We start from the raw sequence: 55,639 nt of genomic DNA, 5'->3' as shown, positions 1-55,639 counted from the left end.
CGCCGGGGCGGCGAGCCAAGAAGGCGGTGTTGATCGGCGGATCGTCCGGTTCGAGCAGCGCCGTGATCGCGCCCGAGGCGAGTTCACGTGCGCACAGATAACGTGGCAGGACACTGACACCCGCGCCCGCGACCACCGCGGCGAGCACCGCGCGCAGGTCGCCGACGATCAGCGCCGGTTCGGCCACGAGGCGGGTGTCGAAGACGTGACGCCAGTAGCGGCGCAAGATCGGCAGGTCGGCGGCGTAGCTGAGCAGCGGAAATTCCACCAGCGCCGCCGGGTCTCCGGCGCGCAGCCGAGCCGTATCGATGTGCTGGGCGACGCCCGGCGCGGCGACCAGGACGAATTCCTCGTCGGCGAGGGGTTCGGCGAGAACCGTGCGGCCGCGCGGGCGGGTGGTGGCCACGACGAGGTCGTAGGTTCCGGCGCGCAGGCCGGCGAGCAGGTCGTCGGTGAGTCCTGCGGTGAGCGTCAGCCGGACACCGTCGGCCACGAGCGGCGCCAGCGTGGGCACCACCATGGTCGCCAGCAGTTCGGCGGGACCGGCCAGCAGCACCGGCGGATCGGGCACCGCGGTCTCCGGTTCGGCGCCGCCCGCGATCGCCTCCAACGCGTCCATCGGCCCCGCCAGCCTGGCGGCCAGCTCGTGCGCCGCGGCCGTCGCCGCCACGCCGCGCGGCAACCGATCGAACAGCGGCCGCCCGAGCCGCCGCTCCAGCGCCTGCAGTTGCGTGGTCACCGTCGGCTGCGACAGCCCGACCTGCGCGGCGCCCGCGGTGATCGATCCCGCGCGGTACACGGCGAGAAAGGTCCGCAGGTGCGTCAGATCCGCCACCCCATTGGACTGCCGATTCCCCATGACCCGGAGTCTATTGACCCGCGGTTAAGCTTCTGCTCCTATGGCCCTCAGCGCGACCCTGCACACCTTCACCGTTCATCTGGCCGACGTCGATCGTGGCGTCTATCAGGAGCTGGAGTTGCGCGTGGCGCGGCACCCGTCCGAAACGGCCGAGTTCATGCTGACCCGGCTGCTGGCCTACTGCCTGGAGTACGAGGAGGGCATCGCCTTCAGCGACGGCGGCGTGTCGTCGACCGACGAGCCCGCGGTGCTGGTGCGCGACCTCACCGGCCGCCTCACCGCCTGGATCGAGGTCGGCGCACCCGACGCCGAGCGCGTGCACCGAGCAAGCAAACTAGCCGAACGCGTTGCCATCTACACCCATCGCGAACCCGCCAAGGTGCTCGCGCAACTCACCGGGAAGCGCATCCACCGCGCCGACGCGATCCCCCTCTACAGCTTCGACCGCGCCTTCATCGATGCCGCCGTCGCGGCCGTCGAACGCCGCAACACCGTCACGCTCTCCGTCACCGAGCGCCTGCTGTACCTGGATCTCAATGGAACGGGCCTGAGCGCCGCGGTCGAGGAGCACCGCCTCGCGTAGTACCGGCGGCGGGCTGCACTGACTCGATCGACACGAATGCCCATGTCGATCCGGCACTGCCGACCGCGCGATCGCCCCGTCAGGTATTCGGCCACCGTTTTCCTGCGGGCTGCCTCTGACGACCAGGCTCAGCGAATGTAGTGTCCGGCGTCGCGTAGGGATTCGATCCGCGGGCAAGGCCAGCGGCGGCCGCAGTTCTCGCAGTCGCTGCCGTACCCGCCGACGGGCACGTGCCGAGCGAAGGTCCGCTGATCGTCCTTGGCGAAAACCACTCGGTTCGAGGAGTTCTCGCTCAGTGGCGAGTAAGCGACCATCAACTCTTGGACTTGCAGGCGGACCGCACTGGTGCGGCTGTCGAAGCGTCGTTCCGACGAACTGCCCATCATGGAGCCGACGGTAGCCCCGGCGTCGCGGCCGGTGTGGGGATTTCGAATTCTCCATCGGCGGACCGGTCCGTGTCGGGTGTGGTCATTTGGCGCGTTCTCGGGCGTGCGGCCACAGGGGCATATCGTTCGCGTAGCGTGCGGCAGTGTGAATCAATCCGTTCCCGCAGGTCGGATTCCGCCGCATCGGTGATACACCGTGTACGCGCAGGACCGCGGCGTGGACCCGGTGGTACTGGACCAGGGCATCGACACCTCACCGCGGTCGGTCGCATGTGTAGATCGGCTGAGCGAGAGCGGTAATTGCTTTCGCTGCCACGGGAATTCAGCCCGGCAGTGGCGCCGGTGCGGCCGGACCGCTCGTGGGCACCGTGATCAGTAGTAGTAGTAATTACCGTAGGAGTCGTAGTTCTCGGTCGATGTGCCCGGGGTGAGGTCGGTCTGACCGCCCGGGGTGAGGTCGGTCTGGCCGCCGGGAGTCAGATCGACCTGCCCTCCGCACACCAGGTTGGGCCACGTGCAGGTCGGTAGGCTGGGGTCCTGTTCGGCCTGGGCGACGCCTGCCGTCATCAGGCCCGCACCGAGCAGGGCGGGTGCTGCGGCGATCGCCATGGTGCGGGCGAACCGGTGGGTGCGGCGGGTCGAGCGTTGGTCGATGGCCATAGAGGGTGCTCCTTCGTCTGGTGTGGCGGGAAGGTCCCGCTGTCGTGATGACGCTGTCCAGCCTCATCGACACCGGCCCCCGCCGAAAGGACACCCAGGGTGCACGGACGATCACCCTCAACGTGGTTCGACCTCACCAAGGTGAGCTTCGGTTCCGGCCACCCGGCGTTGGGCAACCCGCGAAGACGACGACGGCCCTCCGTGCGTGCAGCAGCGGAGGGCCGTGTTCGGCGAGATCGGAAGACTATCGGCAGACGCCGTCGAAAGCGGTGCCCTCACGGGTGACGATCCCGTCCAGGATCGAGCACGCGGTGCCGTTCGCGACGGGCACCTGCACCACGGCCAGCGTCCGCGAGTCCAGGCACGGCGCGGTCGCGGAGCGGAAGCCGGCGGCCGCCACATTGGTGTTCAGCTGGAAGCCCGCGGACTCGCAGGCCTCCTTCGCCGCATGCAAGTAGGCGTCGGTGGCCGGGTCCGCGAACGCGTACCCGGCTCCTGCCACGGGGAGCGCGGCGGCGATGACGGCTCCGGCGAGGAAGGTGATCCGGCGGTGTGCGAGTTTTCTCATGGGCGAGATCTTATGGGCTAACCCCGTTCGGCCCTCACCCGAACCGGTACGGCGTCAGGTACTCCGGCACGATCACCTCCGTCTGCGGGCTCGCCGCGCGCACCCCGGCGATCAGCGCGTCGCGGCGCCGCCCGCTGATCTCGTCGGTGCGCGGCGGGTTCGCCTGCGGGGATTCGAAATCGTCCCAGTGCACCGGGACCACGGTGCGCGGGTGATCCAGCGCCCGCATCAGCCGCGCGGCGTAATCGTGGGTGGCGTCGCTGGCGTTGACCGCGATCATGGCGACGTCCGGTGCGGCGCCGGTCAGGTTGCGTTCGACGAAATCGCTTGCGCCCATGAAGAACACCGAGGGCCCGCCGTCTATGCGGAGCAGGAACGCCAGGGTGTCGCCCTCGGGCAGGTCGGCGATGGTGGCGGGGCGCTCGGGCCTGCTGGTCCGCACGCCGGAGAACGTGACCGAGTACTGGCCGGTGCGGCTGTGCAGCGAGCCGACGACCTCCACGGTGTAGCCGCCGAAATCGAGCACCTCGCCGCCCTTCACCACGCTCAGCTGCGCGGGCGGCACGTCGTAGGACTGCGCCACCTGGCAGGTCGTGAGAGTGCCGAAAACCCGTGCGCCGCTGCGCGCGGCGATGTGCGGCACGTCGTTGAAGTGGTCCCAGTGGGTGTGCGTGACGAACACGTATTTCGGGGCGCCGACGTGCGGGTCGATCGCGCCGGGATCGACCCGCAGCGGGCTGCTCGCATCGAAGGCGCCCGCGGCGAGGCCGACCGGAAACCGGGTCAGGTACGGATCGATGAGCAGCGTGTCCCCGCCGATGTCGATGCGCCAGCCGGAGACGCCGAGCCAGCGGAATTCCGCATTCCCGGCGCCGGGCAGGCGAATCGGCTCGGATTCCCGTCCGGCGAGCAGGACGCCCGCGCCCGCCGCGCCGACGGCCGCGACTCCCGCACCCGCGGCGGCGGTGCGAAACAGGGTGCGGCGGTTGATCCGTGGAGATGTCATGGCGACGAGACAAGCAGGCGAACCGCGGCGGCGTCCAAGATCGAAAACCCGCTCAGCCGATAGGCGATCGAATATCAGTCCAGGTTGGAGCTGCCGCGGAGGGTGTCGACCGCCAGGCGCGCCGACCGCGCCATGGCCAGGTCGACGTCGATGCGCCGGGTGCCGAGCTCGTCGCTGTGCGCGAACACCGCCACCGCGTAGCGCCCGCCGTCCGGGTACTCCACCACCCCCGCCTCCATGTGCAGGCCGGGCAGCGTGCCGGTCTTCGAGGCGACCAGCACCTCGTCCGGGAATCCGGCCGCCAGCCGGGTCCAGAACATCTGACGCCGCAACAGGTCTCGGGTCGCGGCACAGGCCGCGGGGCTGCCAGCCTCATCGCGCCAGATCATGCCGAGCAGCCGGGTGATCTCCCGTGCGGTGCTGGAAGTGGTGTGCTCGGGCCGGAACACCCGCATGCCCGCCACCTGTTCGCGCGACAGGCTCGGGAAGACTTCTGCGAATTCCGCAGCGGTGCGGGCGCCCACGTCGGCGAACATCGTCTCCAGCAGCTGGCGCGGACCGCCGATCACGCGGGTGCTCGCGAGCCCGAGTTCGGCCGCGAGCAGCGCGGGCGTGTCCGGCCCGATCCGGCGCAGCAGCAGGTCGGCGGCCGTGTTGTCGCTGACCGACATCATGAAGTAGGCCAAGTCGCGCAGCGACATCTCGACATCGTCCGCGCAGCCCGCGGTCCCCCAGCCGCCCAGCCGGTCGGCGGCGCGCACCAGCACCCGCTCGGTCGGATCGAGCTGGCCCGCGTCGACCTGCCTGCTGAACTCCAGGATCAGCAGGATCTTGAAGATCGAGGCGATCACCACCTGGTCGTCGGCGCCGACGCCGAGCTCGCGGCCGTCGGCCAGGTCGACGGCGTGCAACCGGCCGCGCACCGGCAGCTCGGCAAAGATCTCGCGGATGCGCTCCTCGGGTGACACAACGGCTCACGGTAGTCGGCCCGCGCCCAGGCGCTCGATATCCGATCGCATATCGTCGAGCGATGGATCTCGCACGGCACCTGCGCCATTTCCTGGTGGTCGCCGAGGAGATGCATTTCGGCAGGGCGGCCGAGGCGCTCGGCATCGCCCAGCCGCCGTTGAGCCAGTCCATTCAGCGGCTCGAACGCGAGCTCGGCGTCGCGCTGTTCGACCGCTCGCGGCGGGCCGTGCAGCTCACGACGGCGGGGCAGCTGCTCATCGCGGAGGCGCGGGCCGTGCTGGCGGCGGAGCAGCGTTTGCGCACGGTGGCCCGCAAGGCGGGTGACGGCAGTCTCGGGACACTGCGCGCGGGAGTTCCGCCGGATACGCCCGCCGCCGTGCTGCATCGCCTGTTGCGCGAATTGGCCGCGCACTCCGCCGGACTCACCGTGGACCTGCACGAACTCACGACCACCGAACAGCTGCGCCTGCTCGCCACTGCGGAACTCGACGTCGGATTGGTGGAGCATCCCGTCGACGCACCCGATCTGCAGTACGGGCCGAGCGCGGAACTGCCTCTCGGCGTGGCGCTGCCACGCACCTCCCCGCTGGCGCGACTGCACGAGGTGAGCCTCGCCGATCTCGCCGGACACGAGCTGATCCTCTCCCCACGCGTGGCAGCGCCCGGCTGGCACGACGAATTGCTCGAGGTATGCCGCGCGCACGGATTCGTTCCGGGACGTGTCCGGCCTGCCCGCAATCCCGAATTCCTGCTCGGACTGGTCCTTTCGGGAAGTGGCGTCGCCCTCACCCGGGAGGTGCTGGCCCGGCGCGAACCCAGGGTGGCCTGGCGTCCCCTCGCCGGGCGACCGCTGAGCCTGCGCGTCGGAGCCGTCTGGCCGGACGCCTCGCCGCACCCGGCCGCACCGCGCTTCGCCCAGGTGGCCGCCGCCGTTCTGGCCGAAGGAACTGCCCCGCTCCCGGTGCCCGTTCCCGAAAAACCCACCGGGCCATGGTCGGTCGTCTACACCGTTCACCCGGCGCAGCGCACCGACGGCGACGCCACCCTCGATGCCCGAGGGTGATCTCCGGCGGCACGGACTTGCTCGCGCGGCCGTCGAACCAACGCGATACCCGGAAAAGCGTTTCCAGAGTGGAGATTTCGCAAAACCGCCCGTTTCGCACGTTGGGACGCGAGAATGAAGACGGCCGAGAACCGGCCTCTTGGGGACGCATCGGCTGTCTTGCCCGAACGAAACACGTAGGGAAACACGATGAGAGTCAATCAATTCGCCGCTTCCGCCCTGCTCGCGATCGGGGCCATCGGCATATCCGCGGGCGCTGTCGGCGCCCAGCCCACCGACCCCGCCGCCGAGGTGTCGGTACGCGGCGTCGACCAGGGCATCGGTTACACCACCGGCCCGACGCCCGACGGCAGCGGCATCGTCACCACCGTCGACGGCGGTGCGTTCGGCCTCGCCGGTGACGCACGGGCGGTCACCCTCACCGACGCCACGGGCCGCATCGTCGCGACCCTGCCGATGGGCTTCACCGCCCACGGCCAGACCTTCGGCCTGACACCGCAAATCACCGACGCGGGCCGGACCCTCACCCTCACGCCGACGGGCGCGCCTGCGGCCACCGCACAGCACCTGCGCCAGCTCGTCGACTACGACGAGACCGTCGCACGCAAGCAGCACAACGCCGTGGTGGGCGCGCTGATCGGCGCGGGTGTCGGCGCGGTGATCGGCTTCTTCCTCGGCGGCGTCGGCGCCCTGGTCACCGTCCCGATCGGCGCGGGCATCGGCGCCCTGATCGGTTTCTCCACTCCCTGATCGAGATTCGCCGCCGCCGTCACCGATCACCCGGGTGGCGGCGCACGGCGGTCCAGCACGCCCGCGGTGCGACGGGCGTGTCCGGCTGGTCGCAGGACATTTCGAGACCGGCGTCGGCGCGTCGTCTGCGCTAGGCTCGCCACGGGGCACCCTCCCGCGCCCGCCCCGCTCGGATGGTTCGCCCCAGGAGGCATGTCGGATGGCCGACGCCCGTTTCGCCCGCACCAAGCGAATCATGCTGTGGACCGATCTGGGTTTCCTCGCCTACTGGGTCGCGACGGCGCTCGGCGCGCTCAGCGTCGGAACGGATCCTTTTCTGCAGCAGTGGAATTGGTCGTTCCTCGGGCTCGATCTCGCGGCCATCGGCATCGGCCTCGCGAGTCTGGCGATGGCGGGCAGGTATCCGCCGGTGGCCGAGCGGATGATGCTCGTCTCGCTGACCGCGACCGCCGCCGCGGGATTGATGGCGTTGAACTTCTACTTGGTGCGCTGCGATTTCGATCCGGCATGGTGGATCCCGAACACCTGGCTGCTGCTCTTCCCCGTCGTCGCCATGATCACGATGATGGCCAGCTCGGCCGCGCGAGACTGACCGTCGCGATGCTGGATGATCGCTACCGATTGTTCTCGACGGGCGCACCGCCCCGACCGTGCTGATCACCGCTGATCACGGCCGGTTCCCCGGACGCCGGACCAGTGCTATGTTGGGTCCGAATTCTCTTCGGGCACAACATTCCTCGACTCTTACCCGCTGGTGGCGCCGCCGAATGCGGACAGCGGCAGTGCTGTGACACGCCACAGCGGGCTCGCGCAATCGCTGTGAAGATCATCAAGTTCGGTGTGTCGTGCTCCTCAGCGCGATCTTGGTTGCGATATGTTCGCGGCGGATGGTGCCGCCGCCTGCGGCCCGGGCAGCCACGGAGGCGAAGGAGGTGCGCCACCCTGCCACGACCATTCGCCACGAGGGGCGATGATGGCGTGTGCGCGTCTCCAGCGATCTCTTTCGATCGACCACTGCCCACGCAGTGACCGCAGTCCGTTCCACTGTTCCATTCCCCACCTTGCCAACTCGCCTACCGATGGCCGCCGCGGCCCCTCATCCCACGGTCGTCCATCGGCGATGCCTGATGTGTGAAAGAAGACCGTGTCCACAGTCACGACTCGAATACTCGTCCTCGCCTTGAGCATCTTGTCTCTAGGCGTCGTGGGTGCTCCGGCGCAAGCCGACCCTCTCTACCCCGAACCGGATCCGGACCCGTTCTACAGTGCGCCCGCCGAGCTCGCCGCGCTGAAGCCCGGTGACGTCGTACGGACCCGAAAGATCGACACCGGCCTCTACGTGGGCACCGAAGGCTGGCAGGTGGCTTTCCGCTCCACCAATTCCGGCGGCAACCCGATCATGGCCGTCACCACCGTGCTCGTCCCCCCTGGGGTGCAGAACCCACCCCTGGTCTCCTATCAGGCGCTGATCAATTCGCTGGGCTCCCGGTGCAACCCGTCGCGCTCACTGTTCAACGGCGAACTGCAGGACGCGGTCGGCGCCATGCTGCCGATCGGCCGCGGCTGGGCCGTCTCGCTGCCCGACTACCTGGGCCCGACGGTCGCCTACGGCGCGGCCAAGCTCAGCGGGATGATCACCCTCGACAGCGTGAAGGCGGTGCAGAAGGTCGCCGAACTCGGGCTCGGCAGTTCGCCGGTCGCGATCGCGGGCTACTCGGGCGGCGGCATGGCCACCGCGTGGGCGGCCGCGCTCCAGCCGACCTACGCGCCCGAGCTGAAGCTGACCGCCGCCGTGGCGGGCGGCGTCCCCGCCGATCTCGAGCAGATGGCACTCGGCCTCGGCTTCGAGCCGCACCCCGGCTTCGGTCTCGCCTTCGCCGCGGCGATGGGTCTGGAACGGGAATACCCGAACCGGCTGCCGGTCTCGGATCAGCTCAACGAGAACGGCCTGTGGTTCCGTGAGTTCACCCACGACGCCTGCCGCCGCTTCCTGCTCTTCCACGGCGCCTTCCGCAGCGCCGAGCAGATGGCCGCATCCAAGAGCCTGATGGACAGCCCGCAGGCGCGAGAGGTGTTGCACGAGAACAGCCTGCGCGACTTCCCCGGCGTGCCGACCGTGCCGACCTACCTGTGGCAGGGCCGCTACGACACGCTGACGCCGTTCGACTCGCTGGCCGAGGTCGCCGACCGGTACTGCAAGGCGGGCGCCCCGGTGAAACTGGTGCCCTACGACATCGCCGAACACATGACCGCGGCCGTCGCCGGGTTCCCCGACGCGTGGAACTATGTCGAGTCCCGCTTCCGCGGCGACCCGGCGCCGACCAGCTGCTGATCCGGCATCACCACTGAAAGGGACGCCCGCCTTCCGGCCGGGCGTCCCTTTCGTCGTTTTCGAGGGCGCTCCCCGCTCGTGGCAGCCCGGGGGGAACGAGTAGCCGACTACGCATGTCGACACCGCCGCCACGCCGTAGCGTCGTCGACGCGGTGCCCACCCGATATCGAAGGACGATTCGACATGACCGCCACCTACGCACTCACCGGCGCCGGGCTCGCGCTGACCTACGCCGCCGGACCCGTCTCCCTGACATTGACCCTCGACGAGACACACAACCCCTTCGATGGCGAACACCGCCTCGAGGGGCACCAACTGAACGTGCACTCCCCCGGCGCGGGGACGCAGGTCTCGGGCACGCTGCGCTACGAAACCGTCGGCCGCGGCGGGCCGATCGAACGGGAGCGGACCTTCACGCTGTATCTGCCCGACGCGCCCGGCGCACACACCGATCCCGCGGAACTGAGCGCGACCGGCGCCGTGGTGTTCGCCGATCCGGAGTCGCGTGCCGACGTGACACCGGAGTACCGCGCCGATTCGCTGACCGGCACCGTGTCAGTCGCCGCGCAAGCGCCTGTCTGACCGGGGACGCCGGCCATGCGGGCGACGCCCGACACCGAACGGACCGCCGCGCGAGCAGGTCAGCGGGCCGCGCGCGACCGCCGTCGACCCCTCATCGAGACGGTCGAACTCGCCTTCCGGAGAACCGTGCTGCGCGGCGATTTCCCTTGTCTCGGTGCCCGATCCGTCGTGCGCCGCGGGCAATACCGCCTCGGTGTGCACGGCGATCTCGGCGCGTGGGCGACCGCGCGGGCGGCCTGCGCCGACCTCTACGCCTTCGCCACCACCGTGGACGACTTCGGCTTCGCGAGCTACGTGCTGGTGTGCACCGGCCCGCCGGTAACCTCCGAAGCCCGGTTCGAGCGTCTGCTCTGGACCCAGCTCCAGCGCATGCACGAGTTCGACGCTCGCCGCTACCCGTGGGACCCCGGGGTCGGCGACGATCCGCGCGACCCGCGCTTCGCCTTCAGTATCGGCGCCCGCGCCTATCACGTCATCGGCCTGCATCCGCTGGCGTCCCGCGCGGCGCGCCGGTTCCCCTGGCCCGCTGTGGTTTTCAATCCGCACGCGCAGTTCGCCCGGCTCGCCGACTCCGGTGCGCTCGCCTCGTTTCAACGGATGATCCGCGCCCGTGACATCGCGCTGCAGGGCTCGGTGAACCCGATGCTGCTCGGCGTGGTCGCCGGATCGGAGGCCTGTCAGTACTCGGGCCGGGTGGTCACGGCGCAGTGGCACTGCCCGTTCCACCCGGCCCAGATGCGGCGCTGACCGTCAGAGCGACCCGCCGCCGCCGATCATCCACGGGTTGAACGTGCACGTCAGCTCGGTGGACGCCTGCGGGTCCAAGGCGCGCAGCGCGATGGAGGCGACGCGCGGGGAGTACATGAGCGTCAAGTGATCGGACATGTCCTGCTCGCAGCCGTCCTGCAGGGTGATGTTCTGCACGGGGGCATCCGGGCCCGGCTGCAGGAAGGTCCATTCGTACGGGTTCGAGATCTGGTCGTGCCTGGTGCCGACCGCGGTGTATTCGACGCCGGGCACGGTGTCGCCGTCCCGATTCAGGTGGGCGTAGAACTCCGAACCGACGACCTGCTGGATGTTGGCCTGGCCGATCAGCGGCCGGTAGAAGCCCAGGATGTTGAGGCCGAGGTTGGTCATGAGCCGTCCCAGCGTCGCCATGCCCATCAGCGAAGTGCCGTGGTTGGTGCCGCCGAAGGAGACGAGCTTGCCCACTTTGCCCGCGCCGCCTTCGAATTTCAGGTACTGGCTGGAGACCGGACCGCCCTGCGAGTGCGCGACCAGGTCGACCTGCTCGGCGCCCGTGGCAGCCAGCACGGTGTCGACGTAGTCGCGCAGCTGACGGGCCGAATCCTCCATCGGGCCGACGCCGTTGCGGCCGGGCAGGAGCGGTCCGAGGCCGCCGCCCTCGAACACGCCTGCGCGGCCGAAGTTGAAGGTGAACACGCAATACCCGGCGCGGGCGAGCCGCGGCGACAGGTACGCGAAGGTGTCGTAGGCGTTGAGCCAGGTACCGTGCACCAGCACCACCGGCCGCGGATGCTCCGCGCTCGGACGGCAATCCGGCCGATTCGCGCCGGGAGGCGCCGCATCGGGATGGGACAGCCCGTTCACGAACGCCGCGAGAAAGGCCGACACCTCGGGCCCCTCGCCGACGACCTGGGAGGCGTGGCTACGCGCGCCCGACGACCCCGACCCGCTGCCGGTGTCCACGATGGGCTGCACCTGCCTGCCGTCCGGCGCGGGCCGCAGCCCCGCACCGACCAGATCGGCGAGCTGTTGTTCGATGGACTCGGACGAGGCGGGCTCTGGCGCGGCCGCCGCGGGACCGATGGCATGGGTCGTGCCGAGCGCCGTCACGCCGGCAACAACGGTCGCAGCGAGCACGCCGCGTAGTCGTTCGATGGGTCTGTGCCTGGCTCGCGCCAAAGAGACAACCCGCATGGAAAATCACGCTCCAAAACTAGCGGTGAAAGTTTCCGATTCACCGTAAGGTCGATAAACTAGCAATGCAAGTTTTTGTCTCCTGCGACAATGCTGCGACAGGACAAGGAGGCAAACCCGTGGCACGACCCCGCCACCCGCTGCTCACACGAGCGCGCATCGTGGCCGCCGCATTGACACTGCTCGACGCCGAAGGCATGGCGGCGGTGTCGACCAGGCGAATCGCCGCCGAGCTCGGCGTGCAGGGACCCTCGCTGTACAACCACGTCGGCACCAAGGACGAACTCATCGATGCCATTGCCGACACGGTGCTCGGCGAGGTCGACACCGGCATGTTCGCCGCACTCGGCGCGGAGAATGCGGATTGGCGCACGGCGCTGTGGGACTGGGCCCACTCGTACCGGGCCGCCATGGCCGCCCATCCGAACATCGTCCCGGCGCTGGCGGGCGGGCCCGGCCACCGTCCCAATGCCCTGCGGATCGCCGACGCGGTGTTCGGCGGCCTCGTCGCGGCGGGCTGGCCGCGCCGCGAGGCGACCACCGTCGGCGCGCTGATGCGCTACTTCGTCACCGGCTCCGCGCTCGCGTCGTTCGCCGCGGGATTCCCCGCCGACGCCACGGTGTACGGGGGCGACTACCCGCACCTCAGCGAGGCCCACCTGCTCGCCGATCGGCAACACCGCATCGATGAGGACGCCTTCGAGGTCGGACTCCGGGCGCTACTGGACGGACTCGGCGAGCGCTATCGCGCGGTGCGCGCGGCGCAGCTCGATCACCACTGATTCGCGGCCGCTCACGATGCGTGGCGAGCGGCCGCGAAAGTAGTCCGAATTGTCCGGATAGGGTGGAGTCGTGAACGTAGAGGTGACACCCTTGCCGGGTATTGGTGTACGCAAAGACTTTCCATTGAAGAACAGCCGGAGGGTCGGCGTGATCGACCATCGCGACGGCACTTTGGACCTGATCGTCAGCAAGCCCGACAACCCCGACGTCACCGACCAGATCTCGCTCACCCAGCGCGAAGCGGCGCTGCTCGCCACCTTGCTCGGCGCACCACAGGTGGTGGCCCGATTACAGGAGGAGCACCGCGAATTCGACGGGGTCACCACCCGTCAGCTCACCGTCCGCGGCGGCTCGCCGTACGACGGCAGGCCGCTCGGGGACACCCGGATGCGCACGCGCACCAAGACATCCATCGTCGCGGTGGTGCGCGCCGGGCACGCAATCGCCTCGCCCGGACCGGATTTCGTGTTCAACGCCTTCGACGTGCTGGTAGTCGTCGGCACCTCGGAGGGCCTAGCGGCCGCCGCCGGCATCCTCACGGACGGCTGAGGCATGGTGGCACACGAAACCGCGCTCGCGTTGATTCAGCTGGGCGCGGTATTTTTCGGTCTCGGTCTGCTCGGGCGCCTCGCCGCCCGCATCGGCATGTCGCCGATCCCTTTGTATCTGGTCGGCGGCTTGATGTTCGGCACAGGCGGACTCGTCGAACTCGGCCGCGTCGATTCGTTCATCCATCTGGCCAGCGAGATCGGCGTCGTCCTGCTCCTGCTGCTGCTCGGCCTGGAGTACAGCGCCGCCGAGCTCGTCACCGGCATGCGCCGCTCCTGGCCCGCCGGCGTGGTGGACATCCTGCTCAACGCGACCCCGGGCGTCCTGGTCGCCCTCTTCCTCGGATGGGGCCTGGCCGGCGCCATCGCGATGGCGGGCGTCACCTACATCTCCTCGTCGGGCATCGTCGCCAAGGTGCTCAACGATCTCGGCAGGCTGGGCAACCGGGAGACGCCGACGATCCTGTCCATCCTGGTATTCGAGGATCTGGTCATGGCAGGCTACCTGCCGGTGCTGACGGCGGTGCTCGCGAGCGCCGGATTCCTGGCCGGTCTCACCACGGTGGGGATCGCGCTGCTCGCCGTCACCGTGGTGCTCGTCGTCGCGCTGCGCTACGGGCGATACGTCTCGATGATCGTGGACAGCGAGGATCGCGAGATCTTCCTGCTCAAGTTGCTCGGTTCCGCGCTGCTGGTCGCCGGACTCGCGTCCGCGCTGCAGGTCTCGGCGGCGGTGGGCGCGTTCCTGCTCGGCATCGCGATCTCGGATTCGACGGCGCACAACGCCACCAAGATCCTGGAGCCGCTGCGCGACTTGTTCGCCGCGCTGTTCTTCGTGCTGTTCGGGCTCAGTACCGATCCGTCGACCATCCCCCCGGTGCTCGGTTGGGCCTGCCTGCTCGCCGCGGTCACCACGGCCACCAAGGTCGCCACCGGCTGGTGGGCCGCCAAACGCGCGGGCAGCTCACGCTACGGGCGGGCGCGCGCGGGCACCGCGCTGGTCGCACACGGCGAGTTCTCCATCGTCATCGCGGGATTGGCGGTCACCGCGGGTGCGGTGCCGACCGAGTTCGCCGCGCTGGCCACCACGTACGTGCTGCTCATGGCCGTGCTCGGCCCGATAGCGGCGCGCGTGGTGGAACCGGTCCTGGTGTGGCGCGACCGCCGCGCGGCCGATCCGGTCTGACGCCCCCGCCCGGGCGGCACCCCGCACGACCCCTCAACGAAGCGGGGCCGTTGTGGTGTTCGATCGGCCGACGTACTCGTCGTTGAGCAGGTGATAGGCCTGCCCGAGATCGGTCAGCGCACGCTGCCAGCGGGATTCGGCCTCGCCGCCCGCGGGGTTGCGGCTCAGCTCGAGCAGCGCGGCGGTGGCGTCGGACGACCGGGCCGCGGCCGCGAGCAGTGCCGGCGCGGGCTCGGCGGTGGCGTCCGCCGCCATCGCGCCGATGCGGTCGTGCAACTCGGTGGCATCGGCGCACATCCGCTCGGCCGGATCCTCGTGGGCGGTCATCGCTTGGCGCGATGCGCCGCCGACCACGTGTTGCAGCAGGCCGACCAGCAGCGCGCGCTCGGCGGTGGCATCCCGCGGACTGCCGAAGGGCGGGTCGAGTGTGTCCGGGTCGATGTGCAGAATCGCCAGGACGGCCCGCAACTGCGCGATGGTCACCACGTTCTCGGTCCCTCACTGCCCTGCGCCGGGCACACGATCTGTTGGCCTGCCTCGAATTTCCCCGTCACCGCACACCCCCTCCTAGTGGCCGCGCGGCGCGCGCGAATCTCCGTCGCCACCGGGCCAGGGATAGTGTTTGCCAGATCTTCACTGAACGAGGGTCAAACTATCCAAAACATCGCCGGATGTCTCGGGAATCGACATCTCCGAGGAGTCGCTACGGGGGTGGCGGCTCGCGTCGGCGGCGCGTCGCGGTTTTGCCCTCGCACTACCCGGTCGCGAATAGGATTGCCGGAGAAGCGCGCTCACGATCCGTGCGGCCGCGGGGAACGTGGGAGACGACGATGACCGGACCGCGACGGCGGCCTGCCGCTGTGCACCGGTGCGCCGCACTCGCGGTAGTGGCCTTGACAATCGGCGGCTGCGCCACCCTGCTCGGCGAGCCCGCGCCGCCGCCTTCCGCGGACGAGATCGCGGCCACGACAGCCGAATTGACCGATTTGCCGTCTTCCGAGGCGGCCGAGCGACAGATCGCCTCGGTCGTCGACCAGATCGCGGCCGCCGCCTCGGCGATCGATCCCGCGCTGCGCTGGAGCCGGAGCGAGGACCGCGCGCTCGGGCCCTGCTACGGGCCGTACGCGCACACCGGCGGCAGGCGGGTTGTCCTGCCGCGCTATCACGCCGACGGTTCGCTGCCGGAGGGAGCGTGGCCCGGTTTCCAGGAGACGGCTCGCGCACTGGCCGCGTCAGCAGGCGCGACGGACATGCTGCCAGGCGGTAACTCGTCGCCGGACCGGCACGTCACCTTCGAAGGCGCAGACGGCGCCGAGTGGGACAGCAACACCGAGCTATCGGTCTTCGCCGATGCCCGCTCGATGACGATCACCGCGACCGTGGGCTGCCGGTTGCCCGGCAACCCGGGCAGGTGACCCGAATCAGGCTGCCCGGTACTCGGTCTCCGCACCCAGCGCCCGGTCGCGCAGCGTCTTCAGCGTCTTGGCGAGAATGCGCGAGATCTGCATCTGCGACACCGCGAGACGCTCGGCGATCTGGGTCTGAGTCTTGTTCTCGAAGAACCGCATGACCAGCACTTGGCGCTCCCGCTCCGGCAGTTCGGCGATGAGCGGGCGCACCGCCATCGCGTCCTCCAGCAGCCGGTAGCAGGGTTCCTCCGCGCCGAGGGTGTGCACGGCGGCCCGTGCGGAGCTGTCCTCGTCGCCGTCACGGGACACCGCGTCCAGCGAGCCCGCCTGGTAGCCGTTGCTCGCGACCAGCGCCTGGGTGATCTCGGAGAGCTCCACCTCCAGCTCGGCCGCGAGTTCGCGCGCGGTGGGCATGCGGCCGAGCCGCTGCGCCAGCGTCTCGGTGGCGGGACCGATCGATTGCTGAATCTCCTTGAGCCGCCGCGGAACCCGCACCGACCAGGTGCGGTCGCGGAAGTGCCGCCGCACCTCCCCCATCACGGTCGGTACCGCGAACGACAGGAACGAGCTGCCGCGGGAGACGTCGAAGCGATCCACGGCCTGCACCAACCCGAGGCGGGCGATTTGGTGCAGGTCGTCGAACGCCTCACCGCGGCCTGCGAAGCGACGTGCAATGTGTTCGGCCAGCGGCAGGCACATCCGCACGATGTCCTCCCGCACCCGCAGCCGGTTCGGGTCGTTCTCCTCCAGGCTCGCCAGCTTCTCGAACCACGGCTCGACATTGTCATAGGTGTCCGCCCGGCCGACGTCGTCCGCGGCGCCCACCGTCGATTTCTGTTTCATCCGATCTACCTCGTTTCCAACGGAATTCGACTCTGGTGGGGTACCCGCATCCCCGTTACCGAAACGTGATCACCGAGATTCGCCGCTCACCCGCACCGAACCATCGCCCGCCACAGCGCTCGACTCCCCCTCATGAATTCCTGCGCTTCGGCTTTCCCGCCCTGGGCGATGAAGTGCCCGGCATCGAGTTCGCCTGCGGCGCTGTCGATCCGGAAGCGGCGCCTTCCTACGCGCCGGGCGCGACGGTGGTTTCGGTGGCTGGTGTCGCACAGGGGATAGTTCTTCGAACGGCGGCACAGGCAGATCGCGACGATCGCGGTTCTCACGAGGCGGAGCGCAGCCGCTCGCCGGTGACTTCGGCGATGGCCGCGGCGGCCCGCGCGCCCGCCCCGCGCGTCTGCCACGCACGCCAGCGGCCGGTGTCCAGATCGCGTGCCCGCGCGAGCAGGGCGGGCCAGTCGCCGAGATCGGGCCAGCGGTCCACCGTGAGCGCCATTCCGGCCGAGGCGAGTGTGTGCGCGGTGGCTTCCTGTTCGCCGTAGGGACGCGGCGCGGGCACCACGATGGCGGGTTTCGCGGCGGCGGCGACATCGGCGACCGCGCCCTGTCCCGCGTGCGTCACGATCACGTCGGCCCGGCACAGCTCCGGCCACGGGTCGTCCGCCCAGTCGCCCAATCCGATGCTGCGCCAGTGGTATTCAGGGTGACGAAGGGCGCAGACGCGCACCTGCGCCGCGGTGCTCGAGCCGCCGCACGCGCCGCCGACGACCAGCACGGTCGGACGTTCGTCGCGCGGCGGGAACACCGGGGGACGGCCGTCGAATCGGGTGATGCCGCCGACGTAGCGGGTCTTGTCCGCGTACGGCCGCAGCCACAGCGGATCGTAGAGATCGCGCGGCCACGCGGCGATCAGCCGCTCGGCGATGCGGTGCACCAGCTGATGGGCGGGATCGGTGCGTGCACCCGGCAGCGCCATGCAGACGACGGGCACGCCGTGCAGGCGGGCCAGCAGCGCGACCTCGACGGACACGTCCACCACCATCGCATCCGGCCGGGTGGCCGCGATCCACGCCGCGATCGCCGCCATCCGGTCGGCGAGACCGCGGTCGTGGCGCGGCGCCCAGTGCAGGGCGCCCGCGGCGGTGGGGTCGCCGACGGTGGAGGCGGGGTTCTCTGCGGGCAGGTGGACGACATCGTCCAAGACCTCGTCGTCGGACAGGGTCAGCGAGGACAGCGCGGTCACCGGTTGCCCGAGGCAGGCGCGAATGCGGCGAGCGCGGAGGAGATGACCCGAGCCGTGGTGGTGGATGTAGTAGCCGATCACAGGACCCTCCGGTGCTCGATGGGTCCGGGGTCGAGCAGACGCCGAGTACAGCACGGAACCGTCTCGGGCACCGTCGTCCGATCGTGCCGTATGGCAGTGGAGCCGCGCGGGATGAGGAGGACGTCGATTGGGCGGTGGTTCCCGCGGAGTCGCCTCGAGATCACCGGGCCCATAGAGTTTGCCCACCGATCGCGGGGCAGTCGGCATTCGGGGAGGGTCACGGCCGAGTCTGTCTGTGTTGTGACCATCGGGCCTCCCGAACGATCCACGGTGACATGCGACGATGCGGATCTACCCGGGTGCGGGCAGGACAAACCTAGATCACTTTGCACCCGCCGGTGGCCTTGCGCTCAGTTTGCTGAGGGTTAGTGGGGGTAGCCGACCGGGTGATCGCCCGGCGACACCCAGCCAAGGAGGTAGCGATGCAGATCGGGTACAAGCTGGCGGCAGAGGGTTTCGGTCCCGCCGAGCTGATCCGCCAAGCCGTGCAGGCCGAGCGAGCGGGTTTCGATTTCGTCGAGATCGGCGACCACTTCCACCCCTGGCTCGACAACCAGGGCCACTCCCCGTTCGCGTGGACGGTGCTCGGTGCGATCGCGGCGCGTACCGACCGCATCGGCATGGCCACCGGCGTGACCTGCCCGATCTTGCGTTACCACCCGGCGATCGTGGCTCAGGCCGCCGCCACCATGGCGCTGGTGTCCGACGGACGCTTCACCCTCGGTGTCGGATCGGGCGAACGGCTCAACGAGCACATCGTCGGCCTGGAGTTCCCGGACTCGGTGCGGGTGCGTCACGACATGTTGCGCGAGGCGATCGACATCATCCGATTGCTCTGGAGCGGCGGCTACCGGTCCTACGCGGGCCAATACCTGCATCTCTCGGACGCCAGGATCTTCGACCTGCCCGACGAGCCACCGGTGATCGCGGTCGCGGCGGGCGGACCGCGGTCTGCCGAGCTCGCGGCCGAACTCGGCGACGGCCTTTTCGCGACCGACGCCGACCCCGAGATCGTCCGGCACTACCGCCAGCACGGCGGCACGGGACCGCGCTACGCCGAAGTGCCGCTGGCCTGGGCCCCCGACGAGCACACCGGTGCGCAGGCCGCGCTGGAGACGACCCGCTGGGCGCTCGCCGGCTGGAAGGTCATGAGCGAGCTACCCAACCCGGTGAACTTCGCCGCCGCCAGCGCCACGGTGCGCGAGGAGGACATCCGCGATCACTTCACCTGCGGCTCCGATCCGCAACGCTACGTCGAGGCCGTCCGCGCCTACACCGACGCGGGCTTCGACCACCTCTCCCTCCAGAACGCCGGACCGGATCCGGACGGCTTCCTCGAGTTCTATCGCGACGAACTCGACCAGCGGCTGCGCCGGTCGCTCACCCCGGCCGCTAGTCCGGGCTGAGCGCCGAGCGCTGCCTGCCGGTGCGCGCCCGCCTGCGCGCCTCCTGCATCTCGGCGAGCTCCTGTTCCAGCGCCTCCGCGATGCGGAACTGGCCGGTGTCGTAGATGCCCGACGAGCGAACGACCTCGTGGTAGGCGCCGTCCGGATCCGGCGGCGCCGCCTTGCGCGAGTCCTTCGCGTTGCGGGAGTCCTTCGTGCTCATCTTGATCGACGAGCTCTCCTTGGCCGGGCGCGCCGCGGCTGGCGGGTCGATCTCGATCGGCTTGGCCGGCGGCGGGGGCGTCTGCCGGACAACCACCTTGGCGGCCACCGGCTCCGGCGTCTGCACCGGGGGAGGCTCGGCCACCGGCTTGTCCACCTTGGCTGCTGCCACGACGGGCTTGGCTGCCACGGGCGACTTGGCTGCCACGACGGGCTTGGCTGCCACAGGCGGCTTGGCTGCCACGGCAGGCTTTTCGGCCTCCTTCGGGGTGCGGGCCGGAGCGGACACCTCGTTGGCGACCCGGGTCGCTTCCGGCTCGCGGGGCGCCTTGCCGTTGCTGCCGTTCGTAGCCCGCGGAGCTTCCGGCGCGCGGCGCTTCTCGACGCCGTCGTCGAACTGCTCGAAGTCGAACTCGTCGACCTCCGGAAGCTCGATCCGCTCCGCGACGACCTCGGGCTCGGGCTCGTACACGGGCACCGCGCGACGCTCGGCAGCGGCGGCCGCGGCACCTGCACGCAGACCGACGAGCGCAGGCAAGCTGGCCCGAATCTGCTCGGCGGGATCGGGCAGCTCGCGCACCTGTTCGGTGGCCCGATGGATGGCGAGACCGTACCGTGCGCTCGCGGCGTCGTGAATCAACAGGGCCACGCCGATCATCACGGGGGCGATCGCGTGCACCGCCACCTCGTACCACTGACCACCGCGCAGGTACGGGTAGGTGTTGAGGCCGACGGTCAGTGCCAGCAGCGCCATTTCGGCGGCCGCGACCTGACGGCGGTTGTCGACGACACCCCACTCGGCCACCTTGTTGGTGCCGATCATGATGATGATCAGACAGACGCTGATCATCCCTTCCAGCAGGTAGCTGAACCAGTAGAGCGGGTCGCCAGGTCCGCCGGGCGCGATGTTGTGCTGCACATTGACCGCGGACCACAGCATGCCGGCGCCGACAACGCCGGCCAGCGCGCGCAGCGACCACGCGCGGTGCCGGTACAGCGACGCAAGCTTGGCGTGCGGACTGGATTCGCGCCGCTGCGCGGCGATCGCCTTGCGGGCGAGCAACAAATCTCGCATGTCGGCCTTTGCGATTTCTTCCGCCGTGTGCCGGGCGCGGTCTGAGGCGACCGCAGCGGCCTGCACCTCTTTCCATCGCTGACCACGGTCCTGTTCGCGAATTCGCTCGGCGAGATCGCGTTCGGCGTGTAGTTCGTCTTCGGACAACGCCTCGGTCAGAGCCGGGTCGAACTGATAGGCAAGCCGTCCGCGGGCCTTTTCGACCCGTCGCGCCAGCTGCGTGACCTCGTCCTCGATGGGGTGCTCTATGGTCAAATCGACCTCCGACCGTGGAGATCCGATGGCAGGCAAGTGATCACGAGTGTGAACAGCACCCCACATTCATAGTCGATGCGTCGTTGCGAGCAAAACTATAGATTTGCCGCCTCGCGAATCCAGTCGGCGCGCCGAGGGCGACACACCGTTCGCGTGTCTCGGATGGATCGTCCCGCGAAAGTCGGATTCTTCGGCCGGACCGCTCCGTCCCGTCGGCACGCCGCCGGTCCGGCCCTGCCGAGATCAGTTCTCCAGCAGCGTCGCCCCCACCACTTCGACACCGTCGAGGATCTGCTCGATGCGGCGCAGGGTGTCGGCGTGCAGGCCGATGTTCGCCGCGAACAGGTTGTCCTCGATGTGCGCGGGTGTGCGGCTGCCCGGAATCGGGACCACGTGCGGATCCTGGTGCAGCAGCCAGGCGAGCGCCAACTGGCTTCGGCTGATATCGAGTTCGGTCGCGATCCCCTGCAGCGCGGCGTACGAGTCGTTGTTCGCCGCGAGATTGGCCGCGTCGAACCGGGGCAGGTTGGCGCGGAAATCGTCGTCACCGACGCGATCGACCGTTCCGGTGAGGAAGCCGGCGCCCAACGGGCTCCATGCGACCACGCCGACACCCAATTCCCGCGCGGTCGCCAGCAATTCCGGGTCGACCGGACGCCACATCGACCATTCCGCCTGCACCGCTTGGACGGGATGCGCGGCGTGCGCGCGGCGCAGCTGCTCGGCGGTGACATTGGACAGACCGAGGTAGCGGACGAGGCCGTCGGCGACCAGCTCGCCCACCGCGCCCGCGGTCTCCTCGATCGGCACGTCGGGATCGGGGAAATGCGGGTAGTACAGGTCGATCACGTCGGTGCCCAGGTTGCGCAAGCTCTGCTCGGCGTAGCCGCGCACGTAACGCGGCTCGGCGTTCACGGCCAGTTCGCCGAACGCGAAGCCGACCGGGAACTTGTGTGCCGCAGCGCCTTCCGGGATGCGGAAGCCGAACTTGGTGGCGATGATGATCTCGTCGCGGCGGCCACGGACCGCGCGACCGATCAGTTGTTCGTTGTGGCCGTCGACGCCGTAGCCGTCGCTGGAGTCGACGAGCGTGGCGCCCTGGTCGAAGGCGTGCCGGAGCGCGGCGAGGCCGCGGTCGTCGTCGACGGCTCCGTACATACCGGGTGAGAGCACCATCGCGCCGAAACCGACTGCCGATACCGGGATTTCGCCGAGGTGGCGCACGGGGATCTTGGTCATGGCACCACTCTCGCCGAGGACACCCGGCGGAGTCCAAGTCCTGTTGGTATAACCAAGCGTTATGGACGTCGATCTGCGGGACCTGCGCTACCTCGTCGCGGTGGCGGAGGAGGCCAACTTCACCAGGGCCGCGGCGCGCGTCTTCGTTTCGCAACCGGCCCTGTCCAAGCAGATCCGGGCGCTGGAGCGCCGCCTCGGCTTCGACCTCTTCGACCGCACGCCCCGCGGCGTCACGCTCACCGCACAGGGCGCCGAGCTGCTACCGACCGCGCGCGAGATCCTCGAACGCTGGGATCGCGCCTACCCCCGCGCCCAGGCGCTCGGCCGCCCGCAGACGCTCGTGGTCGGCATGCAGACCGCGGTGGGACGCGATCTGCAGCGGCGCGCGATCACCCGGTTTCGTGCCACCGCGCCGGACTGGACCGTCTCGCTGCGCCTGGTCGGCTGGTCGGATCCGACGGCGGGGCTCGGCGACGCCTCCAGCGATGTCGGCATCGTCTGGCTGCCCATCCCGCCGGACGGGATCAGCACCCGGATTCTGCGTCGCGAATCCCGCGGCGTGATGCTTCCCGAGGGGCACGTTCTTGCCGATCGCGCCACGATCGCGTTCACCGACCTGCTCGACGAGCCGTTCGTCGCGCTGCCGAGCGCCGCGGGACCGCTGCGCGATCACTGGCTGGCGATCGACGCCCGCAATGGGCATCCCGTCCGCATCGGCGCCGAAGCCTCCGGGGCGGACGAGACTTTCGAGGCCATCGCCTCGGGGCTGGGCGTCACCCTGGTCGCGGAGGGCAACGCCGATCTCTATTGCCGGCCCGGCCTGGTGTACCGCCCTGTCGACGGCCTCGATCCCGCCGAGCTGGCCGTCGCGTGGCGCAGCGAGGACACGCGACCCGCCACCGCCCTGTTCGTGGACTGCCTGACCGCCCCCTGACACGCGCAGCGAGCGGCACGCCGCGCAGCGAATAGCCGAAGGGTAACCGAGCCAGTACGGTGTGCCTGGAAGTGTGCGACGGACCCGAACGAGTCACGGAGGTACACCATGGGGCGGCGAGTGCTCGGCAGGCCCGCGATCGTGCTGGCGGCGACCGCCGCGGCGATGGTCACCACGCTCGTCCCGGGAACGGCGCGAGCCGAGAACACCGATCCGATCACGGCGAACCGCGCGTTGCTGGCGCGCCCCGTGGCGCCAGACGGTTCGCGCATAGTGGATTTCACCATCCAGGACGACCGGCACCTGACGCTGAGCGTCTACTCGGCGGCCATGGACAGGCCGATCACCGTCACCGTGCAACGTCCGGCCGACGCCTCGGTGCCGCGGCCCACGCTGTATCTGCTCTCCGGCGCCGATGGCGGCGAGGGCACCGCGAACTGGGACCACCGGACCCCGCAGGCGCTGGAATTCCTTGCCGCGCACAACGTCAACGTGATCCAGCCCATCGGCGGCCGGTTCAGCTACTACACCGATTGGCAGGCGCCTGATCCGGTGCTCGGCCTACACAAATGGCGGACCTTCTTCACCGAGGAACTGCCGCCCCTGATCGACGGCGCGCTCGGCACCACCGGACTCAATGCCATTGCGGGACTGTCGACTTCGGGCACCTCCGTGCTTCAGCTGCCGATCGCGGCGCCCGGCCTCTTCCGCGCGGCGGCGGCTTACAGCGGATGCGCGCAGATCAGCGACCTGACCGGATATTCGTTCGTCAACGTGGCCGTCGGGGGGTGGGGCGGCGGCAACACCGACAACATGTACGGCCCGTTCGGCGATCCGATGTGGGCGGCCAACGACCCGTACGTGAACGCCGAGAAGTTGCGCGGGGTGGAGCTGTTCATCTCCAGCGGCAACGGGCTGCCCGGCCCCTACGAGACTCTCAACGGTCCGTTCACGCTGCCCGGCATCGACGGACTGGCGAACCAGGTGATCATCGGCGGCGTGATCGAGGCGGCCGTCAATTACTGCAGTCACAATATGCAGGCCAAGCTGAACTCGCTCGGCATCCCGGCGACCTACGACTTCCCGCCGACCGGGACCCATTCCTGGGGCTACTGGCTGGACGCGCTCAAGGCGTCGTGGCCGGTGCTGGCACGGGGGATGGAACTGCCTGCCTGATCGACCGCTTCACGGATTCCGTTCGCGGCACCGGCTTTCGATCGTCAGCTCGCCTCGGCGCCGGGCAGCCGCCGGGCGCCGATGCCCACCTCGCCGATCAGATCGTCGTAGGCCCAGCCCAATTCGTACAGCCGCTGCTGCACGTCGGTGAGCTGCTGCTCGGCGCCGCGGGCGAGCGCGAGAAAGGCCAGCACGGCCAGTTCGGCGAGCCGATCGACGACGGCGCCGATGCTCTCGGTGTGCATGGGCGCCTCCGGGCTCGGCGGCGGGGTGAGCAGACCGACCCATCGATCGATCTCGCACACCAGACGCGCACGCTGCCAATCGATCTCGCCGGTGTCGTCGGTGTCGACCACTTCGCGCTGCTCGTGCAGCCGGGACAACTGGTGCGCGGCGCACAGCAGGGGGTCGGAGTCGTCGACCACGCCGCAGACGGCGCGCAGTACCAACTCTCGCGGCGGTAGCGCGGATCCGCCGCGCGCGCTCGTCAACACCCGCACCACCGTCCTGCCGACCGACCGCGAAGTCCCGACTCCACCTGTTCTCCACACATCCGCGTCCACCGGGCGCACGTCCCGCGCCGCCGGGACGATCGTTCGCCGACGAATTCCTCCCTCGACATTCGTGCCAGCCACCGCGACGGATCGGTCTACTCTGGTTGCCTAACGGTTGCCAAGGCAGTGCTGGACATCCACTCACCGATCTTCGATCAGGTAGGAGGAAGGGATATGCCTACACGGGACACCGCGTGGCCGCAGGGAACGCCGTGCTGGGTCGATTGCCAAGTCGACGACACGGGCCGAGCCAGGGAGTTCTATTCCGCGCTGTTCGGCTGGGAGGTCGACGAGACTCCGTCGGAGTCGGGCGGCTATCTGATGGCGATGCGCAACGGATCCGCGGCGGCGGGCATCGGACCCAAGCCGGAGAACATGGCGATGCCGTCGGTGTGGACGACCTATTTCGCCGCAGATCGCGCCGACGAGGTGGCGGAGAAGGTGACGTCCGTGGGCGGCACCGTCCTGATGCCGCCGTTCGACGTGCACCAGTTCGGCCGCATGTTCGTCGCCACCGATCCGACCGGAGCGGCCTTCGGTGTGTGGGAATCGAAGGAGCACATCGGCGCGCAGATCTACAACGAGCACGGCGCCTACTGCTGGAACGAGCTGCACACACCCGGCTACCGGCAGGCGCAGCAGTTCTACGCCTCGGTGTTCGGCTACGGTTACCAGGAGATCGGCGACGGCGAGAACTTCGACTACGCGACCTTCAGCCTGCCGTCGGGCGGCGATCCCGTCGGCGGCATCAACGACGACACCAAAGGACGGCAGACCGAGGCGCCGCCGCACTGGCTGGCCTGGTTCCAGGTGGACGACACCGACGCCGCGCTCACCCGGGCGGCCGAGCTCGGCGCCACCGTGCTGGCGGGGCCCGACGACAGTCCCTTCGGCAGGATGGGCGTCCTGCGGGGACAGCAGGGCGAGGTGTTCGCGGTCATCGACCCGTCTCGTGCCGTCGGCCAGCCGCCGACGCCGAGCTGAGCGTCACGGCCGACATCGCGGCGTGCCACTGCCCGCGCACCGACCGTGCGCGGGCAGTCGGCCGAGGCCGTCCGTGCGATCAGTTCGTGCGGCGCAGGCCGACGAAGAAGCGGACCCACCCGGGATAGTTCCCGGTGTCGACCTCGTACATCTGGAAGTCGATCGCGATCGGGCGGCCGGTCACGCGCTCCCGCATGCGCAGGACCGATGAGACGTCGGCGAAATCGACCACCCCGTCGCCCCACAGGCGGCGGAATTCCGGATACCTGCCGAGTTCGTCGAGCAGCTCGGCCGACCACTCGCCGGGCGGTATGCGGCCCATCCGCGCCCGCAGCGTGGCGACCGACAGCCGTGCGAATTGCTCCCAGTCGACGAGGACGTGTCCGGCCACCGGGTTGCCGAAGATCCAGTGCAGCAGGTTGGCGCCCTCGGGCAGGTCGTGCAGCATGGCGGCGGCGACGGCGTTGCAGGCCAACAGGTTGCAGCGGGAGTCGACGTAACCGGCCGGGTTGGGGTCGTGCAGCTCCAGCCCGCGCCGCAGCTCCGGTGTGATGTCCTCGCGCAACTGGGCCACCGTCGGCACCGCGGTGTCGAACAGTCCCGCCAGATCGAGCAGATGCCTGCGCTCGACTCGGCTCAGTGTGTGCACGCCGTCCAGCGAGCGGGCCAGCGCCTCGACGACCGACCGCGTCGGATGATCGCGCTCGCCCTTTTCCAGGTGGGTGATGTAGCTGGCGCTCATGCCGGTGACGGCGGCGAGCTTCTCCCTGGAGATGCGGCGATCGTCGCGCAGCTGCCGAAGCAATCCGCCGAATGTCGGCGGGCGCACCGCATGTCGGTCGCCGTCTGGGCTCGGCTGTTCGACCACAGCATTCCTCCCGGGCACGTCGGTCACCGTGGTACACCGGCGTCGAACCGGTGGGCAACCGATTGCCTCGCAGGATAACGGTAGCAATGGCAATGATCCAGCTAATCAGAAGCCGCCCGCCACCCGCGGCGTGTCGGCCCGGCTCGCCGGCCGGATGCTGCGTACGATCCCGAGCGCCACAGCCACTACCAGCGGAAACACGTCACCGGAGGTGCCAGAGTTGGTTCGCCGCATCGAGGTCAGCGACCGGGCTCGCGTCTCCGCCGGCGAGGCGTCGCGCTTCGCCGCGCGGTTGAACCGGCTGTTCGACAGCACCCGCCCGCCGGGATATCGACGGCGCTACAGCAACGTCGAGGTGGCGCGGGCGCTCACCGCGGCGGGCCATCCCATGTCGTCCCGGTATGTCGCGCGCTTGCGCAACGGCGCGCGCACGCCACCGACCGTCCGCACCGTGCGCGCGCTCGCCGATTTCTTCGACACCTGCCCGGTCGGCTTGCTGGAGAATCCGTCCGACGCCGACCACTCCGGCGACCGCGGGATCGTCGAGCAGCTGCTCGACGAGAAACTCCGCAGGCTGGCCCGCGCCGCCTGCGAGCTGTCCGCGGAATCCCAGGATCTGCTGATCGCCATGGCGATCGGCTTCCGTCGCGCCGAGCGGCTACCGGACAACCCGCCGGATTGCCCGTATTGAGCGCACCCGTTTCAAGCCGCCACTCGCCCCTTGCGGACGCCCTCGGCCAGCACACGTACGACAACGGCCTCGGGCCGTTCCCGCGATCGGATGAACGCGACCGGCTGCCCCTCCACGAGGGTGCGATAGCCGACCATCTCGATACTCGAATAGTCCACGTACACCAATGCGCGTGGATCCGACGCGGGTTCGATGAAACCGAACCCTTTCGGCGCGTCGAACCACGCCACCTTCCCGCGCGACCAGCTCGCCGTTCCCGACCGTGCAGGCGTCATGGGCATCACCTCCGGGTCCGAGCCGCCCCCAACGAGCAGCCGGTGCCCGCGGATTTCCCGATTCGCCGCGATCGAAACAGCGTGCAGGGAACAGCGCCCGGGATCGATGTCCGCGAGGCCGGTTCAACGCGTGCGCCGGCTCAGTCGAGGACAGCCGTGGCCTCGACCTCGACCATCAGATCCGGCTCGCCCAGCGCGGCGACACCGAGCAGCGTGATCGGCTTGACCGGGTCGACGCCCAGCTTCGCCGCCGCCCGCGCCACGCCCTCGCCGAGCAGCGGGTACTTGTCCTCGCTCCAGTCGACCACGTAGATCGTCAGCTTGGCGACGTCGTCGAAGGAGCCGCCGATCTCAGCGAGCGCGGTGGCCACATTGAGGTAGGCCTGCTCGACCTGTGCCGCGAAATCCCCCTCCCCCACCTTGTTGCCCGCGGCGTCGCGGGCCACCTGCCCGGCCAGGAACACCAGCCTGCTGCCCTGGGCGATCGAAAGCTGGCGGTACACATCGGGTTTGGGCAAACCCTCGGGGTTGACCAGCGTGACGGCCATGGTCACTCCTCCACGTCGTTCGGTTCCGCGTGCGCGGCTGCCGACCAAACCATAGCAATGCTATGTATTGTTTCGCCATGGCCCGCACCAAGAATCCGCACGTGCGATCAATGCTGCTCGAGCGCGCCGCGCAGATGCTGCGCAGGCGGGAGCCGGTGACTCTGCGCGCGTTGGTGGCGGGCACGAGCGTGTCGACCATGGCGGTCTACACGTATTTCGACGGCATGGACGGCCTGTGGCGCGCCTTGCGACAGGAGGGCTTCACCCGGCTGTCGGCCACGCTCGCCGAGGTGGCGGCGTCGGCCGATCCGATACGCGACCTCGCGGCGCTCGGCGCCGCCTACGTCGTGAACGCGCTGGAGAATCCCGACCTCTACCGCGTCATGTTCGACGCGGGCTTCGAACTGGAGGATTCGGCCGCCGCCGACGAGACGCTGCATCGGCTGGTGGTCACCGTGGAGCGCGCGAAGGACGCGGGCCGCCTCCGCTCCGACGTGGACCCGCTGGAGCTGGCCACCCAGAACTGGACGGTCGGCCACGGCCTCGCCTCCCTCGTCGCCACCGGTCCCCTGCCCCGCGAGACGCTGGCGAACGGCATTCCCCTGCTGACCGCCCTGTTCGTCGCGGCGGGCGACGAAAAGACCCGCTGCCGCCGATCGGTGCGGGCAGGCTGGCGGCTCTGACTCAGGACGCCTCGCGTCTCACCTGATCGAAGAACGCGCGCATGCCGGGCCCGATGTCCGCCAGCTCGATGAACGGCACCCCCTCGGAGGCGCCGTCGATATAGGCGAAACGCATGTCCCCGCCCATATCTCCGCGCTGCAGCACCGGAAGGCCGTCGCGCTCGGCCGTGGCCACGGCGGCGTCGAAATCGGCCGGTTCGAAGCACACGTGGTGCAGACCGGGCCCACTGCGGGCGAGGAACTCGGCGTAGATGCTCTCCCCGCGCACCGGCTGGATCAATTCGAGCTGCATGCCGTCGAGATACGACAGCGCGATATGCGCGGAGAAGTCGGCGGGACGGTCACGGTAGCTGCACGTGCCGGGGCCGAATTCGACGTCGGGGATGCGCGTCCATTTCCGCACGCCGAAATGGGTGACGAAGAAGCGTTCCGCCTTCTCGATATCGTCGGTCACCCACGCGATCTGGGTGATCGGCCCATCACCGTAGCCCATGCCGGGCCCTGTGTTCGTTCGTCGGGTCGGCCCTCGAATACCTGTCGCTCATGAACCGACGTTAAGCGACTCTGTTTAATCCCTCAATTCGAACCGCTTAGTCGCCGCCCGGCCGCACCGGGTGACGCGCACCGAAACACACCCGTGCCACGGATTCGGCGCGAGCGGCTCACGGCCCGAGCGCTTCGTCCAGACTGGCGTAGTAGCAGAACAGCGCGCGCACTCCGACCAGGTCGAGCACCCGGTCGATCTCGGCGTGACCCGACACCAAGCGCAGGTCGACGCCCTGTTCGGCGAGCTGTCGCTTGAATTCCCCCAGCGCGATGGCGGCCCGTATCCCGACGAAGCGGGTGGCACGGAAATCGACGACGACCGCCCGGCAGCCTCGCTCGGGGATCGAGTCGAGCGCGGCACACAGTTCGGGCAGTCCGGCCAGATCCAGTTCGCCGTCCACCACCAGCACCACGCAACTGCCGCGCATGGCCACCGACCGCCCCCCGGGCCGCCGCTTGTCGCGCATGTAGTGGTGAGTTCGCCCGACACCGGACCGCACAACGATTTTCGTCGACATCGCAGAACCTCCCAACGGGATGGTGTCCCACCTGTCGGCCGAACGGCACCGTCGAACGACGCCACCTGGTCGGTGCGATTCGCCCGAGAACCGCGTGGGACTGTGCTCGTCTGAAGATCTCAGCCTGCGGCCGGTCTTGTCCTTCGGTCCTCGGCGTCGCGCGATCGTAGCCACGATCCGCGGCCCCGGCCGCCCTCCTTAGTTGTGCACCAAGCATAGGCCGGTAGTCGATCGACTTTCACCCCTTGCGGAGAAGGACCTGTTCTACCTGCGCATGCTCGCCGGGGCCACGTGCTCGAAACCCCCTCGAATCCCCCTGCGGTTCGTCTGTCAAACCCTTCATCGATTCGCGTCACATCATCATCGGCATGCCCGGGAACATGCTGCTCAACAAGTCGCGCACCATCTCGAACATCTCCATGAACATATCCATCACCGCAAACACCTCCTCTCCGTTATCATCGAGCCGCTATTCGGCTACCCGGATCGGTATCGACCATGCCTTCGGACGACATCGGAGTGCGAGGGTTTCAGCCGTAGCGGCGCACGAGTTCGCGCTTGAGAATCTTGTGGCTCGGACCGAGGGGCAGTTGGTCGACGAACTCCACGCGACGCGGGTATTTGTACTTGGCCAGGCGTTCGCGGCCGAAGGCGACGACCTGCTCGGCGGTCAGCGGACCGTCGGCGACGACGACCGCGCAGATCTCCTCGCCGTAGGTCTCGTCGGGCAGGCCGATCACCGCGACCGCCTCGATGGCGGGGTGGTACAGCAGCGCCTCTTCCACCTCGCTGGGATAGACGTTGAAGCCGCCGCGGATGATCATGTCCTTGATCCGGTCGGCGATGGTCACGTACCCGCCCGCGTCCTTGACGCCGAGATCGCCCGTCCGGAACCAGCCCTGCACCACGGCGGCTGCGGTGGCGGCGGGATTGCCGATGTATCCGTTGAACACGTTGTGCCCCCGGATCACGATCTCGCCGAGTTCACCTGCGGGCAGCAGGACGATCTCGTCCCGCACGCCGGGATCCGCGATCTCCACCTCCACGCCCCACACCGCGTGCCCGACGGTGCCCGCTCGCGGCCCGAAGTCCGGCTGGTTCACCGCGGCGGTCGGCGAGGTCTCCGAGAGCCCGTAGCCCTCCAGAATCGGGGTGCCGAAGAGATCGTGGAAGGTCTCCAGCACCGGCTGCGGCAGCGACGCTCCGCCCGAGATGCACAAACGCAGTTGCGGCGCGCCGAGTTTCGTGGCGGAGGTGATCAACCGGACGTACATGGTCGGCACGCCGTGGAACGTGTTGACCCCCTCGGCGTGCATCAGCCGGATCGCCTCGTCGGGATCGAAACGAGGCTGCAGCACGAGCGTCGCGCCCGCGCGCCAGGTGGAGTTCATGGACACGGTCTGGCCGAAGATGTGGAACAGCGGGAGCGCGCCGAGTGCGACGTCATCGCTGCGCACGTCGTTGGCGTCGAAGGCGTTCACCGTCGCGTTCATGACCATGTTCAGATGGCTGAGCTCGGCGCCCTTCGGCTTGCCTGTGGTGCCGCTGGTGTAGAACACCACGGCGGGATCGCCCGGCGCGCGCGAGACGAACGAGCCGATCGGCTCCGCCACAAGAGTGTTCGGATCGTGACAGCCGATGCGCACCGCGGCCGCCGCGGCGTGCCCGACAGCGGCGACCTGCTCGTGGCACACCAGCAGCGTCGCCCTGCTGTCGCGCAGGACGTGCGCGACTTCCTCCGCCGTCAGCAGCAGGTGCACCGGGATCACCACGGCGCCCGCGGCGAGGATCGCGTAGTAGGCGCGCGGGAACTCGGCGGTGTTCGGGCACATCAGCGCGACGCGGTCACCGGGACGCACGCCGAGGTCGATCAGGGCGGCGGCCTGTTCGCGGGCCTGCGCCCACAACTCGGCGAATGTGATGCGCTGCCTGCCCTCGATCAACGCGATCCGGTCCGGGCGGCGGCGCGCCTGCTCGGCCAGGATGCTCGCCAACGACAGCGTGGCGTTCATGCCACCTCCAAAACTAACGACGCAAGTTTATGCCACCGTAGAGGAGGCAAACTAGCGGTGCAAGTTTTGTTTCCGCCCCTACTTGGCGGCGTGCAGCTCGATGGCCACGAGCAACTCGACGAGATCGTTGACGCTGCGGACGTTGCGGCCGGTGAGTTCCTGGATCCGCCGCAGGCGGTACTTGGCGGTGTTGTGGTGGATGCGCAGCGCGTCCGCGGCCTCGCGCAGGTTCATGTCGGCGGCGGCGAAGGCACGGATGGTGTCGGCGAGCATCCCGCCCCGCATCCGGTCCTCGGCCAATGCGGCGGCGATCCGCGGATCCACCAGCTGACGGACGGTGTCGTCGGCGCGCAGCATGAGATACCGGAACGGCGAAAGATGCGGCAGCGCGAGGACGCCGCCGTCCTCGGGCAACAGATCCAGCGCGGACCTGGCCTGCTGGTAGGCCCGCGAGAACTGGGCGATCTCGGTGAACGCGGTGCTGACGCCGATGGCGAGCGTGATGCCCTCGGCGTGCAGTTTGTCGCGGGTCCGCCGCAGCCGCGCGCACAGTTCGTCGGTGGCGCCGTCGCGACCGAGCGCGGGGAACGCGAGGATCTCCGGCCCGCGCACCACCGACAGCGTGCGCAGCCCGCTGACCCCGGTGCGCGCGAGCGCCGCCGAGGCGATGTGCCGGGCCGCCGCGTCGGAATCACCCGGCTCGCCGCGATCCGCCGTCCGCAACACGACCGCCGTCACCGCCACCATGGGCGTGGCCCGGTCTGTGCCGATGCCGTGTGCGTGCGCCATGGCCAGCTGCGGTCCCCGGTCGGGTAGCGCGCCGTCCAGCAGGCACTCCACCAGCTCCCGGCTGTCGCGCCCGGCCTCGGCGGAGAGGTACTGCTGGAATTCCAGGTAGGCATTGGCCGCCTGGGTGCTGATCAGGTCGCAGTAGCGGGTGAGCGGAACGACCATCGAGAGTGCCGCATCGCGCCCTGCCTCCGAATCGCCCGCGTGGGCGACCAGCGATTTCCAGATCGCCTGCTGGCCGATCCGGAACGCGGAGATGTAGTCGACGAGGGTCAGCCCGGACTGCGCGCGGCGCGCCGCGGCCCGCCGCGCGTAGGCGATGTCGGCGGCCGTCACGCGGCGCTTGTCCAGCAGCGCGCCGAGCCCGGTCCGGCACAGGCGGGTCAGCTGGTCGTGCACGTCGGCGTGGAAGGCGGTGTCCCGCGCCGCGTACCCGGGGACCTGCGACAGGATCGCGGACATGCCCGCGTCGGCGATGTCGTGCGCGTGCTCGAAGACGCTGCCGACGATCCGCGTGCGCTCGGCGTGGACCGGCGCGGAAACCCCGATCAAATGTGATCCAGCTGACATAACCGGCATACTCCACGGCCCTCGTCACGGGTGTCAACCGGGCCGAACGAGGCAGCCACCCCTGTCCACGCCGGACAAATCGCGCCGCCGAGATTGGGCCTCCGCGTCCGATGTGCGCCCTGACCAGCGTCTTTACGCTGACCACGATCCACAGGCCAGTCCGCGGAGACTGCGCCGACCCGCACCGAATTTTCACCCACGTCTCGGACGCGGGCCGGAGGACGAATGCTCGAGATATCCCACCTGACCGTTCGCTTCGGCGGCATCACCGCCCTGCACGACGTCGGCTTCGCCGTGGCGCCGGGCGAGATGGTCGGCTTGATCGGTCCGAACGGCGCGGGCAAGACCACCCTGTTCAACTGCCTGACCAGGCGGTACCAACCCACCGAGGGCACCATGCGTTACCAGGGCGAAGACCTGCTGACGGTCCGCCCGGACGCACTGGCCGGGCTCGGCATCGCCCGCACCTTCCAGAACCTCGGCTTGTTCCCCCGCATGTCGGTCCGGGACAACGTGCTCGTCGGCGCCCATCACCGGGCGTCCGCCGGTTTCGTCTCCGCGAGCCTGCGCCTGCCGCGGGTGCGACGGGAAGAGCGGCGGCTGCGCGCCGAGGTCGACGCTCTGCTGGAGCGCTTGGACCTGGCCGACGTCGCGGACCATCCGGCCGCGGGTCTGCCGTTCGGCACGCTCAAGCGGATCGAGCTGGCGCGCGCGCTGGCCGTCGGGCCGCGACTGCTGCTGCTGGACGAGCCGGTCAACGGACTCAGCCACGGTGAGGTCGACGTGTTCGCCGAGCGCCTGCGCGCCGTGCGCGCCGAGTTCGACCTCACGGTGATCGTCGTCGAACACCACATGGGATTCGTGATGGGCACCTGCGACCGGGTGGTGTGCCTGGAGTTCGGCAGGGTCATCGCCGAGGGCGAACCCGAAGCGGTGCAACGCGATCCGGCGGTCATCCGGGCCTACCTGGGGACGGCGGCATGACCGGCGAACCCTTCCTCACCGTCACCGACCTGCGCGCAGGCTACGGCGCCGCCAAGGTGCTGCACGGCCTGAGCTTCTCGGTGGCCCGCGGCGAGGTCTGCGCGATCCTCGGCCCCAACGGTGCGGGCAAGACGACCTTGTTGCGCGCCCTGTGCGGGATGATCCGGGTGCGCGGGACGGTCCGCCTCGACGACGGCGAGATCACCGGCCGCACACCCGAGGCGATCGCGCGGCTCGGCGTCGCGCACGTACCCGAGGGCCGGGGCACCTTCCTGCCGTTGACCGTCGAGGACAACCTGCGCCTCGGCGCCTATCAGCACCGCGACCGGGTGCGCACCGAGGCCGATCTGCGCCGGGTCTTCGACTTCTTCCCCATCCTGCGCGACAAGCTGCGCGACTCCGCGGGCGGACTGTCCGGCGGTCAGCAGCAGATGCTGGCGATCGGCAGGGCGCTCATGTCGCGGCCCCGGCTGCTGTTGCTGGACGAGCCATCGCTCGGCCTCTCGCCCCTGGTCACCCAGGAGCTTTTTCAAATCGTGCACACCATCAACGAAGAGGAGCGCACCACTGTGATCGTCGTCGAGCAGAACGCGCATCTGGCGCTCGGGACCGCGCACCGGGCGCACGTCCTGGAAACGGGCCGAATCGTCTTGTCCGGCACCGCGGCCCAGATCAAGGCCGACGAGCAGGTCGCCGAATCCTATCTCGGATACCGGATGTGACCATGACCGGATTTCTGCAACAACTCATCGAAGGCCTCACGGCCGGAGCGATCTACGCCGGGCTCGCGCTGGCGCTCGTGCTCATCTACCGGTTCACCGGCATCGTCAACTTCGCTCAGGGCGAGCTGGCCATGTTCTCGGCCTTCCTGGCCTGGCAGCTGGTCCAGAGCGGTCTGCCGTTCTGGGTGGCACTGCCCGCGACGCTGGTGGTGTCCTTCGCCGGCGGCATGCTGATCGAACGCGTGATCATCCGGCCCGTCGAGGGCGCACCGGAATTGACGCTGGTGATCGTCACCGTCGGCCTGTTCTTCTTCGTCAACGCCGCGGCGGGCTGGATCTGGTCCTACCAGGTCAAGTCGTTCCCGAATCCGTTCCCGGAGGGCGCTTTCCGGGCCGGTGGCGTTACCGCGGGATACGGCAGCCTCGGCGTGCTCGCCGTTGTCGCCGGGGTGATGGGCTTGCTGTACTTGCTGTTTCGCTACACCAAGATCGGCCTGGCGATGCGGGCCGTCGCCTGCAACCCGCAGTCGGCGCGGTTGGTCGGCATCCGGGTCGGCACCGTTCTCGCGCTCGGCTGGGGCCTCGCCGCGCTCGTCGGAGCGGTCTCCGGCGTGCTCTCGGCGCCGCTGCTGTTCCTCGAGCCGAACATGATGGGCGGCGTCCTGATCTACGCCTTCGCCGCGGCGACGCTCGGCGGCTTCGACAGCCCGGGCGGCGCGGTGGCGGGCGGTCTCATCGTCGGTGTCGCCGAAACCCTCACCGGCGCCTACCTGGACGTCATCGGCACCGAACTCAAGATCGGCGTGCCGCTGGTGATCATTCTCGGCGTCCTGCTGCTGCGGCCGCAGGGGCTGTTCGGAACCGCGGTGGTGGAACGGGTATGAGCGACATGGGAACTCAGAACACCGCCGTCGCGGCGGAAACGTCCTCGGTGCCGACCGAAACCGTCGCCCCGCGCACCGAGACGCGACGGCTGCGAATGCCGGACTGGTCCTGGCTCGCGATCGGCGCGCTGCTGCTGATCGCCTGTCTCGCACCGTTCCAGCTGGTGCCGTTCCGCACCTTCCAGCTGGCGCTGGCGATGATCTACGCGGTCGCACTGCTCGGCCTGAACGTGCTGGTCGGCCACACCGGCCAGATCTCGCTGGGGCACGGCGCGTTCTTCGCCGTCGGCGCGTACACCAGCGCGGTGCTGATGGATCGGTGGGACACACCGTATTTCGCGACCCTTCCGATCGCGGCGGCGGTGGCCTTCGCGCTCGGGTTCGCACTCGGCATCCCCGCGTTGCGGCTGCGCGGGCTGTACCTGGCGCTGGTCACCCTGGCTATCGCCATCTTCCTGGTGCCGCTGCTCAAGCGCTTCGAATCGGTCACCGGTGGTTCCATGGGGCTGACGCTGACCAAGCCCGCGGCGCCGGTGTGGACCGGGTTGGCCGAGGACCAGTGGCTGTACTTCCTCGCGCTGCTCGTCACCGTCATCGGTTTCGTCCTGGTCGCCGGGCTGCTGCGCTCGCGAGTCGGGCGGGCGCTGCACGCGATCCGCGACAACGAGATCGCGGCCGAGGTGATGGGCGTGCGCCTGGCCTTCTACAAGACCCTCGCCTTCGCCTGCGGCGCCATGCTCGCCGGTGCGGCGGGCTGCGTCTACACCTGGGTGATCGGCTTCGTCTCGCCGGACTCCTTCGCCGTCGGACTGTCGATCACGCTGCTGGCCGGGCTGGTCGTCGGCGGGCTCGGTGGTCAGTGGGGACCGCTGCTCGGCGGGCTGTTCGTGATGTACGTCCCGAGCTTCGCCCAGGACCTCAACCAGGCGGCACCTGGAGTGATCTTCGGACTGCTGATCATCGCGGTCATGTACCTCGCGCCGAACGGATTGGCCGGACTCCTCGGCCGCACGGCGCGCTGGCTCGAACATCTCGTTCGGAAAGGGAAGAACAATGCGCACTAAGGCAATCCGCGCCGCCGGCGTCGCGGCCGCCGTCCTGCTCGCGGTCTCCGCCTGCGGCGGCCGGGGCGACACGGGCAGCACCGTCGGGCAGGGCGAATGCCGTGGTCAGCAGACCACCGGCATCACCGACAGCAGCATCAAGCTGGGCGGGGTCTACCCGCTGTCGGGTCCCGCCTCCGCCTACGGCGAACTGCCCAAGGGCGTTCGCGCCTACTTCGACTACCTCAATGCCGAACACGGCGGGATCGGCGGCCGCGCTGTCGAATACCTGGTCCGCGACGACGGCTACCAGCCGCCGAAGACGGTCGAGGAGACCCGCCGTCTGGTGGAGCAGGATCAGGTGTTCGCCGTCTTCCAGACGCTGGGCACCCCGACTTCCTCCGCGGTGTGGGACTACCTCAACCAGCGCAAGGTGCCGCAGGTGTTCGTCGCGGGCGGTGCGACGAAATGGGGTGCGGACGAAGGACATCCGTGGACCATCGGCTGGCAGCCGAGCTACCGCGCCGAAGGCCGCGCCTTCGCGCAGTACGTCGGTCAGCAGAAGGCCGACGCGACCGTGGCCGTGCTCTACCAGAACGACGATTTCGGTAAGGACCTGCTGTCCAGCTTCACCGAGGCCGTCGCGGGCAGCGGCGTCCGGGTGGTGGCCGAGCAGAGCTACGAGGTCACCGATCCGACCGTGGAACCGCAGGTGCGCAACCTGGCCAACTCGAAAGCCGATGTGCTGCTGAACTTCTCCACGCCGAAGTTCGCCTCCCAGGCGCTGGCCGCCGAGCGGCGCAACACCGACTGGAACCCGCTGCACATCCTGACCCAGGTGGCCAACACCATCAGCACGCTCAAGCCGGTCGGCCTGGAGAACGCCCAGGGCGTGGTGTCGGCGGCATTCACCAAGGACCCATCCGACCCGCAGTGGTCGGCCGACGCCGCCATGCGCCACTACCAGGAGAAGCTGGCCAAGTACGCGCCCGGCGCCGACCCGACCAACCAGTACACGGTGGTCGGCTGGGCGGCCGCGGAGAGCTTCCACAAGACCATGGAAGCCGCGAAATGCCCCACCCGCGAAGGACTTCGCGACGCCATGCGCTCGCTCGACAATGTCGGCATCGACCTGCTGCTGCCCGGCATCACGCTGCAGACCGGCGAAGGCGACGCGTTCCCGATGGAGTCCCTGCGCATCCAGAGGTTCGAGGGTGACCACTGGGTGCTGACCGGCGACGTCATCAACACCGGCAAGTAACCACTCCCCCACCACGTGCCGCGGCGCATTCCGGCGTCGTCGGCAAGCACGAAGAAAAACCGATCGATGAGGATCAACAATGAAACTGCGAAACAGCGTCGTGACCGCAGCTCTGGCGGCCGTTGCCGTCGGTGTCTGCGGCGCGGGCGTCACCCACGCCCAGCCCGCCGAGGAACAGGGTGCGGTGCGCTACGAGGTCACCCGCCAGGGTGATTCCGCCGTAGTATCCATCGGCGACGGCAAGTTGCGCGTCGTCGCGGACCAGCTGGTGGTCACCGACGTGCACGACACCCCGGTCGCGACCGTGCCGCTCACCTACCGCATGGACGCCATGGCGTACCCGATCGCGGCGCGGGTCGAGGGTGACCGCGCGATCCTGACGCCGTCCCGCGAAGGCGGAACGCCCGTGGCCGCCGTGTCGGCGAACGAGGTCATCAGCCAGGAGCAGGCGGCCAAGCAGGTGGCCGAATCCTTCACCCCGCGTGACCAATCCGCGCTCGGCGTGTTCGCCCAGCGGATGACCATCAGCGCCGCGGTGAGCGCCGTCGTCGGCGCGGTCCTCGGCGGCGGCGTCGGCTGCCTGCTGGGCGGCGCGGCGGGTGCGACGGTCGCCAGCCCGGTGATCGCGCTGCTGCTCCCCTGGGTCGGCGCGACCATCGCCGGGTGCGTGCTCGGTGCGGCGACGCTGGGCGCGGTGGGCGCCATGGTCGGACTGATCACGGTGGGCGGTCCGATCGCGCTGTTCTCGGCGTTCCAGTACTTCTCCACCATCATCACCCCCTGCCCGGCGGAACTGCCTTACTGCAAGGACCCCTCGGTTCCGGCTCCCCCGAAGTAACACCGCAACAACAGATCACGCAGGCCTGTCCGGCGCACCGCCGGGCAGGCCTGCGCGGCGGTGCCGTGCGCCGCCCCGACGAGGAAGGAAATCATCGTGCGCAGAACAATTTTCGAGGCCGACCACGAGGCGTTCCGGGAGACCGTCCGGTCGTTCATCGAATCCGAGGTCGTCCCGGAGTACGACAAGTGGTATGCCGACGGCATCGTGCCCCGCGACTTCTACCGCAAGCTCGGCGAACTCGGCGTGTTCGGCATCGAGGTCCCCACCGAGTACGGCGGCGCCGGTATCGAATCGTTCTCCTTCCAAGCTGTGCTCACCGAGGAGATCGCGCGCGCCGCGGTGTCCTTCGGCGGCTCCAGTGTGCATGTGTCGCTGTGCCTTCCGTACCTGAAGGCGCTGGCCACCGAGGAGCAGAAGCAGCGCTGGCTGCCCGGGTTCGTCAGCGGCGAGACGATGTTCGCCATCGCCATGACCGAACCGGGCACCGGCTCGGATCTCGCGGGCATCCGCACCACCGCGACCCTGTCCGAGGACGGCACGCACTACGTGCTGAACGGCGCCAAGACCTTCATCACCGGCGGCGTGCACGCGGACCGGGTCATCGTGTGCGCGCGCACCGCGCCGACGACGGCGGAGGACCGCCGCTACGGCCTGTCCCTGCTCGTGGTGGACACCAGCTCGCCCGGCTACTCCGTCGGCCGCAAACTCGACAAGCTGGGGCTCAAGGTCTCCGACACCGCCGAACTCACCTTCACCGACGTCCGGGTGCCCGCCGAAGATCTGCTCGGCGAGGAGCATCGCGGCTTCTCCTACCTCGGCCAGAACCTGCCCCAGGAGCGGCTCAGCATCGCCGTCGGCGCCTACGCCCAGGCCAAGGCGGCCATCCGCTTCGCGCACCAATACACCAGGGACCGGCTGGTTTTCGCCAAGCCGGTGGCCAGTTTCCAGAACACCAAGTTCGAGCTGGCGGCCTGCCGCGCCGAGGTGGACGCGGCCGAAGCGGTCGTCGATCGGGCCTTGGCCGCGCACGACCGCGGCGAGCTGACCGCCGCCGACGCCGCCTCGGCGAAGCTGTTCTGCACCGAGACCGCCTCCCGCGTGATCGACCGCTGCCTGCAGTTGCACGGCGGCTACGGCTACATCACCGAATATCCGATCGCCCGGCTCTACGCCGACAACCGGGTCAACCGGATCTACGGCGGCACCAGCGAGGTGATGCGCATGATCATCGCCAAAGATATGGGCCTGTAACGGATTTCAGCGCGTGCCCGCCGTGGGCTCGGGCGGGGTCGGCAGCACCTGTTCGGCCACCTCGAGCACGGCGGCCAGCGCGCGCGAGGTGTTGTCCGCCCGCCAGGCCAGCGCGGACGCGAGCGCGGGAACGTCGCCGCGCAACTCCTTGTAGACCATGCCGGACCGATGGATGTGCTGCACCGAGGAGAGCGTCAGCGTCACGCCGACCCCGGCGGCGACCAGGTCGAGGATGGTGTACGAGTCCGGCGCCTCCTGCACGATGCGCGGCGTGAACCCGGCGTCGAGCGCCGTGCGCACCAGATGGTCGCGCACGCTGGACCCCTGCGTGCCGGGGAAAGTGACGAAGGCGTCGTCGGCGAGGTCGGCGACATCGAGGTCGGGGGCGTCGGCGAGCGGATGCTCCGCGGGCAGCGCCGCGACCAGCCGCTCGTACTGGATCACCCGCACGGCGACGCCCTCGCGCCGCACCGGCAGCCGGACGAAGCCGAGATCCAGCTCGCGCGCCGCGACCAGGTTCAGCGCGGCGCCCGCGTAGGTCTGTCCGCGCAGGCGCACCTCGATGCCGGGGTGCGCCGCGCGCACCGCCCTGGTCAGCGTCGGCAGCGCCTCGTGGCTGCTGGCGCCCGCGAAGCCGATCGAGACCCGGCCGACCTCGCCGCGCCCCGAGGCGACCGCCGCCCGCCTGGCCAGCTCGAGGTCGTCGAGCACCTTGCGCGCGTGCGGCAACAGCACCTCGCCCGCGGCGGTGAGCCGCACCGAACGGGTGTTCCGCTCGAACAGCGCGACCCCGAGTTCCTTTTCCAGCGCCCGGATCTGCTGGCTGAGCGGCGGCTGGGCCATGTGCAGGCGTTCGGCCGCACGACCGAAGTGCAACTCCTCGGCGACCGCGACGAACCCGGCCAGATGACGGAACTCCACGACATCCTCATTCGGTAGAAATCAGTATTACTGCATTGCGAATTAAGTATTGGACTATATCGGTCGAACCAGGCACCGTGGGGACCGTCCCGAACGAAGGAGCGCGATGCCCCGGCCCAAGCAGCTGACGATGCGCGAGGCCATCGCCGCGTTCGTCGACGACGGCGCCACCGTGGCACTGGAGGGATTCACCCATTCCATCCCAGTCGCCGCCGGGCACGAGCTGATCCGGCAGCGCAGGCGCGACCTGACGCTGGTCAGGATGACGCCCGACATCGTCTTCGATCAGCTGATCGCGGCGGGCGCGGCGCGAAAGATGATCTTCTCGTTCACCGGCAACAGCTCGGTCGGCTCGCTGCACGCCATCCGCAGGGCCGTGGAGCGCCGGGAACCGCGCGGCCTGGAGATCGAGGAGTACAGCCACTTCGGCCTGCTCGCCCGCTATCTCGCCGGCGCCGCGAATCTTCCCTTCTACCCGCTGCATTCGTACGCGGGCAGTGATCTGCCCGCGCACAATCCGCGCATCGCCAAGGTGGTGTCGCCGTTTCCCGCCCCGGACGGCGGCATCGAGGAGATCCACGTGGTTCCGCCGATCCGGCCCGATGTCGCGATCCTGCACGCGCAGCGCGCGGACCGCGCGGGCAACGTCCAGGCGTGGGGCATCCTCGGCCCGCTACAGGAGGTGGCGTTCGCGTCGGCCCGCACCATCGTGGTGGTCGAGGAGATCGTCGACGACGAGGTGATCCGCGCCGACCCGAACCGCACCGTCATCCCCGGGTTCGCGGTCGATGCGGTCGTCGAGTGCCCACGCGGCGCGCATCCCTCCTTCGTGCAGGGCTACTACGACCGCGACAACGACTTCTACCGGTCCTGGCCCGAGATCAGCAAGGATCCCGCCGCGCTGGACCGCTGGCTGCACGAATGGATTTACGACTTGCCCGATCACGCCGCCTACCTGGACAAGCTCGGCCCGGAATACTTCGATCGCCTCGTCCCGGAACCCGCACTGTCCCATCCCGTCGACTACGGATGCACACGATGACCCAGGCAGCACCGACGACGCGCGCCCACACCACGAGCGAACTGCTCGCCGTCCTCAGTGCCCGCCACCTGCGCGGCAAACAGCGGGTCTTCGCCGGCATCGGCCTGCCGACCCTCGCCGTGGCGCTCGCGCGGGCGACCACCTCGCCCGACCTCGAGCAGGTGTACGAGTCGGGCGTCTGCGGAGCGCATCCGCCGCGCCTGCCCCAGACCATCGGCGACGCGCCGCTGGCCACCGGGGCCGAGGCGATTCTCGGAATGCACGCGCTCTTCGGGTACGTCCTCCAGGGCGGCTACATCGACGTCGGTTTCCTCGGGGCGGCACAGATCGACCGCTTCGGCAGCCTCAACAGCACCGTGATCGGCGACTACGCGGCCCCGACCACCCGATTGCCCGGCGCGGGCGGAGCCACCGAGGTGATGGCGAACGCGGACGAGGTCTTCGTGGTCCTGCGTCGACACGACCCGCGCTCGTTCGTCGATCGGCTCGATTTCACCACCAGCCCAGCGCCGTCGGTGGCGCGCCGGGCGGAGCCGCGGGTGCGCACTCGCGGTCGCGGCGTGACAACCGTGATCACTCCGCTCGGTGTGCTCACCGCAGACGCCGACGGCGAATTGTGCCTCGCCGCAGTGCATCCCGGCGTCTCCGTCGAGCAGGTTGTGGCCGCCACCGGCTGGCCGCTCCGGGTGGCCGACAACGTCACCGTCACCGAACCCCCGACCGCGGCGGAACTCGACCTGCTGCGCACCACCATCGATCCGACCAGGGTGTACCTCCGATGAACCAACGAAGTGAGCGAATCATGTGCCAGCGCGCATCGCGCATGCCGGAGCCGAGCGCCAGCGAGGCGCGGGCATGACCGAACCTTCCGTTCTCCGTTCCGATCTGTCCGGCGAACACGCGGGCATCTGTGTGCTGCGCATCTCCCGGCCGCAGGCCCGCAACGCGCTGAACTCTTTCACGAAAACGTCCCTCGCCGAGGAGCTTTCGGCCGCCGATGCCGACCCCGCGGTGCGCGCCATCGTCCTCACCGGCGACGCGGGCGTCTTCGTCGCGGGCACGGACCTGAAGGAGATGAGCACGTATCGGCCGACCGATCTGTTCGCTCAGGAGACCGGCAAGGTGTTCTCGGTGCTCGACGAACTCGGCACACCGGTGATCGCCGCGGTCGAAGGCTATGCGTTCGGCGGCGGATGCGAACTCGCCATGGCGTGCGATCTCGTGGTCGCCGGGACGTCCGCGCGGTTCGGGCAGCCGGAGATCCGGGTCGGGCTCATTCCCGGTGCGGGCGGATTGAGCCGCCTCGTGCAGCGGGCCGGGCGGGCCCGCGCGCTGCGGATGGTGCTGACCGGCGAACCGATCGACGCCGCCACCGCCCAGCAGATCGGGATCGTCGCCGACATCGTGCCCGACGGCACCGCGCTGGACGCGGCCGTCGAGATCGCGGCGACCATCCTGCGCCAGCCGCCGTTGAACATCCGCGCGATTCGCAGCATCGCGCGGCACGCCGAGAACGCTCCGTTGAACACCGCGATCACCTTGGAGCGCACGACCTTTCAGATGTTGTTCGATACCGCCGATCATGCCGAGGGCATCGCCGCCTTCCTCGCCAAGCGCACACCGACCTACGAAGGACACTGATGGAACCGATCGAACGCATCCGCATCGTCGGGGCGGGCGCGATGGGCCGCGGCATCGCCCAGGTCGCCGCGACCGCCGGATACCGGGTCGAGCTGACCGACGCCAACGCGGCCTCTGTCCCGGCCGCGCTCGAGTTCGTCGCGGCGATGATCCAGCGGTCCGTCGACAAGGGCAAGCGTGACGCCGACGAGGCCGCGGCCATCCTTGCGCGGCTCACCGCGGGCACGGCCCCGACCGCCCCCGGCGCCGACATCGATCTCGTGATCGAGGCCGTGGTCGAGAGCCTTCCGGTCAAGCAGGCGATCTTCGCCGAACTGGAGACCGCGACACCGAACGCCGTGCTCGCCTCCAACACCAGTTCGCTGTCCATCACGGCGATCGCGTCGACACTGCACGATCCCGCCCGGATGATCGGGCTGCACTTCTTCAATCCGGTGCCGCTGATGGCGCTGGTGGAGGTCGTTCCCGGCCTGCGCACCACGCCCGAACTGGTCGACACCGCAACGTCTTTCGTGACCCGGCTGGGTCACACCCCGATCCTGGCGCGAGACACCCCCGGATTCCTCGTCAACCACCTCGGGCGCGCGCTGCCCAGCGAGTCGCTGGCCATCCTGTCCGAACAGATCGCCGCCCCTGCCGATATCGACCGCATCGTCCGCGATACGCTCGGCTTGCGGATGGGCCCGTTCGAGCTGATGGATCTCACCGGACTGGACGTCAGCCATACCGTGATGGAGACCGTCTCCGCGGGGTTCTACGGTGATCCGCGGCTGCGGCCCTCCCCGATCGCGGCCGCCCGCGTCGCCGCCGGTCTGCTCGGCCGCAAGACGGGCGAAGGGTTCTATCGCTACCGAGACGGCGCACCGGTGCTCCCCGCCGAGCCCGAGATCACGCCGGACGCCCTGGCCACCCCGGTCCACGTTCACGATCACCCCGATTTCGCTGCGGCGCTGCGCCGTTCCGGCGCGACGGTGCTCGACTCTCCCGATGCCGACGCGGTGTCTCTCGTGCTGCCGGTCGGCCAACCGACCTACCGGGTCACCGCACGCTACGGCCTCGACCCCGCCCGCACCCTCGGCATCGATCCGCTCGGGCTGGATCGCCGCCGCCTCACCGTGATCGTGCCCGGAAGTGTCGATCCGCTCGTCGCCGCACCGGCATTGCGCGTCCTGGCCGCCGCCGGCTACACACCGACGCCGACCGCGGATGGCACCGCCCCTGTCGCGCAACGGATCCTGGCCGCGATCGTGAACCTGTCCTGCGCCCTCGCCGAGCACGGCATCGGCACACCCGAGGACATCGACCGCGGCGCGCGCCTGGGCCTCGGCTATCCGCTCGGCCCGCTGGAACTCGGCGAATCCGTCGGCGCCGAACGCGTCACCGCGATCCTCGACGGCCTGTACGCCTACACCCGCGATCCCCGCTACCGGGCGAGCACTTGGCTGCGCACCCGCGCCGAGCAGCCAATTCCCCTGCACACCGTGGGCACCCGCCCCGAAGACCTGCTCACGAACCGAGGAACCGATGTTCGTTCTCTCTGACACGCACCGCGAAATCCGCGCGCTGGCCGCGGATTTCGTCGACAGCGAGATAACCCCGCACGCCCGCGACTGGGACCGCGTCGAAAGCGTCGACCTCTCGATCGTCCAGCGGCTCGGCGAACTCGGCTTCCTCGGGCTCGGCATCGCCGAGGAATTCGGCGGCACCGAGGTCGACATGCTCTCCTACGTCCTGGTCTGCGAGGAACTGGGGCGCGGCGATTCCGCCGTGCGCGGCATCGTCTCGGTGTCGCTCGGCCTCGTCACCAAGTCCATTGCCGCGCATGGCACCGACGAGCAGAAACGCCGCTGGCTCCCCGAGCTCACCGCGGGACGCGCGCTCGGCTGCTTCGCGCTCACCGAACCCGACAGCGGCTCCGACGCGGGCTCGCTGCGCACCAGGGCCGTGCGCGACGGCGACGACTGGGTGCTCTCCGGCGAGAAAATGTTCATCACCAACGGCACCTGGGCGAAGGTCGCCCTGGTGTTCGCGCGCACCTCGGCCGAGGGCAGCAAAGGCATCACCGCGTTCCTCGTGCCCACGGACACACCGGGTTTCACGGCGACGACCATCCACGGCAAGCTCGGGCTGCGCGGGCAGGCCACGGCGGCGCTGTCGCTCCAGGAGGTCCGGGTGCCCGACTCGGCGCGGCTCGGCGCGGTTGGCAAGGGTCTCAGTATCGCTCTGGGCGCCTTGGCCAAAGGACGTATCTCCGTGGCGGCGGGCAGTGTCGGGGTCGCGCAGGCGGCCCTCGACGCCGCGGTGCGCTATTCGACCGAGCGCACCCAGTTCGGCAAACCCATCGCCGCCAAACAGCTCGTCCAGGAGTTGCTCGCCGACTCCGCGCTGGACGTCGAATCGGCCCGCCTGCTGACGTGGAAGGCCGCCGCCCTCGTCGATTCCGGAGCATCGCGGGACGAGGTGCAGCTCGCCTCGTCCATGGCCAAGCTCGCGGCCAGCGAGACCGCCGTGCGGGTGAGCAACAACTGCCTGCAGGTGTTCGGCGGCTACGGCTTCATCGATGAGTACCCGATGGGCAAATACCTGCGCGACGCGCGCGTGCTCACCCTCTACGAAGGCACGAGCCAACTCCAGAAGCTCGTCATCGGCCGCGCCCTCACCGGCATCGACGCGATGTGATCGCCCCTCCCGAAGGACAACCCATGCCCGACGCAGTCATCTGCGAACCGCTGCGCACCCCCGTCGGCCGCTTCGGTGGCGTATTGAAAGACATTCCGCCGCAACAGCTCGCCAGCACTCTCATCGCGGAACTGGTGCGACGCACCGGTATCGACGGCGACCGGATCGACGACGTGATTCTCGGGCAGGCCTCGCCCAACGGCGAAGCGCCTGCCATCGGCCGGATCGCCGCGCTCGACGCGGGCCTCGGCATCGATGTGCCCGGCCTGCAAGTCGATCGGCGCTGCGGCTCCGGACTCCAGGCGGTCATCCAGGCGTGCCTGCAAGTCGGTTCCGGCGGAAGCGATCTCGTGCTGGCGGGTGGCGTGGAGTCGATGAGCCAGACCGAGTTCTACGCGACCGGAATGCGGTGGGGCGTCAAGGGCGACGGTGTCGCACTTGCGGACCGGCTCGCACGGGCGCGCGTCACCGCGGGCGGACGCGACTTCCCTGTGCCGGGCGGCATGATCGAGACCGCGGAGAACCTGCGCGCCGAATTCGCAATCAGCCGGGCGGATCAGGATGAGCTGGCCGCGCTCTCACACCACCGCGCCGTAGCCGCCCAGCGCGCAGGACGATTCGCGGACGAGATCGTCGGCATCCCTGTCCCGCAACGCCGTTCGGCGCCGAACGTGGTCGACACCGACGAACACCCGCGCGCCGACACCACCGTCGAAACGCTGTCCGCACTGCGACCGATCCGCGCCGCCGTCGACCCCGAATCCACCGTCACCGCAGGCAATTCCAGCGGCCAGAACGACGGCGCGGCACTGTGCCTGGTCACCACGCCGGAACACGCACGCAAGCTGGGCCTTCGCCCGCTCGCCCGGCTGGCGTCCTGGGTGGTGGCGGGTGTCGCACCGCGCACCATGGGGATCGGCCCGATACCCGCGACCGAACACGCCCTCACCCGCGCGGGACTCACTCTCGCCGACATGGACGTCATCGAACTGAACGAAGCCTTCGCCGCCCAGGTACTGGCCGTGCTGCGCCGGTGGAACATCGAACCCGACGACCCTCGCCTCAACCCCAACGGCTCCGGCATCTCCCTCGGCCACCCCGTCGGCGCAACCGGCGCCCGCATCCTCGCCACCCTGCTCCGCGAAATGGACCGGCGCGAGGCACGATACGGCTTGGAGACGATGTGCATCGGCGGCGGCCAGGGCCTAGCCGCGGTCTTCGAACGCCTGCCCTGATCCCGACCGCTACACCGCCCCGGCGGCTTGTCCCGTGGGGCGGCTGGGTCGGTGGCGACCGAGATCAGCTGCCGCTGCCGCTGCCGCCACTGGATCCGCCGAGACCACCACGCTCCGTGGTGGTCGGGGTCGGGGGTTTGGCTGCCGACGGCTGCGGGAGCGTTGTCCGCGGCGGCGACTGGGTGGTGGGCGGTGTGGTCCGCGGCGCGGTCGTGGTCACCGACGCTGCCGGCTTGGGTGCTTTGCGGGGTTCGGCGGATCCGCATCCCGTGGCGATCAGCGAGGCGGCCACCGCAGCAGGCAGCGCATACGCGACTCGCCGCGACATGCGCCGCCCGCTGGCACCGAGATTCCCAGATGACTTGCCGCGCACAGACTTCCCCCCTTGTTGCCGATCGAGCGGACCGATCTTAACAACAGGCGAAGAGAGGGCGAATCGTGGGCGACCGCGGCCGCGCAGGAGCAGATCCGGACCCGGGCCGACGCCGAGGTTATAGATCGTCGGCCACGATGTTCTCGATATTGCGTTCCGCCAGAGCGGTAATGGTGACGAATGGATTGACGCTGGTGTTGCCCGGGATCAGCGAGCCGTCGATGACGTAGAGCCCCGAGTAGCCGGGGATCCGACCGTAGTTGTCGGTCGCCTCATTGATCACGCAACCGCCCAGCGGGTGATAGGTGAAGTCGTCGCCCCAGGTCTTGTAGACGCCGAAGAGGTCGGTCCGGTAGATCGTCCCCTCCTTCTTGTTGATCTTGTCGAAGATGCGCTTGGCGGCATCGATCGCGTACTGGTTCTGCGAGGTCTGCCAGCTCAGACCGACCTTGCCGGTACCGGAGTCGAAGGTGAACTGGCCGCGTTGGGGGTTCTTGGTGATCGCCAGGTACAGGCTGACGTAGGTCTCCAGCCCCGCGGGGAAGGGCGCGACCTCGGCGAAGGCCGGGCCGCCCGCATCGGCCCAGTTGTCGATACCCAGGCACGGCATGCTGGATTGCAGTACGCCGGTGCCGTCCCACATGTGATTGGCGCGGCCCACCATCACATTGCCGTTGTTGCCCCACTTCTTGCCGACGGCATCGGGCAGGTCCGGCAGTTTGCCCTGCGCCTTCATGGCCACCAGCAGCTTCGAGGTGCCGATACTGCCCGCCGCGAAGAACACCTTCTGCGCCACAACGGCTTTGGTCGCCACCGTGGCACCGCTGGTATTGATCTCGTGCATTTCCACCCGATAGCCGCCCTCCGTGGGCGATACGGCGGTGACGGTGTGCATGGGCGTGATACGCACCTTGCCGGTCCCGGTGGCCGCGGCCAGATACGTCTTGTCCAGCGACCGCTTGCCGTAGTTGTTGCCGTAGATGACCTCACCGGCCAGTGCCGACCGGGTGACCTGCCCGGCCTGTTCCTTCTTCATGTACTCGAAGTCGTAGACATTCGGCACGAAGGTCCAGCCGAAGCCGGAGCGTTCCGCGTGTTTGCGCCCCACGCGCGCGAATTGGTAGCACTCCGCGCTCTCGAACCAGGTCTGGTCGAGATTGTTCACGCCGAGACCGGCATTCGCGCGCGGGTAGTAGACGTTGTACATCTCATCGGCGTTCACCGAGGGCAGGATGGCCGCGAAGTTCTCCCGCTTGGGCGTCACCGCCATACCGCCGTTGACGAGCGAGCCACCGCCGACGCCCCGGCCCTGGTAGACGCGAACCCCGCTGAACTGCTCGGAATCCAGGACGCCCGTGTACCTTTCGATGTCCTTGTTGTAGCTGCTGCCCGCGAAGTAGCCGACCGGCTGATCGGTGCGGTCGCGCAGCCAGTAGGACCGCCCATCGGGTTTCAGCACGGGGCAGAAGATCCTGCCGTCGGAGCCGGGCGTCGTCCACGACATGCCCATTTCCACCACGGTCACCTGCACACCCGCCTGCGCGAGCCGCAGCGCGGCGACCGATCCCCCGTATCCGCTACCTATGACGAGCGCGGGAATCTTCTCCCCATCAGCCAGCGGTGCCGCGGTGGCCCGCGCCATGGATCTCCCCGCCAGCGCGGCGGCAACGGTGAAACCCGTTGCCGCTAGGAAACCGCGCCTGCTCACCCCCCGCCCGGACCGACTTCCAACAGGAATTTCATGGGTGCGAACAGGCAAGGCAGGCTCCTCATCGAGTCTTGATTGGAACCTGTTATAGAGGTGTGAAACGCGACCGCGCGGAACTTTACGGACAAGCCGGAAAACTTTCGATCTCGGACCGAAAGGAGAAGTGTGAACAGAATGTTCACCGCTGGGCACGCCCTCGACGCCGAGGTTTTCGACGTCATCGGCCGCATGCTCCCACCTCCGCGCCGGTTCGGGTGCGCGAGACAGTCGGCGATCCCGGCGTTTGCCGCCTGGTGTCTGGAATCGGGCGGATACTTGGCTCAACGGCCGGGGCGCGACGGCGCCCGCTTCACGAAAACTGGAGGCCCTTCACCCACGACGCCGAAAGGTAGGAATCATGGCGGGAAATCCCCTCGGTCTTTCGCTCGAGCAAGCCGCGCAGGAGTTCGTCGACGCGACCTCCGAACCGCCTTTCCTGTACCAGCTTCCCCCGGACGAGGGCCGCAAAGCGGTCGACGGCGTGCAGGACAGTCCGATCTTCAAGCCGGAGATCGACGAGGAATGGATCACCGTCGAGGGCGGACCCACCGGCTCGGTCCCGGTGCGCATCGTCAAACCGGCCGGCGCCGCGGGACCGCTGCCCGTCATTCTCTACACGCACGGCGCGGGCTGGGTCTTCGGTGACGCGCACACCCACGATCGGCTCGTACGCGACCTCGCCATCGGCGCGAATGCCGCGGTGGTGTTCCCCGAGTACGACCGCTCGCCGGAGGCGCGCTACCCCGTGGCGAACGAACAGTCCTACCGGGTCGCCCAGTGGGTCACCACCGACGGCGGCACGAAGGGCCTGGATTCCTCGCGCATCGCCATCGCGGGCGATTCGGTCGGCGGCAATATGGCCATCGCGTTGACGCTGATGGCGAAGGAGCGCGGCGACGTGTCCTTCCTTCAGCAGGTGCTGTTCTATCCGGTGACCGACGCGAACTTCGACACCGGCTCGTACCGGGACTTCGCCGAGGGATACTTCCTGACCCGCGACGGCATGCAGTGGTTCTGGGATCAATACACCACCAGCGAACAGGACAGGGCGCAGATCACCGCGTCACCCCTGCGCGCGACGACCGAGCAGCTCACCGGGCTCCCGCCCGCGCTGGTCATCACCGCCGAAGCCGATGTGCTGCGCGACGAGGGTGAGGCCTTCGCGAGCAACCTGCGCCGCGCGGGCGTGCCCGTGACGCAGACCCGCTACGGCGGGATCGTGCACGACTTCGTGATGGTCAACTCCCTGCACGACACCCAGGCGGCCAAGGCGGCGGTCGCCCAGGCCGTCGCGGCGCTGACGGCGGCGCTGCACGGCTGAGTCGCGGCGTCCGCGAGCAGGGCAACACGCCGCGGCCCGGTGCTACTCGGCCGAGGCGGCTCAACGATCGGGGAGATAGTCGCCGAACTCGTCCAGGAATTCCGGTACCGGGTCGACGCCGACGCTGTGGTGGACGAGGCGGCCGTCGACGAACAGGCCCAGCGTGGGGAAGGCCCGGACCCCGTACCGCTCGGCCAACTCGGGCTGCTCTTCCACGTTCACCGTGACGACGACGAGCCGATCGGCGAGTTCGTCGGCGAGTTGGCGCAGCGTCGGTTCGGCGCGGCGGCACGGGGCGCACCAAGGGGCGGAGAAGAGGACGACCACCGGCTTGCCGGAGTCGAGCACGGTCGAGGGGAAGGCTTCGGGCGATACGGGGTTCATAACCTTCATCGTTTTCTCCTCGACGCTGCGCTCAGCTGTTGAATTGCCGAGGGATAACCGGGCAAACGTGCCATTCCCGGCGCATTGACCGACCGACGGTCGGTCGGTACCGTCGAATGCAGGGAGGTGCACCGTGCGACAGGTGAAGAAACCCGAGGTCCGCAAGGCCGAGATCGTCGACGCGGCCGTCCGCAGTTTCGTGGAGCGGGGCTACGACCAGACCACCGTCGAATCCATCACCGGCGGACTCGGCGTCGCGAAAGGCTGCTTCTACCACTACTTCGGCTCCAAGGAGCAGGTGTTCGCCGCCGCGATCGAATCCATCGCGCAGCGGCTGTGCGCGACGTATCTCGCTATCCTGCAAAATGATTCACGATCCCCCAGCGCACGGCTGGTGAGCTACATCGACCACGGTTACGCACTCACCGAACGCGACAAGGCGCCCGGCCTGCTGGCCGCGCTGCACGGAGATCGCTTCCGGGACATGCACCACCGGATCGTCGATCGGGTGGGAGACGAGTTGCGCCCCGCCTTGTGCGCCTTGGTGTCGGCAGGCGCGGCACAGGGCGAATTCCGTATTCGCGACTCGGAATTCACCGCGATCGCACTGCTCGGCGCGCTGCGGGAACTGCACGAGGTCTACGCCGAGCGCCCGGACCTGGACCTGCGCGTGCATCGCGCCACCCTTGTCGATCTCCTCGAGCGCATGCTCGGCACGACGCTGCCCCATTCCGAACTCTCCCATTCCGATCGAGACGCGGAGGAACGATGAAAACCCTTGCGGTCACTTTTGATTCGTCGGGCATCGAATGCGCGGGGATGTTGTACACCGAGACGGAAGCCGTCGGCCTACCCTGCGTCATCCTGTGTCCGGGTTTCAGCGGCACCCAGGACACCCCATCCGTCGTCGCGGCTGCCCAAGCCTTCGCGGCCGCGGGCATGGCGGCGTTGACCTTCGACTACCGCCGCTTCGGCGCGAGCGCGGGCCAACCACGGCAGGTCGCCGACATCCGGGAACAGCTGGCCGACATTCGCGCGGCGATCCGCTTCGCGCGCGAGCATCCGCTGGTCGACCCCGGCCGAATCATCCTGTGGGGCACCTCCCTCGGCGGCGGCCACGTCGTGACGGTCGCCGCAGACGACGACCGAATCGCGGCGGTAGTGGCGCAGGTACCGTTCAACGGTTTTCCACGCCGAGCCGAAGGGCGTTCCACCAGAGCGACTCTCGCGCTGTTGCGCGTGATGGTCGCCGACTGGCTGCGCGGCGTCTTCGGTCTGGCGCCGCACTACATTCCCGCCGTCGGCCGCCCCGGCGAGCTCGCCGTCATGACCGGGCCGCAGGCGCAGGCCACCATCGACGCGATGGACAGCGGCACCTGGCGCAACAGCGTGGCGCCACGGGCGCTGCTCCAGATGATGCGCTACAAGCCCGACGACCACGCGCCTCGGCTGCGCATGCCGCTGCTCGTCTGCATCGGGGAGCGCGATCGGGAGACCCTCGCCGAGGACACCATCGAACTCGCGGAACGCGCACCCCGCGGCGAGCTGCGCACCTACCCCTTCAGCCACTTCGAGATCTACCGGCCGGACAACCGCGACAAGGTCACCGCCGACCAGATCGACTTCCTGCACCGGGTCGTTCCCGGAGTGTGACACAGGTGTTCCATACAGTGTAAGAATCACCTAATGTGACGACGGACAACAGTCCGTCGAAAGGGAGTGCACGTGTCGGTCGCCGCCGCGGTCAAGAAGCAGGTTCAGGAACTCGGCGGGGGATTCATGTTCTCCCGGGAGACCAAGGAATTCGGACACAGCACCGGAATCGACGGGTTCTTCGGCCCGTACACCCGCGGCAGGGGCGGCGTGCTCGGCGACGTGGACTCCGACGTGGTCACCGCGGCCTTCGGCTTCTTCCCCGCCCATTCCATCCGCAAGGCCTGGGAGTCGGTGCCGATGCCCGCCGCCAAGGCCGCCGACGGCTACCTCGCCGCCTGTCAGGACTTCGGCCGCCGCAAGCTCGCCGATTTCGACCAGGCCGAACGCCTCGCGCAATTGCTGGAAGTCGTTGTCGCCGCGGCCGATCCGGCCGGCCTGCCGCTCTTCGCGGGCTGGCGAGCGCTGCCGCTGCCTGCCGACGCGCCCGCGCGAGTAGCCCAACTCGCGCACGTCCTGCGCGAACTCCGCGGCGGCCTGCACCTGCTCGCCGTGCGCGCCAGCGGCCTCACCCCGCTCCAAGCCGTCCTGATCTCCGGCTCCCCCTTCAACGACGGCCCCGGCCAGGCCCGCCGGTACGGCTGGCCCGAACCCTTCGAAGAGATCACCCCCACCATCCAGGACCGCTGGCAGCGAGCCGAAGCCCTCACCGACACCCTCATCGCTCCAGCCTTCGCCGTCCTCGACACCTCCGCGGGCACCGAACTCACCAGCTTGGTCACCGCCGCTCACGCGACAGTTTTCGCCCGCTAGCAGCCGTTCGCCCGCGCCTCACGCGGGCGTATCAGCCGTGCAGTCCGCGCGGGAGCGGCGACCGAGCACGCTCGGCCGTCTCCTCGCGCGATCTTCCCGAGAACCGGCCGCGTCATGGATACCGCGACGATGCCCACGGTCCAGATTTCGAACGCGCACCGTACCCGACCGGACGCCGGCTCGGCGGAGGCCGGCGTGATCAGCCGCCGATGTCAGGGGCTGCCCGACGGCTGTTCAGGGTCAGCCCCCTGCTGCTTCTCACCTGACTTCGAGTCCGGATCGACCTTGTCCGCGCGCTCCCACTGCTTGTCCAACTCGGTTCGCGAATCCGCCGCCTCGCTGTGATGCAGCTGCGCTTGCTGGGCAAGCTGCTCGGCTTGCGCCGCCTTGGCCTCGCCTTCCGCCTTTGCCGCCCGGCTCTTCGCGGCAGTCTCCTCCGCCCGCGCCTCCCGCTGAGCGACCTCGATTTCCCGTTCTGCCGCTCGGTCGCGAAGACCCTGAGCCTCGACCCGCTGGTGTTCGCGCCGCTTGCGCATCAACACCCAGACGCCGGCCAGCAAGATGACCACAGCGGCGACGACAATGATCACGATCAGAATGGTGGTGCTCATCTTTCGACTCCTCGCACCCTCCCCCCTTTACCCTAACGCCACTCGATTACCCCTGAGCTGCGAAAATGCACCGGCCGTGATCGACCGAACGGGCTCCCGAAACATGGTCATTTGTCGGGCAGTTCTTTCGGCGTCCCTTCTTCCGCGGTGATGATCTTGATCACCGCGGCAACAATCGGGCCATCGGGATCGCTGAGAAACGGCAACGAACTCCGGTCTTTCAGCAAGGAGCCAAGAGTGAAATCGACCAGTTCGGCACCGACCTGCTCGGCAGATCTACGCCCTTCCGGCTCGAACCACGTCCACGCCCATTGCGCGGCACCGAAGATGAGCAGGGTCCGGATACTTCCGTCGACAGGCCGGAACTCACCCGAGGCAATGCCCGACTCGAGCGTGCTGCGCATCATTCCGATGTAGCGCCGTCGCAGCTGGCGCCCCTCGGAAGTCTCGTCCTGTCGGGTGAACCGCGCGACCTCGCGCTGGAACGCGACAGTCCGATTTCGGTCGAGTACCTGATAGAGGATGGACGCGTGCAACACCCCGGCCATCCGCTCGGTCGGCGTCGGGAACTCCGAGATGATGCGCTCGGCGTCATCGATCCGCTGCTGCACATAGGAAGCATGCAGCACTTCCAGCAACCGCGCCTTCGTGCCGTAATGGTGCACGATCAAACCCTGCGAGATACCCAACTCGCTCGCGACTCCACTGAAGCTGGTCCCGTAGCCCTTCTCGGCAACATGGCGCGTGAAGGTATCGAGAATCGCACCCGACTTGCCCGGCTCAGCCGCACGCTTACCCACCGATACCACCCCTTCTCGTCCAAATTTTCCCGCACACTCTAGCGCCCAGGTGACTACCCAACCAGGCGTTGACTGAGTGCGCAGTCAGTATTAGCATTATGCCCCGAGTCACTGCGGTGCGCTCGCCGTATCAATCATTCATCTACCTTCGAGCAATCAACAATGCGCCTATCCAATCGACGCGACCACACGGTCACCAGCCGCAGCGGGTGGTTACCCCGCCCCACGAGCCCTCGCTCCCGGACGGTCACCATCGACCGCCTCACGGCCCCTGAGCCCGAGCAGACAACCTCGGCGAAGTTCACCACCTGGCCGTA

60 protein-coding genes (1 of these 60 running past the window's edge) are annotated in these 55,639 nt (G+C 69.0%); 34 read left to right on the top strand and 26 right to left on the bottom strand.

The genetic code is table 11. The annotated features are described in order from the left end of the window. Window positions 1–859 carry the 5' portion of a LysR family transcriptional regulator gene (locus NL1_RS07890; protein ID WP_067835870.1) on the bottom strand. Its footprint begins 65 nt before the window's first position, so only the first 859 of its 924 coding nucleotides appear in the window; its start codon is at window positions 857–859; its stop codon lies beyond the left edge, outside the window. A 40-nt stretch (window positions 860–899) separates the two neighbouring features. On the opposite strand from NL1_RS07890, the gene NL1_RS07885 reads away from it, so the two are divergent. Further along, complete coding sequence (locus tag NL1_RS07885) at window positions 900–1,442, top strand: YaeQ family protein (RefSeq protein WP_067835868.1); 543 nt, start codon at window positions 900–902, stop codon at window positions 1,440–1,442. Window positions 1,443–1,570: 128 nt separating this feature from the next. On the opposite strand, the gene NL1_RS07880 is transcribed toward NL1_RS07885, so the two are convergent. The 5 genes from NL1_RS07880 to NL1_RS07860 form a co-directional block, all read right to left on the bottom strand. Beyond that, window positions 1,571–1,828: a hypothetical protein gene (locus NL1_RS07880; RefSeq protein WP_067835866.1), complete on the bottom strand. Its 258-nt coding sequence runs from the start codon at window positions 1,826–1,828 to the stop codon at window positions 1,571–1,573. Window positions 1,829–2,200: 372 nt separating this feature from the next. Next, on the bottom strand, window positions 2,201–2,488 hold the full coding sequence (locus NL1_RS07875) for a hypothetical protein (RefSeq protein ID WP_067835863.1): 288 nt from the start codon (window positions 2,486–2,488) through the stop codon (window positions 2,201–2,203). A 244-nt stretch (window positions 2,489–2,732) separates the two neighbouring features. After that, window positions 2,733–3,056, bottom strand: a complete 324-nt coding sequence (locus NL1_RS07870) for a hypothetical protein (protein WP_067835861.1) — start codon at window positions 3,054–3,056, stop codon at window positions 2,733–2,735. Window positions 3,057–3,090: 34 nt separating this feature from the next. Next, window positions 3,091–4,062, bottom strand: coding sequence for an MBL fold metallo-hydrolase (locus NL1_RS07865; RefSeq protein WP_067835859.1), 972 nt, complete (start codon window positions 4,060–4,062; stop codon window positions 3,091–3,093). A gap of 74 nt (window positions 4,063–4,136) precedes the next feature. Next, the gene (locus tag NL1_RS07860; RefSeq protein WP_067835857.1) at window positions 4,137–5,030 is read right to left on the bottom strand and encodes a serine hydrolase; all 894 of its coding nucleotides are present in this window, start codon (window positions 5,028–5,030) and stop codon (window positions 4,137–4,139) included. Window positions 5,031–5,092: 62 nt separating this feature from the next. Here NL1_RS07860 and NL1_RS07855 point away from each other — a divergent pair, with 62 nt between their 5' ends. From NL1_RS07855 to gntA, 6 genes are all read left to right on the top strand, one after another. Beyond that, the gene (locus NL1_RS07855; RefSeq protein WP_067835855.1) at window positions 5,093–6,094 is read left to right on the top strand and encodes a LysR family transcriptional regulator; all 1,002 of its coding nucleotides are present in this window, start codon (window positions 5,093–5,095) and stop codon (window positions 6,092–6,094) included. 189 nt (window positions 6,095–6,283) lie between these two features. Then, complete coding sequence (locus NL1_RS07850) at window positions 6,284–6,844, top strand: DUF8020 domain-containing protein (RefSeq protein ID WP_067835853.1); 561 nt, start codon at window positions 6,284–6,286, stop codon at window positions 6,842–6,844. 199 nt (window positions 6,845–7,043) lie between these two features. Further along, window positions 7,044–7,436, top strand: coding sequence for a DUF5360 family protein (locus tag NL1_RS07845; protein ID WP_067835851.1), 393 nt, complete (start codon window positions 7,044–7,046; stop codon window positions 7,434–7,436). A gap of 552 nt (window positions 7,437–7,988) precedes the next feature. Further along, complete coding sequence (locus NL1_RS07840; protein ID WP_067835849.1) at window positions 7,989–9,176, top strand: lipase family protein; 1,188 nt, start codon at window positions 7,989–7,991, stop codon at window positions 9,174–9,176. A 183-nt stretch (window positions 9,177–9,359) separates the two neighbouring features. Beyond that, window positions 9,360–9,758: a hypothetical protein gene (locus NL1_RS07835; protein WP_067835847.1), complete on the top strand. Its 399-nt coding sequence runs from the start codon at window positions 9,360–9,362 to the stop codon at window positions 9,756–9,758. A 15-nt stretch (window positions 9,759–9,773) separates the two neighbouring features. Continuing rightward, on the top strand, window positions 9,774–10,505 hold the full coding sequence (gntA, locus tag NL1_RS07830) for a guanitoxin biosynthesis heme-dependent pre-guanitoxin N-hydroxylase GntA (protein WP_084510380.1): 732 nt from the start codon (window positions 9,774–9,776) through the stop codon (window positions 10,503–10,505). A 3-nt stretch (window positions 10,506–10,508) separates the two neighbouring features. On the opposite strand, the gene NL1_RS07825 is transcribed toward gntA, so the two are convergent. After that, a complete protein-coding gene (locus tag NL1_RS07825) occupies window positions 10,509–11,699 on the bottom strand; it encodes an esterase/lipase family protein (RefSeq protein WP_084510379.1) in 1,191 nt (396 codons plus the stop codon). Window positions 11,700–11,818: 119 nt separating this feature from the next. Here NL1_RS07825 and NL1_RS07820 point away from each other — a divergent pair, with 119 nt between their 5' ends. The 3 genes from NL1_RS07820 (at window position 11,819) to NL1_RS07810 (ending at window position 14,216) form a co-directional block, all read left to right on the top strand. Further along, window positions 11,819–12,481 (top strand): TetR/AcrR family transcriptional regulator, encoded by a 663-nt coding sequence (locus tag NL1_RS07820; protein ID WP_067835845.1) that lies wholly within the window; start codon window positions 11,819–11,821, stop codon window positions 12,479–12,481. Between the two features lie 70 nt (window positions 12,482–12,551). Continuing rightward, complete coding sequence (locus NL1_RS07815; RefSeq protein WP_067835843.1) at window positions 12,552–13,031, top strand: cation:proton antiporter regulatory subunit; 480 nt, start codon at window positions 12,552–12,554, stop codon at window positions 13,029–13,031. Between the two features lie 3 nt (window positions 13,032–13,034). Continuing rightward, window positions 13,035–14,216, top strand: a complete 1,182-nt coding sequence (locus NL1_RS07810) for a cation:proton antiporter (protein ID WP_067835841.1) — start codon at window positions 13,035–13,037, stop codon at window positions 14,214–14,216. A gap of 33 nt (window positions 14,217–14,249) precedes the next feature. Here the strand turns inward: NL1_RS07810 and NL1_RS38105 are convergent, their stop codons facing one another. Then, the gene (locus NL1_RS38105) at window positions 14,250–14,702 is read right to left on the bottom strand and encodes a hypothetical protein (RefSeq protein ID WP_067835839.1); all 453 of its coding nucleotides are present in this window, start codon (window positions 14,700–14,702) and stop codon (window positions 14,250–14,252) included. A 344-nt stretch (window positions 14,703–15,046) separates the two neighbouring features. Here NL1_RS38105 and NL1_RS38100 point away from each other — a divergent pair, with 344 nt between their 5' ends. Further along, window positions 15,047–15,631: an LppA family lipoprotein gene (locus NL1_RS38100; RefSeq protein WP_162272696.1), complete on the top strand. Its 585-nt coding sequence runs from the start codon at window positions 15,047–15,049 to the stop codon at window positions 15,629–15,631. 6 nt (window positions 15,632–15,637) lie between these two features. Here NL1_RS38100 and NL1_RS07795 read toward each other — a convergent pair whose 3' ends face one another. The 3 genes from NL1_RS07795 to NL1_RS07790 form a co-directional block, all read right to left on the bottom strand. Next, entirely contained in the window at window positions 15,638–16,468 is an 831-nt protein-coding gene (locus NL1_RS07795) for an RNA polymerase sigma factor SigF (protein WP_067835835.1), read from the bottom strand. Window positions 16,469–16,554: 86 nt separating this feature from the next. Beyond that, window positions 16,555–16,794, bottom strand: coding sequence for a CDGSH iron-sulfur domain-containing protein (locus NL1_RS36285; protein WP_245673132.1), 240 nt, complete (start codon window positions 16,792–16,794; stop codon window positions 16,555–16,557). Continuing rightward, window positions 16,791–17,792 (bottom strand): glycosyltransferase, encoded by a 1,002-nt coding sequence (locus NL1_RS07790; RefSeq protein ID WP_067835833.1) that lies wholly within the window; start codon window positions 17,790–17,792, stop codon window positions 16,791–16,793. The genes NL1_RS36285 and NL1_RS07790 overlap by 4 nt, the downstream gene beginning before the upstream one ends. A gap of 422 nt (window positions 17,793–18,214) precedes the next feature. On the opposite strand from NL1_RS07790, the gene NL1_RS07785 reads away from it, so the two are divergent. Further along, entirely contained in the window at window positions 18,215–19,198 is a 984-nt protein-coding gene (locus NL1_RS07785; protein WP_067835830.1) for a TIGR03557 family F420-dependent LLM class oxidoreductase, read from the top strand. On the opposite strand, the gene NL1_RS07780 is transcribed toward NL1_RS07785, so the two are convergent. Then, complete coding sequence (locus NL1_RS07780; protein WP_067835828.1) at window positions 19,185–20,729, bottom strand: hypothetical protein; 1,545 nt, start codon at window positions 20,727–20,729, stop codon at window positions 19,185–19,187. The two genes, NL1_RS07785 and NL1_RS07780, sit on opposite strands and share 14 nt — an antisense overlap. A gap of 243 nt (window positions 20,730–20,972) precedes the next feature. Beyond that, a complete protein-coding gene (locus tag NL1_RS07775; RefSeq protein WP_067835826.1) occupies window positions 20,973–21,968 on the bottom strand; it encodes an aldo/keto reductase in 996 nt (331 codons plus the stop codon). Window positions 21,969–22,029: 61 nt separating this feature from the next. Between NL1_RS07775 and NL1_RS07770 the strand changes: the two genes are divergently transcribed. Continuing rightward, on the top strand, window positions 22,030–22,902 hold the full coding sequence (locus NL1_RS07770) for a LysR family transcriptional regulator (RefSeq protein WP_067835824.1): 873 nt from the start codon (window positions 22,030–22,032) through the stop codon (window positions 22,900–22,902). 108 nt (window positions 22,903–23,010) lie between these two features. Then, window positions 23,011–24,078, top strand: coding sequence for an alpha/beta hydrolase (locus NL1_RS07765; protein ID WP_084510376.1), 1,068 nt, complete (start codon window positions 23,011–23,013; stop codon window positions 24,076–24,078). A gap of 44 nt (window positions 24,079–24,122) precedes the next feature. On the opposite strand, the gene NL1_RS07760 is transcribed toward NL1_RS07765, so the two are convergent. Then, entirely contained in the window at window positions 24,123–24,572 is a 450-nt protein-coding gene (locus NL1_RS07760) for a DUF4254 domain-containing protein (protein WP_245673131.1), read from the bottom strand. A 234-nt stretch (window positions 24,573–24,806) separates the two neighbouring features. Here NL1_RS07760 and NL1_RS07755 point away from each other — a divergent pair, with 234 nt between their 5' ends. Beyond that, complete coding sequence (locus NL1_RS07755; RefSeq protein WP_067835822.1) at window positions 24,807–25,616, top strand: VOC family protein; 810 nt, start codon at window positions 24,807–24,809, stop codon at window positions 25,614–25,616. Window positions 25,617–25,695: 79 nt separating this feature from the next. Here the strand turns inward: NL1_RS07755 and NL1_RS07750 are convergent, their stop codons facing one another. Then, window positions 25,696–26,484: a helix-turn-helix transcriptional regulator gene (locus tag NL1_RS07750; RefSeq protein WP_084510375.1), complete on the bottom strand. Its 789-nt coding sequence runs from the start codon at window positions 26,482–26,484 to the stop codon at window positions 25,696–25,698. 220 nt (window positions 26,485–26,704) lie between these two features. Here NL1_RS07750 and NL1_RS07745 point away from each other — a divergent pair, with 220 nt between their 5' ends. Beyond that, window positions 26,705–27,175, top strand: a complete 471-nt coding sequence (locus tag NL1_RS07745) for a transcriptional regulator (RefSeq protein ID WP_245673130.1) — start codon at window positions 26,705–26,707, stop codon at window positions 27,173–27,175. Between the two features lie 11 nt (window positions 27,176–27,186). Here NL1_RS07745 and NL1_RS07740 read toward each other — a convergent pair whose 3' ends face one another. Both NL1_RS07740 and NL1_RS07735 read right to left on the bottom strand, forming a co-directional pair. Continuing rightward, the gene (locus tag NL1_RS07740) at window positions 27,187–27,450 is read right to left on the bottom strand and encodes a cold shock domain-containing protein (protein ID WP_067835820.1); all 264 of its coding nucleotides are present in this window, start codon (window positions 27,448–27,450) and stop codon (window positions 27,187–27,189) included. A gap of 140 nt (window positions 27,451–27,590) precedes the next feature. Further along, window positions 27,591–27,998, bottom strand: a complete 408-nt coding sequence (locus NL1_RS07735; RefSeq protein ID WP_067835903.1) for a RidA family protein — start codon at window positions 27,996–27,998, stop codon at window positions 27,591–27,593. Between the two features lie 77 nt (window positions 27,999–28,075). Here NL1_RS07735 and NL1_RS07730 point away from each other — a divergent pair, with 77 nt between their 5' ends. After that, window positions 28,076–28,681 (top strand): TetR/AcrR family transcriptional regulator, encoded by a 606-nt coding sequence (locus NL1_RS07730; protein WP_067835818.1) that lies wholly within the window; start codon window positions 28,076–28,078, stop codon window positions 28,679–28,681. 1 nt (window position 28,682) lies between these two features. Here the strand turns inward: NL1_RS07730 and NL1_RS07725 are convergent, their stop codons facing one another. The 4 genes from NL1_RS07725 to NL1_RS07710 form a co-directional block, all read right to left on the bottom strand. Then, window positions 28,683–29,174, bottom strand: a complete 492-nt coding sequence (locus NL1_RS07725; protein WP_067835816.1) for a VOC family protein — start codon at window positions 29,172–29,174, stop codon at window positions 28,683–28,685. Between the two features lie 169 nt (window positions 29,175–29,343). Beyond that, window positions 29,344–29,745: an STAS domain-containing protein gene (locus tag NL1_RS07720; protein ID WP_067835814.1), complete on the bottom strand. Its 402-nt coding sequence runs from the start codon at window positions 29,743–29,745 to the stop codon at window positions 29,344–29,346. A 530-nt stretch (window positions 29,746–30,275) separates the two neighbouring features. After that, complete coding sequence (locus tag NL1_RS07715; RefSeq protein WP_067835812.1) at window positions 30,276–31,757, bottom strand: long-chain-fatty-acid--CoA ligase; 1,482 nt, start codon at window positions 31,755–31,757, stop codon at window positions 30,276–30,278. 78 nt (window positions 31,758–31,835) lie between these two features. Next, on the bottom strand, window positions 31,836–33,116 hold the full coding sequence (locus tag NL1_RS07710; protein WP_067835807.1) for a PucR family transcriptional regulator: 1,281 nt from the start codon (window positions 33,114–33,116) through the stop codon (window positions 31,836–31,838). A 225-nt stretch (window positions 33,117–33,341) separates the two neighbouring features. Between NL1_RS07710 and NL1_RS07705 the strand changes: the two genes are divergently transcribed. The 7 genes from NL1_RS07705 (at window position 33,342) to NL1_RS07675 (ending at window position 40,102) form a co-directional block, all read left to right on the top strand. Beyond that, complete coding sequence (locus NL1_RS07705; RefSeq protein WP_067835806.1) at window positions 33,342–34,100, top strand: ABC transporter ATP-binding protein; 759 nt, start codon at window positions 33,342–33,344, stop codon at window positions 34,098–34,100. After that, complete coding sequence (locus NL1_RS07700; protein ID WP_067835804.1) at window positions 34,097–34,822, top strand: ABC transporter ATP-binding protein; 726 nt, start codon at window positions 34,097–34,099, stop codon at window positions 34,820–34,822. Before NL1_RS07705 ends, NL1_RS07700 begins: the two co-directional genes overlap by 4 nt. 2 nt (window positions 34,823–34,824) lie before the next feature. Beyond that, window positions 34,825–35,706, top strand: coding sequence for a branched-chain amino acid ABC transporter permease (locus NL1_RS07695; protein WP_067835803.1), 882 nt, complete (start codon window positions 34,825–34,827; stop codon window positions 35,704–35,706). Further along, on the top strand, window positions 35,703–36,770 hold the full coding sequence (locus NL1_RS07690) for a branched-chain amino acid ABC transporter permease (protein WP_067835801.1): 1,068 nt from the start codon (window positions 35,703–35,705) through the stop codon (window positions 36,768–36,770). Before NL1_RS07695 ends, NL1_RS07690 begins: the two co-directional genes overlap by 4 nt. Further along, a complete protein-coding gene (locus NL1_RS07685; RefSeq protein ID WP_067835799.1) occupies window positions 36,760–38,010 on the top strand; it encodes an ABC transporter substrate-binding protein in 1,251 nt (416 codons plus the stop codon). The genes NL1_RS07690 and NL1_RS07685 overlap by 11 nt, the downstream gene beginning before the upstream one ends. Window positions 38,011–38,089: 79 nt before the next feature. After that, the gene (locus tag NL1_RS07680; protein WP_067835797.1) at window positions 38,090–38,848 is read left to right on the top strand and encodes a DUF8020 domain-containing protein; all 759 of its coding nucleotides are present in this window, start codon (window positions 38,090–38,092) and stop codon (window positions 38,846–38,848) included. A gap of 96 nt (window positions 38,849–38,944) precedes the next feature. Next, on the top strand, window positions 38,945–40,102 hold the full coding sequence (locus tag NL1_RS07675) for an acyl-CoA dehydrogenase family protein (protein WP_067835901.1): 1,158 nt from the start codon (window positions 38,945–38,947) through the stop codon (window positions 40,100–40,102). Window positions 40,103–40,108: 6 nt separating this feature from the next. On the opposite strand, the gene NL1_RS07670 is transcribed toward NL1_RS07675, so the two are convergent. After that, window positions 40,109–41,023 carry a LysR substrate-binding domain-containing protein gene (locus NL1_RS07670; protein WP_067835795.1) on the bottom strand — a complete coding sequence of 305 codons (915 nt, stop codon included), beginning with the start codon at window positions 41,021–41,023 and terminating at the stop codon, window positions 40,109–40,111. A 106-nt stretch (window positions 41,024–41,129) separates the two neighbouring features. Here NL1_RS07670 and NL1_RS07665 point away from each other — a divergent pair, with 106 nt between their 5' ends. The 6 genes from NL1_RS07665 (at window position 41,130) to NL1_RS07640 (ending at window position 47,620) form a co-directional block, all read left to right on the top strand. Further along, window positions 41,130–42,065 (top strand): CoA transferase subunit A, encoded by a 936-nt coding sequence (locus NL1_RS07665; RefSeq protein ID WP_067835790.1) that lies wholly within the window; start codon window positions 41,130–41,132, stop codon window positions 42,063–42,065. Beyond that, window positions 42,062–42,847: a CoA-transferase subunit beta gene (locus NL1_RS07660; protein ID WP_067835788.1), complete on the top strand. Its 786-nt coding sequence runs from the start codon at window positions 42,062–42,064 to the stop codon at window positions 42,845–42,847. The genes NL1_RS07665 and NL1_RS07660 overlap by 4 nt, the downstream gene beginning before the upstream one ends. A 73-nt stretch (window positions 42,848–42,920) precedes the next feature. Then, window positions 42,921–43,706, top strand: a complete 786-nt coding sequence (locus tag NL1_RS07655; protein WP_067835898.1) for an enoyl-CoA hydratase-related protein — start codon at window positions 42,921–42,923, stop codon at window positions 43,704–43,706. After that, window positions 43,706–45,247: a 3-hydroxyacyl-CoA dehydrogenase gene (locus NL1_RS07650; RefSeq protein ID WP_067835786.1), complete on the top strand. Its 1,542-nt coding sequence runs from the start codon at window positions 43,706–43,708 to the stop codon at window positions 45,245–45,247. Before NL1_RS07655 ends, NL1_RS07650 begins: the two co-directional genes overlap by 1 nt. Further along, window positions 45,231–46,385 carry an acyl-CoA dehydrogenase family protein gene (locus tag NL1_RS07645; RefSeq protein ID WP_067835784.1) on the top strand — a complete coding sequence of 385 codons (1,155 nt, stop codon included), beginning with the start codon at window positions 45,231–45,233 and terminating at the stop codon, window positions 46,383–46,385. The genes NL1_RS07650 and NL1_RS07645 overlap by 17 nt, the downstream gene beginning before the upstream one ends. 23 nt (window positions 46,386–46,408) lie before the next feature. After that, entirely contained in the window at window positions 46,409–47,620 is a 1,212-nt protein-coding gene (locus NL1_RS07640; protein WP_067835782.1) for an acetyl-CoA C-acetyltransferase, read from the top strand. Window positions 47,621–48,111: 491 nt separating this feature from the next. Here the strand turns inward: NL1_RS07640 and NL1_RS07635 are convergent, their stop codons facing one another. Continuing rightward, entirely contained in the window at window positions 48,112–49,635 is a 1,524-nt protein-coding gene (locus NL1_RS07635) for a GMC oxidoreductase (RefSeq protein ID WP_156094722.1), read from the bottom strand. Window positions 49,636–50,098: 463 nt separating this feature from the next. Between NL1_RS07635 and NL1_RS07630 the strand changes: the two genes are divergently transcribed. Then, the gene (locus NL1_RS07630; protein ID WP_067835779.1) at window positions 50,099–51,061 is read left to right on the top strand and encodes an alpha/beta hydrolase; all 963 of its coding nucleotides are present in this window, start codon (window positions 50,099–50,101) and stop codon (window positions 51,059–51,061) included. A gap of 60 nt (window positions 51,062–51,121) precedes the next feature. On the opposite strand, the gene NL1_RS07625 is transcribed toward NL1_RS07630, so the two are convergent. Then, entirely contained in the window at window positions 51,122–51,454 is a 333-nt protein-coding gene (locus NL1_RS07625; RefSeq protein ID WP_067835776.1) for a thioredoxin family protein, read from the bottom strand. 124 nt (window positions 51,455–51,578) lie between these two features. On the opposite strand from NL1_RS07625, the gene NL1_RS07620 reads away from it, so the two are divergent. The 3 genes from NL1_RS07620 to NL1_RS07610 all read left to right on the top strand — a co-directional run bounded on the left by NL1_RS07620 (window position 51,579) and on the right by NL1_RS07610 (window position 53,911). Further along, complete coding sequence (locus NL1_RS07620) at window positions 51,579–52,217, top strand: TetR/AcrR family transcriptional regulator (protein WP_067835774.1); 639 nt, start codon at window positions 51,579–51,581, stop codon at window positions 52,215–52,217. Next, a complete protein-coding gene (locus NL1_RS07615; protein WP_067835772.1) occupies window positions 52,214–53,098 on the top strand; it encodes an alpha/beta hydrolase in 885 nt (294 codons plus the stop codon). The genes NL1_RS07620 and NL1_RS07615 overlap by 4 nt, the downstream gene beginning before the upstream one ends. A 72-nt stretch (window positions 53,099–53,170) precedes the next feature. Beyond that, the gene (locus tag NL1_RS07610) at window positions 53,171–53,911 is read left to right on the top strand and encodes an SCO6745 family protein (RefSeq protein ID WP_067835896.1); all 741 of its coding nucleotides are present in this window, start codon (window positions 53,171–53,173) and stop codon (window positions 53,909–53,911) included. A 212-nt stretch (window positions 53,912–54,123) separates the two neighbouring features. Here the strand turns inward: NL1_RS07610 and NL1_RS07605 are convergent, their stop codons facing one another. Both NL1_RS07605 and NL1_RS07600 read right to left on the bottom strand, forming a co-directional pair. Continuing rightward, a complete protein-coding gene (locus tag NL1_RS07605) occupies window positions 54,124–54,522 on the bottom strand; it encodes a hypothetical protein (RefSeq protein WP_067835770.1) in 399 nt (132 codons plus the stop codon). Window positions 54,523–54,629: 107 nt separating this feature from the next. Next, the gene (locus NL1_RS07600) at window positions 54,630–55,322 is read right to left on the bottom strand and encodes a TetR/AcrR family transcriptional regulator (protein ID WP_067835894.1); all 693 of its coding nucleotides are present in this window, start codon (window positions 55,320–55,322) and stop codon (window positions 54,630–54,632) included. Window positions 55,323–55,639 lie beyond the last annotated feature (317 nt).

Source organism: Nocardia lijiangensis NBRC 108240 (assembly GCF_001613045.1).
Classification (GTDB): domain Bacteria; phylum Actinomycetota; class Actinomycetes; order Mycobacteriales; family Mycobacteriaceae; genus Nocardia; species Nocardia lijiangensis.
The sequence above is the reverse complement of the archived record's forward strand: the minus strand, read 5'-3'. Positions and strand labels throughout refer to the sequence as shown.

Coding starts and splice junctions, on each gene's coding strand:
- NL1_RS07885 (WP_067835868.1), top strand. CDS start 900: ATGGCCCTCAGCGCGACCCTGCACACCTTCACCGTTCATCTGGCCGAC.
- NL1_RS07880 (WP_067835866.1), bottom strand. CDS start 1,828: ATGATGGGCAGTTCGTCGGAACGACGCTTCGACAGCCGCACCAGTGCG.
- NL1_RS07875 (WP_067835863.1), bottom strand. CDS start 2,488: ATGGCCATCGACCAACGCTCGACCCGCCGCACCCACCGGTTCGCCCGC.
- NL1_RS07870 (WP_067835861.1), bottom strand. CDS start 3,056: ATGAGAAAACTCGCACACCGCCGGATCACCTTCCTCGCCGGAGCCGTC.
- NL1_RS07865 (WP_067835859.1), bottom strand. CDS start 4,062: ATGACATCTCCACGGATCAACCGCCGCACCCTGTTTCGCACCGCCGCC.
- NL1_RS07855 (WP_067835855.1), top strand. CDS start 5,093: ATGGATCTCGCACGGCACCTGCGCCATTTCCTGGTGGTCGCCGAGGAG.
- NL1_RS07850 (WP_067835853.1), top strand. CDS start 6,284: ATGAGAGTCAATCAATTCGCCGCTTCCGCCCTGCTCGCGATCGGGGCC.
- NL1_RS07845 (WP_067835851.1), top strand. CDS start 7,044: ATGGCCGACGCCCGTTTCGCCCGCACCAAGCGAATCATGCTGTGGACC.
- NL1_RS07835 (WP_067835847.1), top strand. CDS start 9,360: ATGACCGCCACCTACGCACTCACCGGCGCCGGGCTCGCGCTGACCTAC.
- gntA (WP_084510380.1), top strand. CDS start 9,774: ATGCGGGCGACGCCCGACACCGAACGGACCGCCGCGCGAGCAGGTCAG.
- NL1_RS07825 (WP_084510379.1), bottom strand. CDS start 11,699: ATGCGGGTTGTCTCTTTGGCGCGAGCCAGGCACAGACCCATCGAACGA.
- NL1_RS07810 (WP_067835841.1), top strand. CDS start 13,035: ATGGTGGCACACGAAACCGCGCTCGCGTTGATTCAGCTGGGCGCGGTA.
- NL1_RS38100 (WP_162272696.1), top strand. CDS start 15,047: ATGACCGGACCGCGACGGCGGCCTGCCGCTGTGCACCGGTGCGCCGCA.
- NL1_RS07795 (WP_067835835.1), bottom strand. CDS start 16,468: ATGAAACAGAAATCGACGGTGGGCGCCGCGGACGACGTCGGCCGGGCG.
- NL1_RS07785 (WP_067835830.1), top strand. CDS start 18,215: ATGCAGATCGGGTACAAGCTGGCGGCAGAGGGTTTCGGTCCCGCCGAG.
- NL1_RS07775 (WP_067835826.1), bottom strand. CDS start 21,968: ATGACCAAGATCCCCGTGCGCCACCTCGGCGAAATCCCGGTATCGGCA.
- NL1_RS07770 (WP_067835824.1), top strand. CDS start 22,030: ATGGACGTCGATCTGCGGGACCTGCGCTACCTCGTCGCGGTGGCGGAG.
- NL1_RS07765 (WP_084510376.1), top strand. CDS start 23,011: ATGGGGCGGCGAGTGCTCGGCAGGCCCGCGATCGTGCTGGCGGCGACC.
- NL1_RS07755 (WP_067835822.1), top strand. CDS start 24,807: ATGCCTACACGGGACACCGCGTGGCCGCAGGGAACGCCGTGCTGGGTC.
- NL1_RS07740 (WP_067835820.1), bottom strand. CDS start 27,450: ATGACGCCTGCACGGTCGGGAACGGCGAGCTGGTCGCGCGGGAAGGTG.
- NL1_RS07735 (WP_067835903.1), bottom strand. CDS start 27,998: ATGGCCGTCACGCTGGTCAACCCCGAGGGTTTGCCCAAACCCGATGTG.
- NL1_RS07730 (WP_067835818.1), top strand. CDS start 28,076: ATGGCCCGCACCAAGAATCCGCACGTGCGATCAATGCTGCTCGAGCGC.
- NL1_RS07725 (WP_067835816.1), bottom strand. CDS start 29,174: ATGGGCTACGGTGATGGGCCGATCACCCAGATCGCGTGGGTGACCGAC.
- NL1_RS07720 (WP_067835814.1), bottom strand. CDS start 29,745: ATGTCGACGAAAATCGTTGTGCGGTCCGGTGTCGGGCGAACTCACCAC.
- NL1_RS07715 (WP_067835812.1), bottom strand. CDS start 31,757: ATGAACGCCACGCTGTCGTTGGCGAGCATCCTGGCCGAGCAGGCGCGC.
- NL1_RS07710 (WP_067835807.1), bottom strand. CDS start 33,116: ATGTCAGCTGGATCACATTTGATCGGGGTTTCCGCGCCGGTCCACGCC.
- NL1_RS07705 (WP_067835806.1), top strand. CDS start 33,342: ATGCTCGAGATATCCCACCTGACCGTTCGCTTCGGCGGCATCACCGCC.
- NL1_RS07700 (WP_067835804.1), top strand. CDS start 34,097: ATGACCGGCGAACCCTTCCTCACCGTCACCGACCTGCGCGCAGGCTAC.
- NL1_RS07695 (WP_067835803.1), top strand. CDS start 34,825: ATGACCGGATTTCTGCAACAACTCATCGAAGGCCTCACGGCCGGAGCG.
- NL1_RS07690 (WP_067835801.1), top strand. CDS start 35,703: ATGAGCGACATGGGAACTCAGAACACCGCCGTCGCGGCGGAAACGTCC.
- NL1_RS07685 (WP_067835799.1), top strand. CDS start 36,760: ATGCGCACTAAGGCAATCCGCGCCGCCGGCGTCGCGGCCGCCGTCCTG.
- NL1_RS07680 (WP_067835797.1), top strand. CDS start 38,090: ATGAAACTGCGAAACAGCGTCGTGACCGCAGCTCTGGCGGCCGTTGCC.
- NL1_RS07665 (WP_067835790.1), top strand. CDS start 41,130: ATGCCCCGGCCCAAGCAGCTGACGATGCGCGAGGCCATCGCCGCGTTC.
- NL1_RS07660 (WP_067835788.1), top strand. CDS start 42,062: ATGACCCAGGCAGCACCGACGACGCGCGCCCACACCACGAGCGAACTG.
- NL1_RS07655 (WP_067835898.1), top strand. CDS start 42,921: ATGACCGAACCTTCCGTTCTCCGTTCCGATCTGTCCGGCGAACACGCG.
- NL1_RS07650 (WP_067835786.1), top strand. CDS start 43,706: ATGGAACCGATCGAACGCATCCGCATCGTCGGGGCGGGCGCGATGGGC.
- NL1_RS07645 (WP_067835784.1), top strand. CDS start 45,231: ATGTTCGTTCTCTCTGACACGCACCGCGAAATCCGCGCGCTGGCCGCG.
- NL1_RS07640 (WP_067835782.1), top strand. CDS start 46,409: ATGCCCGACGCAGTCATCTGCGAACCGCTGCGCACCCCCGTCGGCCGC.
- NL1_RS07635 (WP_156094722.1), bottom strand. CDS start 49,635: ATGGCGCGGGCCACCGCGGCACCGCTGGCTGATGGGGAGAAGATTCCC.
- NL1_RS07630 (WP_067835779.1), top strand. CDS start 50,099: ATGGCGGGAAATCCCCTCGGTCTTTCGCTCGAGCAAGCCGCGCAGGAG.
- NL1_RS07625 (WP_067835776.1), bottom strand. CDS start 51,454: ATGAAGGTTATGAACCCCGTATCGCCCGAAGCCTTCCCCTCGACCGTG.
- NL1_RS07615 (WP_067835772.1), top strand. CDS start 52,214: ATGAAAACCCTTGCGGTCACTTTTGATTCGTCGGGCATCGAATGCGCG.
- NL1_RS07605 (WP_067835770.1), bottom strand. CDS start 54,522: ATGAGCACCACCATTCTGATCGTGATCATTGTCGTCGCCGCTGTGGTC.